The following is a 57,671-nucleotide window of genomic DNA, read 5'->3' as shown; positions in this document are numbered from 1 at the left end:
GTTTGATCAATATCTATGTGCAAGGGGCAGCAACCCCGTTGCCGGTCCTCGCACAATCTGCCGCCGACGGCACAGCCGCTCTCCTGATCGTGCTGGTCATGACACTCGGACTCATTATTCCCAAGATGCTGATTGAAGGGCTGTTACTGGACGCTCACGAAAAGTGACCGGAAAAGTGAAACCACCCCATCGCGATAGCGCTTCGTTACATCACCAACAGGCACGCCTGAGCGGGCCCGTTGTCTTGGGGATCAGAATTTCAGTGCCACATTATTTAGCTTGTTGAGTTGCTGCGGCCAGGTGCGATTCCGGGCTGATTGTTCAAGTATGCGGCCCCACGAGACCCAGGCGTCCCACCCAACGCGCTTGTCCCAGGAATTGCCCCACTCAGCCGTACGTTGCAAACCAGTCGTAGCTGCCTGGAGTGCCGGCTCAAAATGACCGGCAGTCAGGTGCAGTTGCGCCAGCAGAAAGTACGGTTCGGCCACCCAGGGGTTGTTCTCTATGCACTGTTCAAGCACATCGATGGTTGCCTCGGGCGACACCATGGGTTGCTGCTGCTGAATCACTGACCAGTACAACGCAGTCGCCGCAGCTTCCTTGCGTCGGTCAAGCGCGTGCTGACAGCCGTCAAACACGAGCGGCACCGGGAGCAAATCTTTGATTGCCGGATGTTGCAGACACTGCCCCAGAAGCGAAACCTGACTGATCCGGTAGGTCGTAGGTCGCATCGGACCTGGCCACAGCCCCGCCACCCAGTGAGTCGCGGCACTCTGCGCCTCGTAATCCGGATACCCGGAATAGATATCGTCCTGCCAGCTGTACCACTGCTCACAGATATCAGCCATGGTCACGATCGCAAATGCAGCCACGTCGCGCGCTTCAAGCGTAACTGGTCCGTCAGACGAGTCGAGCGCCAGACTGCCGTCACCCCGAATCTCGTTATTAAACAGTGCCCGCACCAGATCCACACGGGCAATCACGCAGTAGAGGTAGATCAATCGCTCGGCAGATTCACCGACCAGGTCCCGGACGCGCCCGCGCTCAGAGGCCGGATCGAACTTCATGATGTCGACCTGGGCATTGCCGTAGACGCTGTGAAGCAATCCAAGCAGACGGACATCGTCTGGTTGATTCCAGAGAGACAGACTGCGCGCCACACCCACCAGATGGTGTTTGAAAGTGCCCGCCTTGTGCCAGTCCTGTCCGACGCCACGCCCGAGCACGATCGGCATCACGGGTGCGAGCACCGGATCCTGAGCAATCCATTCATCATCCAGAAAGCTGATTGCCCTGGAGAGCAGGTCATCCTGTTTCACGTGTACTTCCTCTATCGCGAGTGGGTAATTGGGTACAGACTGCAGCGGCACTGAGTACGCTTGACCGGGTCGCTGTTCTGCATGGACTGCCTAGCGTAGCCAACAATATCACCCTGAACAAGCGATCTGGCAGGAACGGACACAAACGGGCAACCACGGATTCGGGCGGACCGCTTTGTCCAGGCGGCTTGCCGCTTACCTTGGATCAACGCCCAGGAGCGAAGGCACGCAGAATGCTCACAACAGGCTCACAGGTGTTGCAAAAAAGACACGTCATTGGCTCGGGCCAGATCTGGCCTGAACATACATCTCCCGGCCTCGAGTGCCCCTCTGAATACCCCCGAAAATTCGTTACATCGCTGGATCACCGAGCTGGAACTGACCGTCCACAAGAAGGCCTCTGCCGTGCTCCGGCTCCGTTCGTGGGTCGGTCAGGCCACGGGTCAAACAGACTGACCGCATCAGGAAACCGCAACGGCCAGCAGCGTAGACCAGCGCAGCCACCTCGCACGCAGTCGTGTCGGCGTAAGGGCAATAGAAACACGCCCTTCGATGTGTAGTTTGCCGTCTGAGCGAAGCGCTGGGGATGACGCGCTGGCGGCACCCATCAATACCTGGGGCACGCAGCAGGCGCAGCGGTCTCGGGTGATTCTGGATGAAGATCATCCGGGACAGAAGCCTGACGAAACAGGCTTTTGTCCCACTCCAGGTCGCGGAATCAGTAGATTGTGAAAGACAAAAGCTGACCGAATAAAACCAGACGCCCGGGGGAGGTGCAACCAGTCATACATGCATCCTGCACACTGTTGAGGTGAGTAGTCCTGCATCGGCCTGTTATCCGGGTGATTAGCCCGCCGTTCACAGAACGTTGTTAACTGAGCACCATGAACCGCTCTGTATCTTAGAAAAACTTTGAGATAGGGTCCGATTTTATTTATACTGCTTCTGATGATCAGTGATTGATCAATGATTGGTTACTCAACATCCAGACCTGGTTTGCAGTGTACTGACAATTTAGCTTCAGGTTCGGTCATTTGAGGCCTGCCCGGGATTCACGATCAGTCAACAAGCGGCGCTTGCTGTCGGCTCACCACTGAGGTTTCCAGAATGCCCGGCATCAACCAGAAAGATGAAGTTTGCCGCGTTCTTGCTGCATCAGTCGTATGTATAACTCCACATCGTATTTAGCCTAACAAGAGGATCACCATGATCGGGCAATCCAAATCTGCGAGATCAGCACTGAACAAAATCGTGACGTCGAGCGCTCTGGGCCTGGCGATCGGTGCCGGTGCGTTCTCCCATGCTGCTGCACAGACAGCAGCATCCACTTCCACCACTCAAACGCCAGTCGTTCAGATTACCGAAGATCAGGAACGTGATCTGCGCTCGGCAATGTCGCAGGTCAACACGATTTCTCCCCTGACACTGGAACGACTCTACTACCCGTCACTGGGTGCTGGCATTCCATCAGGCTTTGGTGCCAACTGGGGTGACGTGATGGTGGGTGTCGCCTATTCAGGCAGCGACAACCTGCGCAGTGAAGATGACGGTAGCATGTCTTTCACAGCCGGTTTGCTGGACTCGCGCAAATTCGTCGGTCTCGAAGTCTCGGCCAACATGTTGTCGATGCGCAACTTTGGTGACAACTGGAGCTTCGATGCAAAGGTTCACCGCATGCTGTACGAGGGTGATCGCGGATATCTGTCGGTCGCACTGGGCCGCAATAACTTTGCCTGCAGTGGAAGCGATGCCTGCAGCTCGACCTGGCCCACCAAAGGCGGTCTGGCACCCGATGTTGCAAGCAACTACCTCGTCCTGAGCGGCTTGACTCCAGTCAAGAACCCGTTTGGTTCTGGCACGGTCCCTCTGAATGTGTCGCTGGGCGTCGGTAATGGCAACTTTTCCAATGACATGGATTCCGGTGCGCAATACAGTGTTTTTGGTGACATTGGCATCCAGTTGCACGACCAGTTTGGCACCAGTATCGGCTGGAGTGGCAAAGGGCTGAACGCCAACCTGTCCTTCGTTCCGGTCAGAAGTTTTCCGCTGGTTATGAACGTGCTGTTTGCCGACATCACCAATCGCACACCTGCCGGTTTCAACGTGATTGTGACCGCCGGTATGCCGTTCAATTTCCTCAGATAAGCGCAAGCTCGGAGAGAATCATGTCTGCTCGTAAAACGCAATTTATCAGCGCCGCGTCAAGTGCTTTGCTGGCCCTCGCCGTATCGGGATCGGCACTGGCTGGAGGAACATCGGCTGGCGGCGCAAGCGGTGCCACCATTTCTGGCTCATCCAGCACTCCCAGTGCTTCCATGAGCTTCTTTTCCGGGTCTTTGACTACCGGTGGTGGAACAGGTAGTACTGGTGGCTTTGGTGGCGGTACAGGCAGCCCCACCATCCCGACTCCGCCGTCACTTTCGGGGATTCTGGGCGGGTTTGCACCGGGAACCCAGGTCACGCTGCAAGGACCCAGTGGCAGTTTCATAGTGACTGTTGGCGATTCGGGTGCGATTGACAGTGTCACGCCTTCAAGCAATTAGAACAGCGTTGCCTGGCCCCCTCTGACCCGTCCAGCATTCGTTCGGGATCTGGCCTGGAATACGAAATACCCCATGAGCTCCAAAGAGATCATGGGGTATTTTTCTGCGATGTGCACCTTCAGCTGACTGGCCGGGACCAGGATTTTTGTCAGTGCAGGCTGCGGCGCTGATCAACCGGGGTTTGGAGCTGTTCGCACCAGACTGTCAAAACATCTGACCGGCGACGATGTCATGTGGTGTGCACATACCCGAATCACCGCCATATTTACTTACCAGTTGCTTACCAGTTGCTCGTCCCTGCATCCATGCCAGCGGCGGTCAACGCACCTGCACGCGTCTTCATCCAGTCCTGCTCAAACTCCGCCGCATTGGCGTGCTTGCGGCTCTTGACGTCCTGCCAGGCTTTGGCGAGCACTTCCTGACGTTTGATCAGCATGTCATTGTTCTTCTGATCCTCATCCGTCCACATACCCTTGGACTTGAAGAACTCAATTGCGCCCTCGTGATACGGAACCACCCATGAAAGGCTCTGACGGTCCATGGCCCAACCCACGTTTCCGGGAGCAGCATCCTTGTACTCGTCAAACGTCTCGTCCATTGCATTGAGCATTTTATTGACCAGCGACGCATCGGTGGATGCGTTGGTCATCAGAACGGGGTAAGGATAGGAAGCAGACTCGGCGGGCTTCTCCGGGCTCAGGTCGGCGCCTTCCGTACCCATGGCGGGGATCATGTACGGGGCAGCAGCCTGCAGACGCTTCCATCCCTCGACATCACCTTTGGGCATTTCAAGGTAGACCATGCCCCGGGGGACTTGGCCACTTCGTAGGCCTTTCCGGAAATGGAAGACGTGAATGCTGCGTCAACACGGTTGCCGACTACGCCGTCCATAGAAGCGCCAAACCCGCCAAAATCGACTTTTTCGACGTCATCCCAGGTCAGCCCGCCAAATGCCAGAATGCCTGTCACAGCAGCGTTGACCGACGGTGCAGCAATCACCCATGACACACGCTTGCCTTTAAGGTCAGCCGGTGTCTTGATGCCCGCGTCCGCTGCAGCAATCACGGTCAGAATCTGGTCCGAGTTGTTCAGCAAGACCGCTCTGACGGGCTGAGGACCCCACATTGCCTTGCCAAACTCGTCCATTCCTTCCTGCGCCATGTAAGTGCCCGCAATGCCGGTCGCGGCAAACTGCACCTGACCTTGTCTGAGCGGCAGCGAACGTGACGCGTCATTCTTGCCTGGAATCACCCGCAGGTTAACGCCATACTTCTGCTTGAGCGCGTTGCCAATCGCAATTGCCTGGTTATAACCACCGGAACCCACGTCATACGCGCTCCAGGCCAGTGTGCTTGGCAGGTCCAGTGTATTCTCCTGTGCAACAGCGCTGGTTGCCAGCAGCGAGCTGGCCAGTGCCAGCCCTGCAATTCCAAGACTTTTCTTCATTATCCACTTCTCCTTGATACATTAACTCCGCCGATGCGGAGCAAAGCAAAACCAGTGTGCACGTCCTTGCGATCGACGCATTGAAAGACCCGGCCGTCCGCAAAGATCTCAGAAGGCGAACGGATAACGTGACGACCGTAGTAAAGAAACGCACGCAGTAAAGAAACGCCCGCCACTTTCAAGTATGGCTTATATATATCGGAATAAACATCCTGCAGCAAGCGAGGTTATCAGATAGGTGAGGCACTCAAACCTCGACTGCCGCCCCATTGTGTCGACAGCAGTCCCCCCCGGTATCGATCAGGTACTGAAAGTTGGTGAACTGCCAGACCCAGGTGTCGACATTCGCGTCAAGTCCTTGACGACCCCCGGGTGAACAATGACCTGATTGCGACCTGCCTGCTTGGCTTCAAACAGTAACTCATCGACAAATGGCAACCCCTGTCGCAACAAGACGTCTCCCTTGAAGCAGGCCAACCCCATGCTCACCGTGCAGGTGATGCGAATACGCGAACTGCCAAATGGCGTTTGTTCAAATGCAAGTTGCAGGCGGTGTGCGATCGTCTGCGCATCACTGATTCCGGTGTCAGGCATGACCACCACGAACTCCTCTCCACCGACGCGGGCCAGCAGATCCGACGCACGCATCGTGGCGCGGATCACATCAGCAGCCTGCACAAGCACCTGATCGCCCATCGCATGCCCGTGCGTATCATTGATCCGCTTGAAGAAATCCATGTCAATCACAATCACGGAGTAACACTGAACACCTTTGAGCCGCTCCCCCACTTTGATAGACAGCCCGCGACGGTTATGCAACCCGGTCAGAAAGTCGATCTCGCTCAGTTCGCGCTCAAGCAACAGACGGCGGTGCATGACGGACATCATGAGCGACATGGCGACGACCGACAGGAAGACCGTGAAGGTGATCTGGGTCACCACCCAGTATGTCGACAGGTCAACCCCGTACTCGTTGCCCTTGTAGTCAATCATCCACATAAGGCGAGGCAGCATGGTCAGTGCAAATAGCAGCAGCGAATACCACAACAGCCTGTCGGCCCAGAACCCCGCTCTGAGCCGTCGTGACAGCCACACAACATGAAGAAAGAGAAGAGAAGCTGCCATATGCAGCGTAGCCGTCACATACAGACTGGATGCGCCCGAGTAAGCGAAGTAAACCCGCAAACAGATCGCCACGACAACCAGCACCAGGGCAGCACGCCATGGATAGGATTTGTCCGAAATGGACGCCAGCGCTGCGCAGAACATCAGCACAGCAGCCAGATAGATGACGGCACTGAGCCCGACATTGAGCGGACGTGGCAGTGCAGGAGGCCACACTTGAAGCACCATCGCCAGGCTATAAGCCAGGTAGCTCACACCGAAGCAGATCATTTCATGTCTGCGGCTATATCCAATTCTGGACATCGCAATCAGCCCCCCTGCGACGACGGCGATGACAATCGGATGGCTCATGGCAAGATACAAGCCGGCTTCAGGCATAGGCTGGCCTCACTTGCAGCAAGCACCTGGTACGCGGGGCGGACTCAAACAGGCAGAAAATCACGATAAACATCTTGACACACAACAGTGGAAGAAAAAGTCTGGACAAGGCTGAATTCCATTACCTCCAGCCCCCGGAAGCGCTCGCGTAAAGCAAGACCATGAACCCATGGATCGTCAAGACCAGTCCGAAGAAACCATTCCACTCATTGAGGCATACTCACTGGGTCCACACAGCAATCCTGCCCTGTGCCATACGGGACGGTGCCTGGATCAAACGGAGATCGCAGACAAAGCGCCCGAAAACATAAAGCAGTCGAAAGGTCAGACGTTAACACTTGCTCGAGGACCTGAGAATTCACTCAGGAAATGTATGCCTCTGGAACACATGCTTCAGGTACGGGCCGGGCACTCACCTGCCCAGGTCATTGCGGATGAGATCAAGCAGACTGTCGGGATCGAGCGGCAGCGCAAGCATACGTTCAATATCGCCGTCGCTTAGTGCATCGACCAGCGACTCGCGAACGCTGACATCGGCCACGAGCACACGTCGGGTCTGCGGATGCAGATGCCGTACACGCCCGAACAGATCGATGATCCGGGACCGTGTCTGTTCACCTGACGAGGGCTGAATACAGATCAGGGCGTCTACCGGACTGGTGGCAAGCTGAGCCATCGCGTCGGCCGTGCTGTGGGCCTGCAGAACCCGGAAATGGGTCTGATAGAACAACATCTCGAGTGTCTTGTGTGACACTGATTCGGCTCCGATCAGCAACACCGAGCGCGCCTGACTGGGCTGTGCGGCATCAGGCAAGACCTGATAGCCACTTGCAGCGAGCAGACTGGCCAGCACCGTCTCCAGGGGCAGAGGCTTGGCGAACAGGTAACCCTGGAATTGTGTGAACCGAAGGCGCTTGAGGAAGGCAAACTGGCGCTCAGTCTCCACTCCCTCGACAATCACCGTCAGCTTGAGCAGCCCGGCCACTGCCAGCACTGCTCTGGCAATGGCGGCATCGGCCGGATCCTCCACAATATCGTTAACGAATGACCGGTCGAGCTTGATCTTGTGAATAGGCAGTCGCTTGAGGTAGTTCAGGCTGGAGTAGCCCGTCCCGAAATCATCGAGCGCAATCCGCACACCCAGCGCCCCGAGTTCTCGCAGCTTCTCGATTGCACTCGCAAAGTCGTCAAGCAGCATGCTCTCGGTAATCTCGATTTCAAGCCACCGGGCCGGAATGTTGTGACGCTTCAGTACATCCGTGACCCGCTCCACAAAATCCGTCCTGCGAAACACCAGCGTGGAAATATTGACAGCAACGTAGATGTCATGTGGCAACCCCTGATTCATGCGGGTGGCAGCACGCGCTGCACAATCGAGGGCCCATTGAGTGAGTTCCACGATCTGTCCAGACTCCTCCGCCATCGGAATGAACCGGTTTGGCGGGATGAAACCGTGACTGGGGTGATACCAGCGCATCAGCGCTTCGTAGCCGACGATGGCACCGGTCCACCCGTCAACGACTGGCTGATAATGGAGTGTGAGCTGGTTGTCTTGCACCGCATTTTGCAGGTCAGTCGAGATCGACATGCGCTCAGACACCGCAGCACCCAGATCTCCGGTGTAATGACACCATGTGTCACGTCCGAGCTTGCGGGCTTCGAGCATGGCCAGATCGGCCTGCCGCAACAGCGAGCCGGCATCGATTGCATTCGGAATACTGGACGCAATACCGATAACCGAACTGACGCGCAACAGATGCGGCTCGACCCTCACTGGCTCAGCAACAGCATGGACCAGGTCTGCGGCGAGTGTATCGAGCTCAGTGCGCGACAGCCCGAGCACACAAATTGCAAAGTGCCCGCCGTCAATCCTTGCCACCATCGACGTGTGTGGCACCCGCTCCCGGACCTTGGCTGCTGTCGCACGCAACAGCCCATCGCCCACGGCATGACCAATCGAGTCATTGATCAGTCGCAACCCCTCCATCGACAACAACAGCAAGGATACGGGTCGCTCGCAATGCCGGTGCTCCTGACAGTAGCCCTCCAGGTACTGTTCGAGCATCTGGCGGTTAGGCAGTTCGGTGATGACATCATGTAATGCCCGGTGCTGCACCTGTCTGGCGCGCGCATTGGCGATGTATGCCAGCCTCTGGCTATTGTTTACAATGAAGGTGAACACCAGTCCCAGACCCAGAAATACAAGCGCAAACGGGTTTTGCATGCTCAGAGGTTCGGACGGGTTGATCCAGTAACGCACCTGATAATTCTCGCCAGAGAGTTCAAACGACGTACTCGCCAGGTAAATCTTCAAGTCAGTCTCGTCAGCACCAGTCGTGCTGCCCGACCCTGTGCCCGCCTGCGTGCCCAGGTCCTGTTGTGAGCTCCGGGTTTTCTGGAAAACAGGAATTCCCTCACTGAGTACTTCCAGGCAGCATGGCACCTGACGCAGATGAAACGCCCGCTCGACCAGTTTGGGCACATCCAGTGTGGTCAGGACGATCCCGCCCCAATCTTTGTCATTGCCCCAGCCGGCGGCTACGAACCCGACCCGGTCCGGATCCGGAGAAAGGTGCGGCGTGATCAGGTCAACTCGCCCCTCGTCACGGATCTGGGCAAGCATCTGTGACGGCGCATCCTCGCTGACCAGGTGACGCATATCCTCGTACCCTTGCGTACTGTCTGGCCTGCCGTGGACGAGATCAAGATTCGCATCGAGTGCAACAATGGTGCTGGCATGGGGCATGTCCCGCAGATAGCTGAGGAACTCCAGATCGATGTAAGAAAGAGAAGGTGGATGATCCAGACTGTTCCAGCGCTCGGCCATCCTGGAGAACACCGCGATCGACTCCTTCAGGGAGTCATTGAGGGTCTCGGCAATTTCTTCGACCCGGGTCTCGACCATGCGCTGGGTCTGTCTGGACTCTTGCGCCACCAGCCAGTAGGCCCCACCGATACTGAAGAGCGTGCCCAGCACAGTCATCACGATGCTGGCACGATCCGGCCAGGCATACAGCAGCAACCTTCTGGCGTCCCCAAGCACCCACACAGAGCATATGGCGACCCAGACAATCACGTAGCCCAGCACCTCAAAACTCAGCCAGTGGCTTTGCCACAAGGAAAGTCCCCGACCTGCCACCAGGGTCAGCACAGTCATCAGCGCAGCCAGTACCGCAAGCGGCCGGGCAAACTCAGGGCGCAACTGTGCTATCACCAATGAAAGCGAGGCACCCAGTAACGCAATCGAGACTTGCGGTGCCACAAATCGATACGGCGCCAGCGGTTCACCCAGGTCCCGCAAGCCTAACAGACCGAACAATCCCAGCCAGCCGGCAGCCACACTACTGACCAGCAGGATGACGCGAGCCTGATGGCGCACGGTCAAATCCCAGTCGCCCGTCACCTGAGTCGATTTGTCGACTCGGGTGTCAAGGCCAGAAGAAAGACGTTTGTTTGTGGGCATGGCGGATACGCAAACACTCCTGCAAGACTCGGCAAGACGGCACGTGGCGCCTTGCCTGGCGATGATCAAATGAATAGTGGTCCCGAGATCCAGAGGATGAGAGAGCAGGAGAAGCTGCATCGCCCGGTGCCTGGAACAGTCGGATCACCAGAAAATTGAGAGAGATCCGCCTGACATCTCGTCGTATATGAGCAAGGTTCAGAGCAAGGGGAAACAGAGACTGGGGACACGTCAGATTCCGCTTCACGCCACAGATCTGCGGCCCGCTCTCGAACTCAGCCTGCGCTCAAACGATCCGGCGGTTAGCAAGGAAAGAACTCACAGAACACGAATCGGGAAAGTGCCATGAAAATGCCGGGAAAGTACGTAAGTCGAACCGGCAAGCCTGCGGCACCGAATAAAACTACCCACCGCATGAAACTACCATTTGAAGCTACTGACTGACTCTCACATTATGACAGTCATGATACGGGTCGGCGTGCTTGAAATTCAGTTATTGTGCACTGCATCATAGCAAATCAGAGCTATGTCATTGATATAAATAATGATTGATATGCAAAAAAAACAACACTATATTAACGGTACCTTGATGATATAAAAATGATATTGATCAAGTATTACGCAACCACCCCTGCTGACATCTGCGAGAATCGTGCGGGACTCGCCAGCTTGAAGATGAAGCCAGGTTTGAGCCCGACTGACAACACAGGATATCGAACGTAATCCGCCCGGCTTCTGCTCAGTCCGTGGAGATCTGGCGAAGGTACTGATGTAACAGAAAAATCGGCTCACACTCCCGAAAAGCTATCCCAGCATCCTTGGCATCCTTTTCAGAAAACCCGTCCACCGCCGCAAGTGCGCAGGTGCGCAATTGCACAAGTGCACAAGTGCACAGACTTGGAAATGTACGGTCGAGAAAGCGTGCGATCGAGAAAATGCCCGGATATGAGCAGGTGGAGGCGGGAACCGCTACAACCTGAGAACACGTGCACACCGCGGGTGACAGCACCGGAGTTGGTTGCAGATTATTCGGTGCCAGGATCTGGCACTGATTGCGGGCGAAGCACGCGCTCCCTGATGGTGCAAGCCATTGAAGCTGCTCGCCTTCAATCAAATACGGGGCGCGATCCGAACTGGATTGCGCCCCGCACTGAACACCTGTCAGGCGACAAAAGAATCAGACCACGCCCTGGGCCAGCATCGCGTCTGCCACCTTCACAAAGCCGGCAATGTTGGCCCCGTCCACATAACTGATGCGGCCATCCGGGCGCTCGCCATACTGGATGCAGGCACTATGGATACCTTGCATGATCTGCAGCAGACGGGTATCGACTTCGTCTCGTGGCCACGGCATGCGCACAGCATTCTGGCTCATTTCCAGACCGGACGTCGCCACACCCCCCGCATTGCTGGCCTTGCCGGGTGCGAACAGCACGTCATTCTCTTCAAAGACGCGAACTGCCGCCATCGAAGAAGGCATGTTGGCACCTTCTGCCACACACACAACACCGTTGGCGACCAGCGTACGGGCATCCTGCTCGTCCAGCTCGTTCTGGGTAGCACAAGGCAGCGCCACATCCACCGGCACATACCAGGGACGCTTGTCCTTCTCAAACTGAGCGCCAATACGCGTGGCGTAGTCACTGACCCGGCCGTAGAGGTCGTTTTTGATTTCCATCAGAATGGCCAGCTTTTCACGGGTGAAACCATCCTCATCAACCACTGTTCCACTGGAGTCGGAAACCGTGACGACCTTGCCACCGAGCGCCATGACTTTCTCGATCGCGTACTGGGCGACATTACCGGATCCCGAGACGCTCACACGCAGACCTTCAAATGACCGGCCCCGGGTCTTGAGCATCTCTTCAGCAAAGTAGACTGTTCCGTAGCCTGTTGCTTCGGGACGGATCAAGGATCCCCCAAAGCTCAGACCCTTGCCGGTGAAGACGCAATCAGAACGGTTACTGAGTTTCTTGTACATACCAGCCATGAAGCCCACTTCACGACCACCCACGCCGATATCGCCGGCAGGCACGTCCGTGGAAGCACCGATGTGGCGATAGAGCTCGGTGACAAACGCCTGACAGAAGCGCATCACCTCGCCTTTGCTTTTGCCCTTCGGATCAAAATCCGAGCCACCCTTGCCGCCGCCCATGGGCAACGTGGTCAGTGCATTCTTGAATGTCTGCTCAAACCCCAGAAACTTCAGGATCGACAAGTTCACCGAAGGATGAAACCGCAGGCCACCTTTGTACGGACCGATCGCAGAGCTGTGCTGAATCCGGTAACCACGGTTGACCTGAACGTCACCGTGATCGTCGATCCATGACACCCGGAACATCACCACACGCTCGGGCTCTACCAGACGCTCAAGCAGACCCTGATCGGCGTAATGCGGGTTCTTCTTGATGAAAGGCCAAAGACTGTCAATAACCTCCGTAACGGCCTGAATGAACTCAGGCTGCCCGGGATTGCGCTGGGCGACATACTGAAGAAACTCCTGTTCGGAGTCATATTTCATCCTGTTTCTCCTGAAGGCGAGATCAATTTCTGGAACGGTGCAGATTTTTACACATCCGGGCACCAGATCAGGGCCGAAGTCACTAATTTTGCAATAAAACGGTCAAATTCGCTTCGTTTAAGGGCTTGTTGCTCTATTTTGGTGCAAAACATCGCTTTATGAACAAGCCCGTTCCCCTAAATCCAGATCTGGATCAACCCATATCAATGCATCCCTCACATCTGGTCCAGGTAGCGTATCAGACAGGACATCAAGCCCCACCACCCCCGCCTGGATTGCCTCCTTCTCCTGCCAGCAACACCCCCCCAGAAGGATCTGCGACTCCAGCAGGCCCGTGCCCGGCAGGAAAATAGGCAAACAAACCTGCAGGCAAGTTGCGTCACGGGGTTAGTCCGCCTTGCACTGGTCCACTTTCCTCGGGCTCTTTCGTGCCGGCGCCTCTTCTCCCGTACTTACTCAACTGCACCCGTGCAGCGCCCCGCGCTTGAGGGGCTACGAACCATCGATATCCCCATGCCAACGACTGGCCTGTACACGTTCAGTCCCCTTCCATCACAACTGTGCATAGAAACACTCAGCCCAATGGATAGTTTCAATTCTTTTGTTATATTTATTTATATATTATAATAAATTTATCTACTTGGTAGTACCTGACCAGCCATAGCCGGCATTGAGTGCCAGGGCAATGTCTAGCCACGGCCAGGCGGCCAGAATCATGTTGCACAAGTGCGTTGATGGTCCCGCAGGTACTGCCAGCGACATCACAGACAAGCCTGAACAAGGTTTGCTTCATGACATTCGAGGAACCCCATGAGCACCGATCCGAACCGCACCAGTCAGTCTGTTTACACAGGTCAGGACAATGCCGGGCGTCATATACTGGCTGACAGCACACTGGTTCACTTTCCGGTCAATCTTTTTGCATCCGTGATGGGATTCGCGGGGCTGACACTGGCATGGATGGCCGCAGGGCAGATCGGCGTTGCGGGTGCTGATGCGATCGGCGCGGTCCTCAGGGTGTTCACGACAGTGTTGTTTCTCGGGCTTGTTCTGGCGTACACCTTCAAAACTGCGTGGTACTTCCCAGCCGTCCGGGCCGAGTTCGAGCACCCTGTCAAACTCAATTTTTTTGCGACGATTCCGATTGGCGCAATCCTGCTGGCCCAACTCTGGTTACCTGCCTACGATGGCATTGCCCGTTTTCTGTGGGCGACAGGCACGATCGGGATGCTTGTGAGCACACTGGCCACTGTGAACAGCTGGCTGCATCAGGAGCGGTTTCAACCGGGTCACGTCAACCCCGCGTGGTTCATCCCGGTGGTGGGTAACATGCTGATCCCGGTTGCCGGGGTACCACTGGGCTACGTGGAGCTGAGCTGGTTCTTCTTCAGCACGGGCTTCGTGTTCTGGATGATCATGATGACCATCGTCATCGCACGTCTGATCTTTCACAAGCCACTGGCTTCCCGACTGCAGCCGACACTCTTTATCTTGCTGGCACCGCCAGCAGTCGGATTTCTGGCACTGCATGCTCTGGAAACCAATGGACTGACAACATTGACACGGGTGCTCTTCTACACAGGGCTGTTCATTGGTTTGCTGCTGGCAAGCAACCTCACCCGATTCATGCGCCTGCCATTCTTTGTCTCGGGATGGGCTTACGCGTTTCCGGTGGCAGCACTCACGCTCGCAGCGATCCGGATGTTTACGCTGACTCAGTACGCAGGTCTGGCTATCCTCTCGGTCGGACTGCTGGCCGCCCTCTCTTTCCTCGTCGCCGTACTCACCGTCAAGACCATCAAGGCCGGACTCGGCGGAGATCTGTTTGGACCTGAACCCGCGCCTGAACCCGCGCAGCAGAGATGAGCCCGATGAGACCCCCCGCTGGCCCAGACAATGAGCGAAGTCCTGGCCGGGAGAACTTTACGTGCGGCAAGGGATGCAAGCTGTTTCTGGTGCTCATGGTCGCCCTGCTCGCTCTGGTCTGGTTAATGTACGAGCCGAACCCCACCTCTGCGAACATGTGTCACGTGTATGGATGACAGAAGTTCGGCTCAGAAGTGGGCTGATATGGAAGGAGCCGACATGGAAGGGGCTGACGCTCGACCTGGTACGGCAACCCGCCGCGACACTGAGCCAGAACAAAAGGCCGCACTGCCACGCAGAATAACTTGGGAGAACGTAGCGCAACGCACGGACACCGGGTACAGGTGAGTCGCACACGCCCGTGCTCGTTCGTCGGATGCAGATCCGACTTACAATCTGGGGATGGGAATGTTCACGCGCAAACGCCAGCGTCTGTTTGGTCTCTGGTTACTGACGGCCATCTTGTTGAAGATGGTTGCGCCAGCGTTCAGCCATGTCATGCTAGCCGACTCGACCATCAATGATCGATGGATGGTGGCGGTCTGCACGGCAACCGGGTTGAAGTACATCGATCTTCGATCAGCCGCCGAGCCGTCGGAAACCGGACTGTCCGGGTCAGAGGCTCCCGCTGATGGCATCTTCCTTGCGGATCACTGCCTGCTCTGTGCAAGCAGCCATCAAGATGTCTTTCCAGGCCCCAACCCGAGCCTTGTTTTTGCGGAAGACCCTGGCCTTCTTTTCACAAGGGTCCTGGCACTCAATGATCCGCCGAGCACGCAACCGTGGCCGGGCGCACTCCCCAGAGCCCCTCCTGCAGCCTGAGTCAGTACGCAACATTGATCAATGTGAGTCTGACTCACTTTGCTGATTCTTATCTGTCGAACTATTTCTGCTGAATTTTTTCTGCTGAGTATTTCCGCTTATTGCTGGAGTTTTAATCATGTCACGCTTAGTCTCAATTGCCGCTGCAGCGGCCCTCTCCCTGTCCACGTTCGCATCCGGCGCGTTCGCCCAGGAATCAATCACGTCCTTTAGCGACAGCTGGATTCGCGGTTCCGTGCCCGGACAAAAAAACGGTGCTGGCTACCTGACGATCACCAATCAGTCAGACCAGCCCCTGGAACTCGTGAGCATCGACAGTGACCGCGCTGACCGCATCGAACTGCACACCATTGTGCGCGAAGGCGGTGTCGCCAAAATGCGCGAAGTACAGGGTATTCCTGTGCCGGCCAAAGGCGAGGTCAAACTGGAACCGGGTGGATACCACATCATGTTCATCGGGCTAAAGGAACCCTTCAAACCTGATGACCATATACCGCTGGTTCTGAACTTCGACGCAGCCCAGCCAGCAACCGTCGAATTCGAAGTGATGCCGCCGACTTACCAACCCAGAAGCGGCAGTGGTCAGAACATGGGTAGCCACGGCATGGGAATGAGTCAAGGGCAAGGTCACGGACACGGCCACTAAACCAACGAACCCCGGACAGGCGACTCAGGCCACTGAGTCGCCTCTGAGATCCGGCCAGACACAGGGTCTGTGGGAGTGCAGCACTCGACAAGCCGTCGGACTCCGGTTCAACCCCCGGAAAAATGCAGTTGCCGCGCCTTTACTAAAGACCCTGCTGCTCAGATGTGACGTGCCTCGGTCACCACATCTGGTCCAGCCTCTGCCCAGGACAAGCAGTCGAAACGGACTTTGACGAGATCCCCGGTACCGAGTCCCGTCAAGGAGGGGAGAAAGCGTACCGCCAGCATCTCGAGTCCCGGATTGTGTCCGACGATCATCAGCGACTCGGTAGCGTCATCCACCTGAGTCACGATCTCCCACAAAGCGTCCTGCGTCGCCAGGTAAAGATCATCCACCACCAGACTCGAACCGACGACACCTTGAGTCGATTGCTGAATGATGTTGGCTGTTTGCTGGGTACGGGTGGCGGAGCTGACAATCATCAGATCAACCTTGACATTCTCGTCCTGTAAAAAACTGGCCAGTTTGCTGGCTTGCTCGGTTCCGAGATCAGTCAGACGACGGTCTTTGTCCTGATTGTTGTCCTCATACGGAACAGCCTGAGCGTGACGTACAAGCCACAAGGTCTTCATGTTGGGTCTCTGTTGGTTTTTCATCGCTATCTATCATACGCATGATCAACACCTGCTGATGCTATATCGGCACTCCGGGATGCGACTATAAAAGTGATCAGGCGGACAGCCAGCTCTGGCACGTGGCAATGCAACCAGGGGCATGAAATCATTGCCGATCCGGGATCGGCAATGATAGTGACTGGCTATTCTGTACGAATGGCCGTTCTGGCAATCATCGGATCGGCCATCACGTGATAGGGCAACAGGCTTGTGCTTGAAGGTCAGCCAGCGATCCCGGACGTATCGGCCTGATATTCGACCTTCACGCGACCTTCATGTGACCTTCAGGCAACCTTCAAGCAACCATCAACCGACCCTCTGCCCGTCAATAACGGTAAGTCACCGTCAGTCCGTAGTTGATCCCTGGCTGCGTGTACAGATCCACAGGTCGACTCATGCCTCGTCCGGCACCAGACGGAACATCGAGTGCGTTCCAGTAGGTTTTGTTAAAGAGGTTGTACACGCCAGCTCGAATCGTCAGTCCCTTGACCTCCGCAGGCGACCAGTAAGCAGTCACATCCACGATGCCGTACCCTGGCGCCTGAAAGTCCGGGCCCTGTCCTTGAGGTCCCTTGGTGGGGTACGCAACATTCGAACGTGACGTTGCCGCCTTGATCTGAGCAGCCACGCCCCACGTGTCCTGCGAGTAACTCACCCCCAGCATCGCGGTCAGTGGCGCAACGGAGTTGAGATACCGGTCTGTACCCAGGTCCTTGCCGACTGCCCAGGCCAGCGAGCCCGACAGTCGCCATCCACGCGCAAAGTTCCAGTGACCGCCTGCTTCAACACCGTAAATCCGGACGCTCTCGAGGTTGTCAAAACCTTGAATCAGCATGGGATACGACGGTCTCCTGAAGTCCATCCCGGCTACAACAACCTGCTGGATAAAGTTGCTGTAGTGATTATCGAAGTAGGTCAGCGCAGCGCCTGCCCTGGCACTTTCGTAGCGAACACCTGTTTCCCAGCCATGGCTGGTCTCGGCTTTGAGATGCGGATTGCCCTTGTAGAGATAGGTCTGCGGCGTTCCATAACGACTGAACAACTGCGTCGCCGTTGGAGCGGTGAATCCTTTTGCGTACTGGGCGTACACACTGAAATCCGGCAAGGGTGACCATGCCACCAGGACCTTGGGAGACCATGCTGCGCCTGAGGAATCAGGCAAGGGAACGTGTGCAGGGTTCGCCACAAAGTCAGACGTGTTCTGAGGACGTTGCTGGTAATAGTCATAGCGCAGCGTCGGCGTCACTTCAAACTGGCCGAACGTCATGCGATTCTGCAACCAGAGTCCCCATTGGTTGCCTTTGGAGTTCGGCATGTCGGCCTGATTGGCCTTGATGAATGGGCATGAGCGAGCGACAGGTTCAGGGCAGTTATCAGAAGCGCCTGCAAACTGGGTCAGACGCGTTCCATACCATTGCACACCGGCTTCCCAGCGTTGCCTGAGTGCGGCACTTTGAAGTGACTTCACAACCACCCCCTGGGCCGAAAGCGTGGTTTCCTGCATGCTTGAGTGGCGCCCATAGGGCCCAAACGGGTATTTCAGTCGGCCACGAGCATAGCTCTTGATGCGGTTGCCATCGAGCTGGGTCTCAAGATCGGCTTGCTGCCAGTACGCATTGAGTGCAACTGAATCGAGTATCCCTGTGCCGGCAGGATCATCCCAGTTGTAATCCAGTGCAATCGCCTTGCGCTTGACTGTATCGCTGGTGAATACCTGCCCAGGGTAGTAGTAGGTGAGCGATGCACTCAGATCTGTTCTGTCGTCCTGACGCTCAAAGTATGTGCCAGACAGTCCAAGCCGGTGTCCGCCCTCGAACTTCTGGCGTAATTTGAGGATGTAGTTTTGCAGGCTGTAGTTGGCCGGATTCGCCTGCGACCGGGTGACTCCGTATCCTCCCTCGGTCCCTCGATTGTGTGTTTCATGGCCAAACTGTCCACCGGCCTGCAGCATCCATGTCAGGTCGTCTGTGACATGGCCAGCCAGTGCCGCATTGACCAGCCAGCTCGAATCTACCGATTGCATACCGGTCTTGATCAGAGCAGCAACACCGCCCCGGCTGCGAGGTTTTGCAAGCAGATCCTCAGGCTCGAGTGTCCGAACGTCGACCAGGCCTGCCATGGCGCCCGATCCGGCTGCAGCAGAGTCTACCCCTCGCTGGATGGTGATGTCGGACACTGCATTGAAATCCAGGCTGCTCAGCCCACCGCGAACACTCGTTCCATAGCCATACCGGATATCCGACAGCCATGACTGCCGGACCCCGTCAATGCGGGTCAGAACCCTGTTCTTGTCCAGTCCCCGAATGTTGATGCTGCCATCGGTGGCGTTGAAGTTCACCCCGGCGTCGACCCGGTTAGCCAACTGGTTCCAGTCCTGAACCTGCCACTGATCGAGCCTCTCCCGACCAATGACTGTCGTCCATGGTTCGTCATCCAGCGGACTGGCGACAACTTTGATCGGACTGAACACGCCTGAGGCGAGCACCTGCTCGTCAGTGCCCTTGACCCCTTCAGCATCCCGGGGGCTCTCGGTCATTGCGCCACTCGGCGCAGTGTCGGTGACCGGACCCTGGTCGTTTGGGTCACCGACACCTTGCCTCTCGCCATCGGACACAAAACCAGTCTCTGCGAGAGCAGCAATCGCGACCTGACGCCGCCGGGCCGTCGAACCACTCGTGCCAGACGAACGCACCGGGGACGGTCTGACTGGAGGACGAGCGGCGTTTCTGCGGGTCACTGGAACATGAGAGCGTTCCGCCGTTGCGAAATAGGATTGACTCGGCGCAGGCATCTTTGCGTGTGAGGGTGCAGGTACGGCGGCGGCCAGCAGTACCCCGAACGCAAGCCATGATGCCAGTGGATGAAGCTTTAAAGCGTTGGCAGCAGGTTGATCATCGCCTGCAATGATTCGAAGCACTGGATTCGCTTTGCGAGCGCCCTCGGCCCAAGCGGCATCGGACTGCCGCTCCGGTACTGTCACGCCCTCAAGAGACAAAGAGGAGTTTTCTGCTTCGTTGATACCTTCGCTTGCGGGTTCTGACTCGTCTGCAATAGATTGTTCATGATTCTTCATGGTGAAAAAAACCGGTAGTTGACACAGGACCGGGCACCAACTGCATCAGTTCGACCGGGATACATACCAGCAAACGAAACGCATAGTGAGCGCAGACTGGGATCAAATGTGACGTCGAGATTTCTGTGAGGCAAGTCGGATGACATGGTTCGGATAACAAAAGGATGATTGGACAGGAAGCCGGGGAGCCAGGAGGCTTGCTGAGACAGACACTGAAATGCTGACCGGGTCACGAGTGCTGGTTCGCTGAGTGTTCAGCTGCGAGCAGATGGCGATGCGCCTGCTCGCAGCAAGACGACAGCAGCGGCCGAGGGAGCATCAGCGGTGAACACGGTGCGACTCAGAAACTCGCTGCTAGAAAACTGGTCTTCACGGACTTGCAATCAATCGCAACGTAGAACAGATGAACAGGTGAGAGGTTTTGGTTGGTAATCACGACAAGGCATCTGACTGGGTTGAAGACTACGAATCGGGGTGGTGGCGAGTGGTGGAATGCCATCACGAGAGATAGATGAGCGAGAGGCTACGAATAGCCGAGCATGCATGACTGGGAGTGACTAAATGAGAGTGGCTGAAAGAGAGTGGCTGAAAGAGAGTGGCTGAAAGAAAGGAACTTGATTGAAGCGACCATAAAAAATGGCTCAGTGGCTAAGTCAATGCGACTGACCTCATGCCAGTCGCATAACATTCGTCAACTCACTCACCGACGCACCAAGGAGTGAGTCTGCGATCACTCACAGGCGGATATGTTTTAACAACATCAATACTAAATATTACTTATTTTTAAGGAAGAAAGCAAAACATTCCTTTTTATGGGATGAAATTGAGATATTTCGATTTCCCATGCTTATGAACGCTCCCTGTTTTGGCATCGGGTCTACTTTCTCGGCAGCGTCGGCAGTCCAACCCTGGAGACCGTACGTGCCGATGTCGATACCCAAGAGAGCGCAGGGCACGCCCGCAAAGCCCGCGCAAAAGCCAGGACAAAAATCAAACTTCCCGCATGACCTCCTCCTGTCCGGTCGGCTTCGCCTGACAGTTCGCACGCGAACCAGTCAGACCAGGAAGGGGAATGCGCGGGCAAGTGTGCATCACACGACCAATTTGATATATTGAAACTTCCACTCAGATAAAAAAATCCTGACTAAAAACAAGTATCCACTGATGTTGCACTGCAATGCAGTGCAACCTGTTAAGCTTGCAGGTTAGCCTTTTCCCCATTTACCCATTTCCTCCTTTTCAAATCAGCTGACATGCCCTCTCAGACATTTGAGCGAGACTGGCGAGATATTCTGGATTCATTCGATCAGGAACGTGTCGAACACATGTCCGGGATTGCCCAGCAATACGCTCAGGATTTTGCGACGACTTTCTATACGACCTTGATGGCCGACTCGCAGGCACAGCATTTCCTGAATCACCAGCAGGTCAAGAGTCGGCTTCACGATTCCTTGCAGGACTGGATCAAGCAGATGTCCGCCCCTGACTCCCGGGCAAGCATCGGGACGATTTACGCACGCCAGTCCAAAGTGGGAGAGGTGCATGCCAGGACCGGCGTACCGGTCAGCATTGTGCTCAAAGGCGCACGCCTGCTCAAGCGCGAGTTTGAGCAAAAGTCAATGCTGTACGACGAACCACTGGAAAAACGCCTTCAATGCATACAGTTGTTTGGTCGACTGATGGATCTTTCCATGGAGGCCATGAGCGAAGCCTACGCCACCTCGATTGACCAGAAGACGCGCAGCAGCGAGGCCTACCGCCTGTTCTCGCTCACAGAAAACCTGGCAACCGAGAGAGAGCGACAGCGTGCCGGGGTGCTCGACTGGCAGAGCCGTTTCATGTTTGAAGCGGCCGTGGCCAGTGACCGCAGCCGCCTGCCCCGGATCCGTGAATCAGAGTTCGGACTCTGGTTTCGCCACAAGGGCATGTACGCCTTTCAAGGCGCGGGTGAGGTCGATCTGATATCAAACGCGATGACCCAGATCGACGAAGAATGTCTGACATCGCTGTGCGAGCCTGAGCTGGGCAACGTAAAGCGTTATGAACTGATTCATCGAACCAAAGGGCTCGCAGACAACATCCTTGCCCAGATGAACACACTCTTTGCCAAGAGCCTGGAAGTCGAATCAGGCAAGGATGTGATGACGGGTCTGCTGAACCGCCGGTTCCTGCCATCGATCCTGACGCGTGAGATCGAGTTTTCGAGACAGCACCAGAAATCATTCACGCTGGCATCCATCGACATTGATCACTTCAAGGCAATCAATGACAAGTATGGGCACGAAGCGGGCGACAGTGTGCTGGTGGATATTGCAAGCCTCATTCTGGCACGCAGTCGTGGCGGAGACTTTGTGTTTCGCATGGGTGGCGAGGAGTTCCTGGTGGTGATGGTCGACGTCTCACCCGCTCAGGCAGAAAAACTCTCTGAGCGCCTGCGAGAGTCAATCGAGCATAATCTCTTCACGCTTCCAAATCAGCAAAGCATTCGTGCCACTGTCAGTATCGGGCTCACCAGCTACAACGGCCATCCTGACTACCAGTATCTGCTGCGCAAAGTTGACCGGGCGCTGTACAAAGCCAAGAGTCAGGGGCGTAACCAGGTCTGTGTGGCAGACTGAGTCGGCCACTCACCCGTCGCGACGCATCTGGCCTGTGGGAGATCGCCGATCACCTGACTACCCAGCCGTCTGGCTATCGGGTGACCTGGGTGACTGTCTGCAGGGAGCCCCTTGAAACGGCCCCCTGCCCTGTCTGACAGGCAACCATGCCATCAAAACCACCGACACCAGGTCGACGGGGCGCGGTCAAGATCACTCAGGTCGAGATCACTCAGGTCGAGATCACTCAGGCCGTCCTGTCCCCCACGTGTTGAACGACTCCCTGCTCAATCAGTGTATTGATCTGTTCTTCGCTGAATCCCGCCTGCGCCAGCACTTGAACCGAGTGTTCACCCAGTAACGGGGGCACGCTGACAGGTCCTCTCTGATCATGATTGAAAGTCACCGGATAGCTCACGTGCTTGAGGTCTCCCACAGTGGGATGGGGATGGCTTGTCACAATTTGTCTGGCAAGCACCTGCTCGTTTGACAGCGCCTGATCCAGCGTGTGAATGGGTGCGATTGGCACGCCTGCGTCACGCAACTTGCGGATCCAGTTCTCCGAGGTGTCATTGACCATGTAGGTCGCAACCAGTTCATTGGTCTGTTCAAAGTTGGTGACGCGGTCAGCATTAGTGACAAACCTGGGGTCATCAACATGCGCCTGCATACCGGCGACTTCGCAGAAGCGTCGCCATGCGCGATCGTTGGCGACTCCCAGCATGACATGACCATCTGCGGTCTTGAACATCTTGTAGGGGCACAGAGAGGGATGGGCAGTTCCCATGGGCTTGGGCACCTTGTCACTGGCCCAGTGGTTGTGGGCCATATAGACCATGAATCCAACGGCCGTGTCCAGAAGCGAGACTTCAACGTAAGCGCCCTCTCCGGTTCGCTGCTGATGCAACAAAGCACCCAGAATACCGGATGTCGCATGCATGCCAGTGCCCAGATCCACAGGTGAGAAGCTCACTCGTGCATACTCGCCATCAGGTTGTCCGATGGTGCTGATCAAACCGCCAAAGGCCTGCAGCATCACATCGTAGCCAGGCTCCTTGCCCAATGGGCCGTCCCTTCCATAGCCGGAGATTTCGCAATACACCAGCCTCGGATTGAGCGCCTGCAACGTCTTGGCGTCGACCTTGAGTCGCTCGGCGGTCCCGGCACCAAACCCCTGAATCACCACATCCGCATCGGCTACCAGCTTGTGCAGGACTTTCTGGCCAGCTTCCGACTTCAGATCCAGCGCCAGGCTGCGCTTGTTGTGATTGACTGACATGAACGTAGCTGATTCGCCATTCTTCTTGGGCAACCAGGCGCGGGTATCATCCCCGACACCCGGCGGCTCCACCTTGATGACATCGGCCCCCATGTCACCGAGAGATTGAGCACATAGCGGCCCAGCGAGCACCTTGCTCAGATCAATGACCCGAATGCCTTTCAATGGCTTGAACATCTTTTTGTCTCCCCTTGCCTGCACCCGCACTTCTGCGGGTCAGCTTGTTTTGATACGACTCACTGCCTGTGCCTGACACCTCTGGTGACATTCGACAAACCTCCGCCAAACCTCAGCCTGAATCCCTCGACCAGACTACCCGGCAGTCCTCTCGGCTACTTTGCCAGTCCCGACCCTCACTGTGTCGGGTTTCGCTTTCTCAGGAGATAGCGATGTTCACCCTCAAGCACCACTTCGTCACGCTGGTTACGCACGGTCGTTTTCATCACCAGCACACCGGTTGTACGTCCCGGAATCAGCTCGGATACCTGAAGACTGCTGTACAGGGTGTCACCCACATACACGGGGTTCAGGAACTTGCTGCTTTGCTCCAGGAACGCCTTCAAGGACTCTTCCACCATGTGTGGAAACAGCCCGGCACCTGCGGCAGTCTGAATCACCACCTGAAACCCGTGTGCAAGCATGTGCGGCATGCCGTGAGCCCGGCAGAACTCGACATCGTAATGAATCGGATGGTTGTCACCACTGGCCAACTGAAATGCAGCAAAGATGGCATCGGTCATGGTGCGTGATGGGTTATTAAAGACCTCTCCAACAACAAAGTCTTCGAAGTAACGCTGCTCGCAAAGTGCATGAATGGGGTGGGATGTTGGCATGTCCTGTGTCTCGTCCTTTCCGGTTCTGGATAGTGTCGTTAACATGGACCAGTTACCTTGCCGCTGCTGAGCGCCGCCAGCAAAACACTCCGTCCACGTCTACAGACGAGAACCTAGCATGATGGACCTCTTTGCGGCGAAAGTGAACATCTTCGACTCAGCCATGACTTACGCTGAACGTCATATCCGATCGGCCCACAACAGCGCAATATCTATCACGGCAGGAATTTCTCCGTGTCGCTGCCGTCTACATTGTCGGAAACGGATCCGGAATCAAGCGATGGGCTGGACCTTGTCGCGCAATGCGCCTTCAACCACCACGCTGTTGTTACTCCTGCAAAGCAAGAGACCAATGTTGGACTTGCCCTGTACGACCTTCCCCCCCCCCGCATAGTCCTCACACATAAGACAAGCACCTAGAAGAACAGGCACCAAATGCACAAGGCCGATCACGGGAAATCGGCCTTGTGCATTTGTCACTAACCGGCCAGACATCTCGCCTGACCTGGCTGCCCTCTGGGAGGGCACTTGCTGACGAACCTGTACGTTCTTGTACGTTGCGTTACGTTCGCACACTCATGGTTCGTCAGACATCACTTCGGCAACTTCGAATTCACGCCCTTGACGTAGAAGTTCATCTTGCCGAGTTGCTCATCGGTCATGGTCTGACCGGCAGCCAGAACTTCCTTGCCATCCTGACCAATGATCGGGCCGGTGAAGGGATGGAACTCGCCCTCACGGATCTGTTCGGTCACCTCAGCAACCTTGTCCTGAACCGCCTGGGGTACTACCGGGTTGATGGGAGCCAGCTCCACAAAACCCTCTTTAAAACCACCCCAGATCGACTCACCCATCCCCTCTTTTTCCAGCATACGCTCGGCGATCTCGGTGTAGTACGGCCCCCAGTGATGGGTGGTAGCCGTCAGGTGAGCATCCTTGCCGTACTTGGACATGTCGGAATGATAGGCCACTGCATAAGCGCCCTGATCCTGGGCAGCCTGCACCACAGCGGTCGAGTCAGTGTGATGGGTGATCACATCAGCACCCTGGGCGATCAGTGCCTGGGCAGCCTCACGCTCCTTGCCCGGGTCATACCAGCTATTGACCCAGATCACACGAACCTGAATGTCAGGATTAACGCTCTGGGCACCCAGTGTGAAGGCATTGATACCCTGCAGAACCTCAGGAATCGGGAAGGCTGCGACGTAGCCCAGGATGTCCGACTTGGTCATCTCACCCGCGATGATCCCGGTCAGGTAACGGCCTTCGTAAAAGCGGGCGTTGTAGTTCAGAAAATTTGGACCGCCCTTGTAGCCCGTGGCGTGCATGAAACGCACGTTGGGGAATTGTTTGGCCACACGCTCCACGTAGTTCATGTATCCAAAGCTGGTGGCAAAAATCAGATCATGACCACTTGCCGCCATTTCACGGATCACACGCTCGGCATCCGCACCTTCCGGCACGCTCTCCACGAACGTAGTGGTGACCTTGTCACCCAGATTGTCGATCATTTCCAGACGGCCAAGGTCATGCTGGTAGGTCCAGCCGGCATCACCGATCGGGCTTACGTAGACAAAGCCGATCTTGGCTGGATCGTCAGCCAGCGCCATGGGCGCCTGCAGCATCATGGAAGTTGCGGCAGCGGCAAGGCCTGCCTTCAAGATCATGCGTCGTTTCATTATGCGTTTTCCTTCAAGAACGGTTTACCTAGAGAGGCGGGTGAATTCATGCGAATCATTTTGACGTTACTGGAGATCAGCACCAGGACCAGAATGGTCGCCAGATACGGCAAGGCCGACAGAAACTGGGAGGGAATCTCGATTTGCACCTCAGACGACTGAAAGAACAGTTGCGAAATCATCACGCCCCCAAACAAATACGCGCCCAGGAGCACTCTGGACGGACGCCAGGTGGCAAACACCACCAATGCCAGTGCAATCCAGCCTTTGCCAGCAATCATCCCTTCAGTCCACATCGGTGTATGAAATACAGATATGAACCCGCCGCCAAGCCCGGCCATCGCCCCGCCAAACATGACGGCAAAGTACCGGATTCTGATCACAGGCAGGCCAATCGCATGCGCGGACACAGGAGACTCTCCAACCGCCTTCAAAGCCAGTCCGGCCCGTGTTCGCGCAAGAAACCAGATGATCAGTGCGAGCAGCACCCAGCTAACATACACCATCCATTGCTGGGCAAACAACGCCCGTCCGATCAAAGGCAGATCCGACAGATAAGGCACCACGGTCCTGGGTACGGCCTCCAGCACCTTGGCTTCAAACGGCTTGCCCAGAAACGCAGACAGCCCCACTCCGAAGATGGCCACCGCCAGACCTGTTGCTACCTGGTTGGCCATCAAATGAATGGTGATGAAGCCATAGACAAGACTAAGCAAGATCCCTGCCACCATGCCGGCGACGAGTCCGGCCACCGTTGAATCCATGGTCAGTGCAATCGCAAATGCCGACACAGCGCCCACCGACATCAACCCTTCTGCACCCAGGTTCAGCATGCCTGACTTCTCGGTCACCAGTTCACCCAGGGCAACCAGCAACAACGGCGTCCCCGCCACAATCGTCGCAAACAGGATGGACTCGAACAGGTTGATACTCACGTGGTCGCTCCATCTTCAGGAACCCGGGCGCTGGCGGCAGGAGGTGCTGGAGATTGACCTTCCCGTCCCCAGCGAATGCGAAACCGGATGAGCACATCCGATGCCAGCAAGTAAAAAAGCAGCATGCCCTGGAACACCATGGAAATCGATCCAGGCAATCCCAGATACTGCTGGGACTGTTCTCCACCGATAAAGAAAAGCGCCATCAGCAAGGCCGCCAGCCCGATCCCTAGCGGATGCAGTCGCCCCACAAACGCCACGATGATGGCAGCAAACCCGTATCCATTGCTGATCTTGTCAGTCAACTGGCCCATGGGTCCGGCCACCTCGGCCATGCCGGCAAGACCGGCACAGGCACCACCAATGAGCAACCCAAGCCAGACCATGGCTTTTGCACTCACCCCGGCGTAGCGGGCAGCCTTGGGCGATTCACCGGCAACCCGCATCTTGAATCCAAGATGGGTTCTGTACATCAGAATGTAAGTCGCCATGAGGACAATCAGCACAAAACCAAGCACCAGATTCAGTCGAGTACCCTGCACCAGAATGGGGAGCAATGCCTCGGACTCGAACATGACTGTTTGCGGAAAGTTAAGCCCCATCGGATCTTTGAGTGGACCAAACACCAGCCAGGATGCCAGCAAGTCGGCCACATAGACCAGCATCAACGAGACGAGAATCTCACTGGCGTTGAAACGCGTCTTGAGAAACGCCGGGATGGCCGCCCATGCCGCCCCTCCAGCCAGGCCAGCCACCACCATCAGGACGAGCGTGAAACCGGGATGGCTGCCCATATGGACGGCTACAACGGTCGCACAAATGGCGCCCACGATGAACTGGCCTTCTGCGCCAATGTTCCAGACATTGGCGCGAAACCCCACTGCCAGTCCGGCCGCACACAGCGCAAGCGCGGTCGCCTTGAGCACCAGTTCACTGATGGCGTAAGTGGACTTGAGCGGATTGATAAAGAACACCTCAAAACCCTGCCAGGGGTCCTTGCCCAGCAGCGCAAACATCAGCAGTCCCGTGAGTACGGTCAGTACAACCGCGATCAGCGGCGACAGCCAGCGCATCTTGTCGCTGGGAACCGGGCGCTGCTCAAGCCACAGCATGGTTAACCTCTTCACGGTTGCGATCGCTGCCACCACTGTCCCGACTGTCACGATCCCACAGCCCACTCATCCAGGTTCCGATCTCTTCCACACTGGTTTGTCCCACTGTACGCACCGGTGATATTTCACCGCCCGCGATCACACAGATCTCATCGCTGACCTCAAACAACTCATCGAGCTCTTCAGACAGGACGATGACGGCACACCCTCCTCTGGATAGATCAATCAGTTGTTGACGGATAAAGGCCGCCGCGCCCACATCGACCCCCCAGGTGGGCTGGGCACAGATCAGCACGCGCGGACTCTGCAACATTTCGCGACCCACGATGAACTTCTGCAGGTTGCCACCCGATAGCGACTGGGCAAGGGCTTCAGGCCCTTGCGCCTTGACCCTGAATTTCTCAATGCACTGTTTGGCAAACTCACGGATGCGTGAGCGCTTGAGCATGCCGGATTCGGTCAGGCCAACCCGGTCTGCAGCCGTCAGTAGTGCGTTCTCAGCCAGCGTCAGCGTACCGAGAGCAGCGGTCGACTGACGGTCCTCAGGCACGTAGCAGATGCCCCTGGCCCGCCTGGCCCTGGGGCCAAGATGGCCGATCTTCTCGCCATCAAACACAATCTGCTCCTGCGACACGGCTGTTTCGCCGCCAAGCAGGCGGCACAACTCTTCCTGACCACTGCCGGAGATTCCAGCGATGCCCAGCACCTGACCACCCTTGATCGCCAGATCGACTCCCTTCAGTGACACGCCATACGGATCGGCCGGTTCAAGTCGGTCACACCGGACGTGTAGCAACGGACGCGCATCAAAAGACTTGGGACGAGTCGGCACATCAAAGTCATGGCCGATCATCATTCTGGCCATGCTCTGTGGCGTTTCATTGGCAGGGATGCACTCACCGGTAACCTTGCCACCACGCAAGACAGTCGCGTGGTCACACAACGTCATGATCTCGTCGAGCTTGTGACTGATGTAAAGAATCGCGCACCCTTCATCACGTATCTGGCGCAAGGTCACGAACAGACGCTCCACCGCGGCGGGCGTGAGAACCGACGTCGGTTCGTCCATGATGAGCAGACGGGGCTTTTGCAGGAGACAGCGAATGATCTCGACCCGCTGGCGCTCTCCGACCGACAGGTCGTGCACATACCGGTCAGGATTGACGGCAAGGCCGTAGCGTTCGGATACGTCTGTGATCTGGCGTGAGACCTCTGACAAGGACAAATGCCCTGGCAAAGAAAGTGCCGTGTTCTGGGCAACAGTGAGCGTCTCGAACAAAGAAAAATGCTGAAACACCATGCCGATGCCAAGCGCTCTGGCCTGAGCAGGACTGGCGATCTGGATCTCTTCGTCTTCCCAGAAGATCTTGCCCCGAGTGGGCGTTGTCACACCGTAGATCATCTTCATGAGGGTGGACTTGCCCGCACCATTCTCGCCGAGCACGGCGTGAATCTCACCCGCATCCACTCGCAGACTCACATCCTCATTGGCAATAACCGAAGGATAGACTTTAGTGAGAGACTCAACGCGCAGACGGGCCATAGGCGGTGCTGGAGATCCGGATTCAGAAAAGAAACATTGCAAACGCAGGTGCAGTGCAGTGGCAACTTACAGTGGCAACGTACAGTGGCAACTTACAGCGACAACACTCAGCAGACATGTTCAACAGACAAGCGCAATGCAAATCAACAAGAGGCGACTCGCCTTGCGAGAGAACCGATCCGGGCCGGAATCAGAAAAATGGAATGATGATAAACCCCAGGAGGATGTCAAGCCTATTAAAACCTGTGAATTCTCTTAAAAATCAGTACAAAAGTGTCGCCTTATCCCCACAAAGCAAGTCATTCTTTGCCAGCTCAAAGACTGCCCCGTCAGCCCGCAAGACAATCCCGCACTCCCCGCTTCCGAGATCAAGCCTATCAGCCGGCATGCACATTGGCCAGTGCCACCACGCCAAACACGACCAGCCCGCAACCGAATGTTCGCCAGAAGCCCACCTGCTCTCTCAGGATGACCATCCCCATCATGACGCCCACCATCATCGACATCTCTCTGGCTGGAGCCACCACACTCAACGGAGCGCCGAGTCGCAAGGCCCACAGGACCAGAATATAGGAAAGTGGTGATAGCAGTCCGACTGCAACGCCCAATCCCCACTTGCCTCGCATGCGCAGAACCGATTCCGACCGGTTTCTGAGCACATAGGGGAACAGGATGATCATCCGGATCAGGTTTCCAAACCAGTCCAGCACCACCGGATGCACTCCCACGACCTTGACTGCATAGGCATCCACCACGGTATAACCCGCAATCATGGAGCCAGTCATTGCTCCCCAGCGTACGCCGACTCTAGCCTCGGGTTGTAGCAACATTGCCAGACGACCACGAGTGCTGATCAGCACAATCCCGAGCACCACTGCCACAAGACCGACCATCCCCGCCAGCGTGACGGGCTCGCCCAGAATGAGAAACGCGGCAAGTGTCGAGATCAAAGGCCCGGTCCCTCTTGCGACGGGATACACAACCGAGAGGTCTGCCACCTGATAGCCACGCTGCAAGAACAGGCTGTACGCCAGATGCAGAAAACCACTGGCGAGAATGCATAGCATCATTGGCATGCCCCAGGGCATGACATGATCGAGGAACAGATAGACAACCCAGGGGCCGTAAGCCACACACGCAACAACCGTGTAGACAAACACAAACGCCGGTCCGGCACTGGCTGCACGCTTGGAAAGCAGGTTCCAGGTCGCGTGAACAAAGGAGGCAAGCACGACCAGCGTAAGCGTGAACAGCGACATCAGGTTTCCAGTGGACAAACGACTCGAGACACAACGACTTGCGACACGCCTCAAGCATGACATGTCACAAACGTAACAAAACGTTAAAGATTGCCAAGTTTAGTCGAACAGACCGCCCCCACATGCATACATAGCATCCGGTCACAGGGGAAGCTACAGAATAGGAACGGATCTGTTGTGCTTTAGTTGATCTGTCTTCACCCCCCGAACGCATCACACCTGACGCCTTTCTTGTGTGTTCTTGATATGGTGCAACCGATTCCCATTGAGCTTTGCGGAAATGCCGGTCGAATAACCCCAAAGTTGATACCATTCGGGTTATTACCTGTTCGATCAAGTTGACCAGATCAGACCAGGTTGATCGGCTCTGGACCAATCACATCGAGCCTGAACTTCATTCGTTTCAGATAGTCCATAGCATCTGCAAGCCGCCACACAGCGCAACATCAAGCGGGATGCCTGCGGCCTGTTCAGGCTCTTTGCTGTTCGCCTGCTCTGGCAGGTCCTGGCCATCTCTCTGCTCTTTGTCTGTTCGTATGACTGCTTCCAGGGCGATGCCGATGCGGTTGTGGCTGGCGGTTGTTGCTGGCGTTGGTCGCAACAGGTAGCCGCTGGAGACTCTTGGCTTCTGCCAGGGGCAACCCTTTGTATGTTCTTGTTCTGAGTTTCTGAGTGCCTCGACATGTTCTCTCGTATCAGTACCCACCCCGTTTCAGTCCGCAACACGCTTTCATCATTGATGAACAGCGCCGTCCGCCACGCGAGAATCCTGCTTCTGGGTATGCTCATTGCGCTGGCCGGTTGTTCGGAACGGTCACCCGACTGGACGCTTTATGACGTCAGCGGTCACCTGCCTGATCTGCAATTTGAGTTACAGGCCGCAGGCGACAAGACATTTACAGACGACAATCTGGACGGCAAAACAGTCTTGATGTTCTTCGGCTACGCCAGTTGCCCGGACATCTGCCCGACCACCATGGCACAGCTCAGTGAGATCATGAGAATGCTGGGCGATGACGCGAAGGATGTGCGGATTGTGTTTGTCAGTGTGGACCCGCACCGGGATACGCCTGACATTCTTCAGGCTTATGTCAACGCTTTCAATCCCAATGCAATCGGACTCACAGGTGATGAGCGCACCATTGCCCGTCTGGCCAAACGGTACCGGATTGCCTATCAGATCGAAAAGCCCAAACCCGGCGACAGTGAAGACGTTTACAACGTCACTCACAGTCAGGGTGTCTACGTGTTTGATAATCGAGGCAAAGCCAGATTGCTGGCGTCAGACTCCGAGGACACGCAAGCATTTGCTGCAGACGTCAGGAAACTGATTGAGCAGACCCGGACATGACGCTGCTCCGATGAGGGTGGGGCTGCGCAGCACACAAGCATAGCCCCACGCCAGGATCACCACATCGAAATACGACCCTCCTATTCGGATCCTTCCCCTGCATCCCAGTGGATGGCAAGCCACACAGTTGGCTCGTCCGGAGAGGTTGACTGAACCCGATGCCTGAGATGAGCCGGTATCAGAAGGTGGTCGCCAGCGTTCAACCTTACTTCCTGAACCGCGTCGTCACATCCTTCACTGTCCGCACCCCTCAGGTCTGGGCATGCTACCCCTTCGGACCGTATAGTGCCCTCCCCGTACGCTGGCTGGACCAACTCAAGAACCGCTGATCCCCGAATCACCAGCACCCACTCATCCCAGCTCTGGTCATACCAGAACCCCGGATCACAGGCGTGACCGTGAGAGACGATACGCTCGATGCGTACACCTTTGAGCGCGAGGATCTGGTCGAAACGCTCGTTTCCATCAGAACTGAGCAGATCGTGAAACAAATTGCCTGATACTCCCATTTTTCCTCCCGCAACTGCCTTCGGGTTTCCTATCCACTGCAGAGTCTGCCGGCCATGAGCGATGACTTGAGGAGCAGCGCAACGCTTCCGATCAATCGCGTAGTAGTCCGAATCGGGAATACGAAACTCTCAGGATCACTACATTGACTCGCATCGACACCCTTGGCCACGCGCTTGTAATCCCGGACACGCCGCGATCGTCCGGAGTCTGACCGCTTAACGTGTCACACAATCAAGTCCAAACCGGGTACTCTGGTCAAATCGTCGAGTTGTTGTACCTTCTTACGATACCGTATGCCTGCGCTTGATCGCCGCTCAGTTACGGGATCTGTAAGCATTGCGCACAGGCTTCGTATCGATGCGCACACAATTGCCTGGTACGTCCCGACAGGGAGACGCATAGACTGAGCGCGCCCAAACGCCATTTCACTCAACAATCAATATGACACCTACCGAACACGACCGATTCGTCGAGAAGCTCGCAAGCCACTTGAAAGAATCGCTGGTGGCCGATACAACGGCGTCCACTTACGAGCCAGTTGTATCGATCATACGGACCCACATCTCCTCAGTCATTCTGGCTGGTAACAACGCTTACAAGGTCAAGCGCCCGATCAAGTTCCCCTTCCTGGACTTCTCAAGTGTGGACAAACGCCACGCACAATGCCTGCGCGAGCTGAACGTAAACCGACGGACTGCACCGGAGATTTACAAGAATGTCATACCGATTACTGGGTCAGTTGAACACCCGGAACTGAACGGAGTGGGTGCCAGTATCGACTGGGCAGTCAAGATGAGACGGTTTGAGGCAGGCATGCTCTTTAGCGAACTGGCTCACAAGCATGCTCTAACCTTGGAGCATGTCAGCGATCTGGCCCAATGCATTGCGCGCTTTCACCTTCAACAAATGCCGATTGAGGCGGACTATATAGCCGGGCAAAAGCCCACGCAACGGTGGTTACTTGAAAGTCTCGACGAGATTGAGCAATTCGTTAAGCAACAATCACTCCCTCCCCAAGTGCAGGCCTCAAAGCGGCAGGATCACCACGAGGTAACAGTCGATCAGTCGAAAACGTTGATAAGCCAGATAGATCAACTTAGAACGCTCGCATCCGCGTCATGGCGATCCAGCGAGGCACTACGCACCCAGCGAATCAAAGATGGGTGGATTCGCGAGTGCCATGGTGATCTGCACCTGAAAAACATCACACTCATCGATGATCGGGCCGTCATGTTTGACGCCATCGAGTTTGATGATGAACTGCGCATGATCGATGTGATCAACGAGGTGGCGTTCACTTTCATGGATTTGCACGCACATGGCCTGCCTGAACTGGCGTGGCAGTTTCTCAACGAGTATCAGCAACAGGTCGGAGACTACACAGGACTGAAACTGCTGTCGTACTTCACTCGATACAGAGCCATCATCCGGGCCAAAGTCACCTTGCTATCGGCTGAACGTCAAAGCGATCAACCCCAAGAGCCGATCGATTCGAATGACTCACACGACTCACCCTACCAGGGCCATTCGGACCCTCATTCATCGCATCCGTGGGAGTCCGACGGGTTCAAACCCTACTGGTCGCTGGCCCTGAATCCACCCATGGGACTGTCGCCACCACACCTGTTTTTAGTCGCGGGGTTAAGTGGCAGCGGCAAGTCCACCGTTGCATCCATTCTGAGCCGAAAGGCTGGAGCCGTCTGGCTACGGGCGGACAGCGAACGAAAGCGCCTGTTTGCTGATGTGGGCACAGAAGTGCGTTACTCAGCTGAGGCATCAGACCAGACGTACGAGCATCTTGCACACCATGCCAGAACGCTACTTGGAGCCGGATTCAATGTCGTGGTGGACGCCACATTCCTGAATGAGCGACACGTCAATCTGTTTGAACAGATTTGCAACGAACGAAAGAACTTAGACGCGGGCAAGGCAGGCATCGAGCCACATCCAGCGCCCGACATGATCTTTATCGTTTGTGAGGCAGATCCAGATGTGATGGCAAAACGCATCAGGCATAGACAAACAGAAGGCAAGGATCCGTCGGAGGCAACTGAAAGCGTGCTATTCAACCAGATAAAGGCGACTAAGGAGAGCGCGTCACTGTGGTCAAAGGCGACAATCAGGCTCCAGAACGATGGAACACTGAAGGAACTTGAACACACTCTGGATGAAAGCGTACTGAGTTCAGAACGCTTTTCAGGCAATCAAAACAAACCAACATTGCAGCAGCGATAGGCCCTCAACACAGGCACCAGGCACCTCGGAGCAGTTGTGCCCTTGTCTGATCAACGAAGGGCGAGTGTGCCTTCGCGTGCAGGACGAAAGCCGGGTGTGCAGTTCCTTCGCGCTAGCCGATTTCCTATCAGTATCTGATGCACATCCCTGTGTTTGTACAAACCCAACTACGAGGCTCCAACCCGATCGCATCTCTAAGAACAAGATCAACTGGAGTACAAGCGATCATGACCGTGCGATGACATGACAGGAGAGGGGAACGATGCAGCCTCAAAGGTATTCCCTTGACACGTGTACGGCATGCGTACAATCTGCTGGTTTCCTCTCCATCACCTCGAAGGGTAACCATGCAGATTGACTTCGCCAAGCTTTCCACAAAAGACCGCTACAAGATGCTTGTCAGCAGTGTCGTTCCACGTCCCATAGCACTTGTGAGCACGATTGATCATAACGGCATCGTCAATGCAGCGCCTTACAGCTTTTTCAACGCCGTCTGTGACAGTCCGCCCACAGTCGTTCTTGGCGTGAACTCCCACGGACCAGACAATGCGAAGGACACAGCCAACAACATTCGTAATACGGGTGAATTCGTCGTCAACCTGGTGACCGAAGAGATCGCTGAGGGCATGAACATCACAGCAGTAGATTTCGACCCGGAAGTGGACGAGTTTGATGTCGCCGGCTTCACCCATGGGCAGAGCGTCAAGGTCAAGCCACCTTACATCGTCGAGTCACCGATCTCATTTGAGTGCCGCCGCATCGTCAATCTTGAACTTGGCATCGGTCGCAACCTGGTCGTTGGAGAAGTGCTATACATGCACGTGAGGGATGATCTCATTGACATGGACAAACTTTACATCGACACCGCAGCTACTCACATGATCGGCCGCATGCACGGACGAGGCTGGTATACCCGCACCAGAGACCTGTTTGACATGCCACGCCTTGACGACAGCAAGGCGGCGGAAATCGTGAAAGCCTCTAAGGATCGCAAGAAAGTCTGACTGGCCCAGATCGGGCATGCGACCACGACTATTTTGTGAAGGCATGCCCACCCATCGTTTTTGCACTATCAGGCGCGCTCAGCGAACCGCATGCCATGGTGATCTGTGTAACGTGAATACGGCATCCCACCCTTAGCTCAGCCAAGGTGTCGAATCAAAACTCCACATCAAACGAAACGTTTAACCTAGTGACGACACTTGCAGACTTGACGCACCCTAACCTGCCCAGCACCTCGATCGAACTTCGATGAACAGTCACCATGTCCTGACGACAATCACTGGCATCCTGCTTTGTGGCTTGGTTTTTTTTCTTTCCTGTAGAGGAGTCAGGAGCCAACCCCATTCTCAGAGTCACGATGACCTACCAGTTTCAGGGGATTGGTTTTTTTAAAACACTATTCGAAGATGGGTTGACCGCAAGGTCCAGCATGTATCTGGAACCGTGACGCAACCTTCACGACTCTTAAGATAGTCCTTAGACACATCAAGTTGCCGTCAGAACGCGCTGCCTCTCGTTCTCGTTGATCGACACCTGTTTTTCAAAACATCCACTGGCGTTATCCAGACAACACCAACCTATCTACCCCACCAACTTTGTTTTGTCCGGGGAACCGATGTTCGGGTTGTTTCCACTTGAACCTCCCGTGTCACAGACTCCTGAGGGCGGTGGATTCACGATGAATGGATCACCATTCTGGGCATTATTCGTAAAGTTCACCGAGTTGGCGATGATCCCGCTGAAGCTCACAGGATCTTCCTTATTACCACCTCCATTCCCGCTCATTTGGATTTTCAGACTCGAGTTGGGGGCATAAACGAGCCCACCAATCGATACGTAAGCATTCGGCTGATTCATCAGAAAGCCAGAGTTCTGCCCCGACATCCAGATGGCGATTCCCCCGTACGACCCATCGCCTGATTTGCGTGGCGTGATTTTCAAACCCGAACTGTTACCGCTTACATTGGCGGAAAAATTGGCGTTGGGCTTTAAATGAATCAGTGAATCCTTGAAGTGAACTTCACTGTTGTTTGGATTGATGTTGAAATTGAATGTATTGTTAATAACGTAGGTGCCGAGGAATGTAATGTTGCACTTGTTCTCATTCTGAGCAATGTTCACATTCCAGTTATCACCGCAATAATATTCATCCGCCTGACCATAAGAGACTGTAAATATTTAACTTGGTTATTTATTGGGAATCGGCTATGCTTATCGAATGCCGAATATCTCACCAATCGCTTTGCGCTGGGAGGCGCTGAACGAGACACTCAATGAGCGTCAGAGAAGATTGTTGCTCGGCGCAGAAGCCAAAGCACTCGGTCGAGGTGGCATAGCCGAGGTGGCATCGGCCACTGGTGCATCCCGCACAACGGTAGCCGCCGGTATCAAGGAGCTCGGCTCGTTGAAAAGTATCGACGCGGCGGATGACTCTCGGTCCACGACGGCAACAGGATCGCGTCGACCGGGAGGTGGCCGCAAGCGACTCGAGACAACCGATGAGACCTTGGTTGCAGACCTTTTGGCTCTGGTCGAGCCGACCACGCGAGGTGACCCGGAGTCACCGTTGCGCTGGACATGCAAGAGTCTGCGCAATCTGGCCGATGAGCTCAAGACCAGACATCATCAGGTCAGCCATGTGGTGGTGGGCAATATATTGCGTAGCCAGAATTTTAGTCTGCAAGCAAACGCCAAGGTGCTCGAAGGCAACCAGAGTCCTGATCGAAACGCACAGTTTGAGCACATCAATGCAGCCGTGAAGATCGCACTGGATGCAAACGAACCGGTCATTTCGGTCGATACCAAAAAGAAGGAGCTGGTTGGGGCCTTCAAGAACGCGGGCCAGCGATGGCTGCCTAGAGGTCAACCCGATCAGGTCCAGGTTCATGACTTTGTCGACAAGGATCTGGGGCGCGCCAATCCGTACGGCGTTTATGACATAGGTGCTGATGAGGGTTGGGTCAGCGTGGGAACGGATCACGACACGTCGACATTTGCCGTGCAAACTATCCGGCGCTGGTGGTTCTCGATGGGCCGAGCGCGCTATCCTGAAGCCAGCCGATTGACGATCACAGCAGATGGTGGTGGCAGCAATGGCCATCGGGTTCGGCTATGGAAGTATGAGTTGAGCCAGTTAGCCAGGGAACTGGGGCTCGAGATTCACGTGCATCACTTTCCTCCCGGGACCAGCAAATGGAACAAGATTGAACACCGCTTGTTCTCGTTCATCACCATGAACTGGCGCGCGCGCCCACTGATCAGTCACGAAGTCATTGTCAATCTGATCGCCAACACACGAACCCGTAGCGGCCTGTCGGTTAAGGCCGAGCTCGATACTGCCGCGTATCCGAAGGGAATTTCTGTCACTGACGCCCAAATGGCGACGATCAAGATCGATCGAAGCGATTTCCATGGCGAATGGAATTACTGCATACGACCCTAGTCATTCGACTATATTATTTGTTAACAGTCCCTAAGTCCTGCCACATGAACTCCCAGTAATCTCCGGAAGCGGTTTGCAGGATTTCTCTGCGGGAACTGTTGGTGATGGCAAAGCAGAGCAAGGATCTGCCATCGCAGTCTTCAACGGCTCTTGGTTTCCGTTAATCGCACCAGTAATCCCCCCCACTGCCCGCGCAATACCTCCGTCAAGAAGCGTGATTGCGCTGTTGTTATTCACCTGAATACCAGAGTTGGAAACGATATCACCTCTCACGCGCACAGCGTCGGCTGCATTGCCATGGGATTGAATGCCTTCTCGTCCTGTGCCTGTTGCCAATACGCTCGGCACAACTACTGGCTGTGGAGTCTGCCCTCCAACAGCAACTGCAGTCGCACTGGCAGTCAGCGTTGAAACATTGAACAGCCGAACAAAGAATGTATCCCAGGTTGACATTGCTTCGACTTCTATGCAGTTATTGAGAGCAGGATTGTGTGGACACCGGGCATTGATTGCTAGAACCTTGACGTCATTCGCCGAAAATCCTAAGGGATTAAAGACAGCAGCATTCTCTGGAGCCAGCATGGCGCCCGGTTTGCACCTTGCCGTCAGACCACACGCCACGGCGGCCGCATCAGCCTCTGCCTGCAAACGTGTCTTCTGAGAAAAATAGTACCCATAGTCGATCGTCAATCCTGCGAAGCCAAGCAGCACGACTCCGAGCATTGCGACGATGACAAGAATACTTCCGGATTCGCGATCGCCGCTGGCATCGGAATCACTGCCGATCAGGTCACTATCTTCACACCAGATTCTTGACACGGGCTTGCTCCTGCATTTCAGGCTCAGATAAACACAGGAAAGTATAATGACAATCAAGAGTGAGAATAAGATTTATTCAGGACTTATTCATAAAAAAATATTTGTAGTTCTTCGCTGATGCTTTCGGACTGGCGTAAAAACCTGACAGGAACTACTCTGAGTGCGTGTAGGAAAATTGCCCTGAAATGCCGATGCACCGACTGCAGGGACAGTCATAGCGTCATCTAGCACTTTTTGGCAAATAACAACTAGTGGATTCTGTTCCAGGTCAGGCTTCAATTCCGATCAATACTGCAATCGACAGTCTGCAGTTCTGAACGATATTGAAGGACTTTCACAAGTGTGAGTCTTGGTGAGAATAGAAGAATCAGGCCGATGTCCGCACACGCTACTCGTCCTTGATGATCATTCAGATCGACACCAGAAGAGATGCTCAATGGACGAAAAAAGTGCATCAATGACCGAACACTGGCTTTGTGAGCGCTGTGGCTTTGGAGACAATCACTTGATCAAAGCAGTTCGGCCAGAAGACCCCGATCCTTCTGTACCAGTCGTACCTGAATTATTCTGAGCACAGACAGAGTTCACAGGCGGGGGCCAAGTTGAAGCTCTCCGCTGGTCATGTCGACATCAATCGAGTTACCAATGATGCTGGCAAATCCGAAAGTGTCCTTGGCATTGTTGGTTTCAGAATTATCAATGATGATGTCTGAACCAGGCGCGTAAACAATACCGTTCAGAAAGAGATCAATACCCTGCCTGTGGGCATAAAACGTGAGTGGCTCGCCACTGTCGTTCCAGTAAACAACACCTGAGTAGTCCTGTTGCCCTGATGGAGGCGACTCATATGGCGAAAACTGAACGTTTCCCTTGCTGTTGCTCGTGATGAGTGAACCTGACTTGTGATAGATGAATACACCCGCAGTGCCATCTACCCCGTTGCCGTTTGGTGACTCGGTGATCTCCCAGTCATCCTCAAAAAAATAATTGCCAGTGGACATCTCAACCTTACAACCATTCGTCACCTCAACCCGGGTCGTTCCACAATAGGTACCCGGCAGCATGCTGGCTGTGCATTGTGATTCCGTACTCAAGGTAAAGTTATTGAAGTCGCAACTGTCAAATGTTTGTTGAGGTGGAACTTGTGCTTGCAGGGCACTGCACGGATCCTGAATACTGTAATTACTCTTGACCTGACTCTCACCCTGCATATCGATCCCACCCGCTCCAGTAACTGTGCCGGAAGACAGGACATCTCCAACAACCGTAATCGTCGCCTTGCTACCTTGAGTAAAAGTGATGTCACCGCCAAGTGCCAGCATGGCAGGAACAATCATCTTCTCTTCAACCGACCCACCTGTTGCTGTGGCCTCAGCCCACGCCGTCATCTCGGGAATGTTGAACAGTCGGATGAAGAACGTATCCCAGGTCTTGCTGGCCCTGACCCGAAAGCATATGCCCTCGTCTTCCGGACACTCATCGTTCGGATCGGCAGCCCCGTCAAGAACTATGACACGAAGGGGAATGCCCTGGGAATTGATGCCAGAAAACAACTGGGCATTCGGATCACTTGACTCGGTGGTTGACTCACAGCCGCTGTAGCCACAAGCCAGTGCTGCAGAGTCGGCAAGCGCCTGAAGTCTCGTTTTCTGTACAAAGTAATACCCGAAATCGATTGCCAGGCCAGCGAAGCCGAGCAAAGAAACCATGACAATTGCGACAATAACCAGGATCGTGCCTGACTCACTGCGATCAGCCGCGCACCCTCCCTCACTGGATTTGCCCATCTCGATATCAGCTGGCTTCACAACGCCCCCGCACTTTCATTGTTTTATGTCGCAATCGTATCCAATTGATCGGGAATCCCCAAACGTTGCATTACGCAATGTTGTTCCGGGTGCGCAACCTCACTCAGATTCTGGCTGAGCTTAGTGGAATTCAAAATTCTCTTGAAACTGGAGTAAGCACGCGCATTTCTACTGTTTCTCGATGCAGTTGTCACTCCAGAGCCTACAGCCTGTTCATGTCAAGGCGATGCAGAACAATGTCCCCACGCTTTGACCGAGCATGAATACAACAAAAAGAGAGCTGGATGACGATAGTTTTCCAAGAGGACGGCAAGACTTTCTCGCTACCTTCATACCAGGACGACTCTAAACGACAATCAGCCTGGCCTACCGGACGAGTTTGACCCGACCCAGCAATCCACCACCTTTTAAATTGCTGCATGCCCCACCCGGAGGAGTATTGACTGTCAGCAGAGTGCTACCACTCGTCTGAACGGCGGCGGCGACAATTCCAGTCGAACTGTAAGGCCAGCCACTGTGATTGGCACTAAACGATAGCGTCGCTCTCGGCGCGTAGAAGATACCATCGATCCTTGCACCCGTCGCACCGCTGTTACGCGTCTGGAACGACACATCTCCCACCCCATCATGGAACATCAGCACGCCACTTTTAGTGCCCGATGTAGCGGGTGTCAAGGTGACGCGCCCCCCAAGCAGGAACTGGACGGCACCAGTCTTGTTGTAGATAAAAACCCCTTCACCGTCGAGCACGGTGTTTGGGTTCGACTCGATATTCAGACCATCTCGAACGTAGTAGTTACCCCGCATCCTCACCGTACATTGGGTTGGAATCGACAGTGCCTGGTTATTGGGTCCAGCAAGACTGCAATAGGTGCCAGCGGGAATGGTGAACGGGTTGGAGCTGCTGCAGTTGCTCGGAAAACTGGGGGGAGGCAGGCATGACGCAAAGTTCGCTTCACGCTCCATATCCTGGCGTCGCAACGCACCTGCGCAAGGATCAGCAAACAAGCTTGCAATACCTTGTTTACGTCTGGCAGCAGGCAAACTGTTGAATCCTGTAATCACACCGACTGCATTGAGTGTGCCTGAGTTCTCGGTCTTCGGTAACGGATTAACTGTGACCGAGGTGCTTCCTGTTCTGACAATATCCGAATTCGAGTTAACGTCTCCTGAGATGGTAACGGTTCCGCCAGTAAAACTGACTCCTGCCTGATCTCGAGATAGCGCAAGAATCGCGGGCACCGCACCCGCCTCATCAGGTGGAATCACCTCACCACTGATGGCGGTTGCCACGGCATTGGTTGTCAGCGTCGAAATGCCGAAGATCTGCAAGAAAAACGTGCGCCATTGCTGCGTCGCGGTCACCTGAAAACATTTGGTAGACGTTCTCGGGCAGTCTGTCGGCGCTGCCGTCGTTGACGGCAAGACAATTTGGACCGCAAGCGGGGTCGCGTCCTGATTGATGGGTGCAAATACCGCATCATTCTTGTTTTCTTCGGCAGTACTGGGCACACAGTCGGTGTATCCGCAAGCCAGGGCCGCAGCATCCGCAAGCGATTACAACCGGGTCTTTTGAGAAAAGGCGTAACCATAATCGATTGCCAGGCCTGCAAAACCCAGTAGCGCAGTCAGCGAGACAGCAACGATTACCACAACGCTGCCCGACTCGCGCTGTATACGTTGCTGCCCTGATGAGCTCACCTGTTTTTTGTTCATTTCCGATTTCCGTGCAAAACATGTGGTTTGACTTGACAACGCCACGTAGAAATTGCGCTTACAACTGTATTTACGTTAGTCAATACTAATATCAAACCCCACCGTTTCACACGCGAAAGTCGAAACCGTTACACATCAAAACCAAGCGTTGTAGCACCACAACGAAGGGATGCATCCCACGGGTCAAGGCGCTTCAGCCAAGCAACTTGCATTACGGCGCAGTAAGGCAGAAAGTTCATCATCTTCCATCCACTGACACCGTTGATACATCCGACCGCAAAGCCGTCCACCCAGCGAACTTCAATCCATGCCCGTCGCCCTGAGCGTCGCTCCAGGCTTGGGGTTGAAAATCTTCTGGATGGCGATCACACCTGCCGCCACGGCAATACCGATCAGATCCGTTCTCCAGCCGCCTTCGATCATAAGAAGCGCAGCCACCACCAGACCGATTCTCAGGAACCAGACTGTGCGACCACCGAAGAACCATCCCTGAACGCCAGCTGACAGGAAGTAAACGCCAACCACGGCCGTAGCACTGGCACGCAGGACCTGCCACCAGGTTCCATCCATCAGCAGCGCCGCGTTGTAGAAGAACATGAAGGGCACGATGAAGGCTGCGATACCGATCTTGAACGATGCCGTGGAGGTTTCCATGGCGTTGGCCCCGGATATCCCGGCTGCCGCGTAAGACGCGAGTGCAACAGGTGGCGTGATCGCCGAAACCACCGCAAAATAAAACACAAAGAAGTGTGCCGTCAGCATGGGAATACCCAGTGCAACCAGACCCGGAGCCACCACAGACGCCGCGACAGCATAGGCAGCCGTAGTGGGCATGCCCATCCCCAGCAGAATCGAAATACACATCGCAAAGAACAGAGCGAGCAGTTGCGACTGATCAGCAATATCGAGCAGAACATTCGAGAATCTCGCACCCACGCCAGTGAGCGAAATCACACCCACGATGATCCCGGCGCATCCACACACAGCGATGATCTGGATCGACATCTGCCCTGCGTTCTCGAATGCCTTGATGACATCCTTGATACCCATCCTGGTCGGTGTCAGCCAGCTCACCACAGCCGCACTGACGATTGCCAGCGTACCGGCACGAATCACTGAGTACCCCATGAAAAGCGCAATGATCAGGATCAGGATCGGAATGAAGAGGAACACCTGCTTCAACATCTGGACCACTTTGGGCAGCTCGTCGTCTCGCATACCACGCATGGCCCGTTTGGCAGCCTCCAGATCGACCATGAAGTAAATCGATACGAAGTAGAGAATCGCTGGCACAATCGCTGCAATGGCGATCTCGGCGTACGGAATCCCCGTAATTTCAGCCATGATGAAGGCACCCGCCCCCATGATGGGTGGCATGATCTGCCCGCCTGTCGAGGCGGCTGCTTCGATCGCACCTGCTGTTTTCTTGTCGTAGCCAACTTTCTTCATCAAAGGAATCGTGAGCGATCCCGTCGCCACCACATTACCGGCGGATGTACCGTTGATCATCCCCATCAGCCCTGACGCAAAGATGGCGACCTTGGCTGGGCCACCACGCGCCCTGCCCGCCAGTGCAAAGGCGAAGTTCACGAAGTAGTCACCCACCTTGGATGATTGCAGGAACGCCGCAAAGATGATGAACAGAATGATGTAGGTTGAGGATACGGCTGTCGTCGGACCGAGGATGCCTGTATCCGTGTAGAGCTGACTGAAAAACCGTTCCCAGGTGACGCGAGGGGAGTTCAGAAAGCCCGGCAAGTTGTGTCCGATGAACACATATCCGAGGAAGATGGCCGAAATCACCACCAGCGCCAGACCTGCCACCCTGCGAGTGAGTTCCATGATCAGTAACGTACCCGCCACAGCAGCGATCGAAATGCCAATCGGAGCAAAGGGCGTGCCCGTTGCGTTACGCATCAAGGTGCCATAAATCACGATCAGATAGGCCGCCACTGCCATTGCACAGACCGCAAGCACCACATCAGGCATGGTCACGGCAGCACGATCCCGTTTATGAAACCACGACAGAATGATCGCGCACACGGTCGAGACCATCAGTGGTGCACCATAGAGCCAGGTTTCACGGAACTTGATCGTCTTGTCAATCCCGTTCCACTTGGCTCCCCCGGCTATATCAATCGCAAACCAGATGGCCATCCCGAAAGCAAACAATGCCGCCAGCAGCAAGGGAATCGACAACCAGTCGATCCAGCGAGACTCTTTCTGTGTCGAAGTCGGAAACCCGCAACCGGCATAAATCAGGAACCCAAGTCCCAGCGCGCCCGCCAGGTGAACAATCCGGAAGTTCCAGGTCTCCAGCGGCATGCTCGGCAGAAACTCAAAATCCAGCACACCCCACGTCATGGCAGACAGCGACAGACCGTTGAGCGCTGCCACATGAAAAAAAGCATAGACAGCCATGATGGTTGCGATGACCGCGAGGCTCACCCCGGTAAACAGACGACGGTTACTCTCAACCGGCTCCTGGTCAACCCCTTCCACGATGATGGGGGTCACGTTTTCTGGTGTCGAGTCTGTTCTGGCTGTCATGGCAGTCACTTCCAAGGCGGTTCAGATGAACCGCGTAAGCCCGGATCCGGGCAAAAAATTGTCATTGGGCACACAAGGGCGAGCCAATGGGTTCCAGATGGTTCCCGGCTGGATCACCGCAGTTCCCCGGACCTGTCCCGTTGGCTCGCCCCATTTCAGGTATCGCTGCACTGGCTCGCAAGTTCAACCTGATCACTGATTGATCGACTTCAGAGTGTATGACGCAACATCGCTTTCTGGTTCGCCCGCATTGCCTGCTCGGGAATAACTGAGTTCGAGCTATTTCCTGCTATGGAGGTCGACTTTCTGGACACTCGCCTCAAGCACACCACTTGCCAGCACACCACTTGCCAGCGCAACATTGACTCGCAGTATTGACTAGCTGTATCGGATACAAGTGTCGTCAATACTGCGAGTTATTCACCTCAAATCACTTCTTGTGGACCAGATCCGGGCTGATGTTGGCACCGTTCTCGTTGAACCACTTGGCTGCACCCGGGTGCCACGGCATAAACGTGTTCTTGTCCGCGTTGGCTACTGTTGTCTCGGTAGCCGCCTTGTGAATACCGACCATCCGGTCGTGATCTCCCATCACCGTCTTGACGGTCTCATAGACAAAGGACTCAGGCAGATCGCAGTTGGCAATTGCAAAGTTCCACATCGACACCGAACGTGCGGGCTCAGTCAGAGACTTGTAGGTTCCCGCCGGAATCTCCTGAGCCGCAACCGGGAAGGCCTTCACAATCTTGGCCTGCTCTTGTTCCGTGAACGGGATAATGTTGATGTCGGTCTGTACTTCCAGCTGGCTCACTGCCGGAACCGGCACGCCTGCAGCAAATGCCACGACATCGATCAGACCATCCTGGAGCTGACCTGCCAGGTCTGACCAGCCACCGTTACGGCGATCGAACTTCACACCAAGCTCTTCGAGCATCTTCGGAAAGTATGTGTCAGAGCTGGAGCCTGCCGGACCGAATCCGATTCTGGCACCGGGTTTGATGTCAGCGATCGAATTGATCCCTGAGGAAGACAGCACAGTGACCGAGAATGGTGTGGTGTACATCGGGAACATGGCACATGCATTGGTGAGCGGCACTCCCGGCGCGATCGGGTTTTCTCCGTCCATGGATTCCCGTGCAGGACCCATGGTGGTCATGCCAAACGGCAGATCACCGGTGCTCACGAGTGCCATGTTCTGCATCGGACCACCCGTTACTTCGGCGCTACCTGTGATGCCGAGTTCTTTGGCCACAAGGTTGGCCCATCCCGAGCCGTATGTAAAGTAGGTGCCGCCCTGCGAAGCAGTACCGACAGTGAAGCTCTTGGGCCAGTCGGATCGGTCAGCCTGGGCCATGGCTGCGCCAGCGCTCATCAGCATGGCAGTCGCACCGGCGGCCAAGGTCATCAATTTGCGGTTTCTCATCTTCGATCTCCTCTTTAGCGTTCAAGGATATCCCACAACCTGTGCAGGGGTAATCCTAATTGCTTTGTGTTAACGACCCAGAAATTTAATCAGTAACTGCCGCAGTTGTCATTGGTGTTTACCTCAGTTTTATTTGAATTCTGCGACAAACCGTAGGGTTATTCGATCTTTCACTGAGCCAAGGTAGCCGCCACCATCCTGATTGCGCGGCCCCGGCGGTGCGACCGGTGATATCAACGCAGTCACGGTTGCGATAACAGAGGGCTTCGATGTCCGTCAGGGGTCGTGAGATTTGCCGCCGCATTCACTGGCCCAGGCCGACGTGGCATTGAAAGACGGGACTGGTCACACTCTGCGGTCGGCCAGTTTCTTCTGAACCCACTATTTACTATTGACGGCTAACTTGACGGCTAACTTGACGGCTGACTTGACGGTTCACTGCCCTGCTGTCACGCTCCGTTGAACACCCACCCAGTGCACTTCGCTCCGTGCCGGACACTCAGTGCCGGGAGCACCAGAACGGGATCAAAGCGATCCAGATCAGCCGATTGCTTGCCGATCAGTCGTTGAAACGCCAGAGAGCAGCTGGAAGCATCAGAAGAATCACGTGCTGACGGGGGGAGAAAATATTCCGCCTCGTCGGTGGACCAGAGCCCCCCTCTTGCAGAATCGATCAGACATAAAAACACAGAAAGAAACCATATCAGGAGAATTTCTGGCTTTAATGTATGCTTTATGATGTTTTAAATATTCATAGGTGGGTTGGTGTTGCCTTGGCAAGATTGTGGGTCGAGAAGAACGCCGTGACTGCGCTCACCAAAGCGGCGCGGCTTGTTGTTGAAACAGGCGAAGCCGTACTCGATTCGGGCGAGATGGATTCAGCGCGATCGAGTCCATTGTTTGCCTGTCCCGCAAGACCTTTTCCGCACGGGCCGCTGTCAGCCTGACTTTGTTCCAGCAATCGTGTTCCAGGGGCATTTTTGATGCAGGTTGCATTGAACAACTTTTGTCGTGAGAACAGGGCTTGTGCGCACTCTGCAGGCGCAAACGGACTGACGCCAGATTCAACACTCGCACAGGGCATGTTGCCACCCGTGATGGCCTTTGACCCATACCGAGATTTCTCTGTTCACTACACCATCGTACGGTTTACGCTGTTTGACTATGCCACGGCATGACAACGAAGGCCCGTTGTGACTCGCCCTGGCAACCATTCTTTCGCGTCTGCGCGACAGGAACAAACCCGTGCCGGTGCCACCTGGCCAATTCTTTTTACTGAGGAGTTACTTCAAGATGATAGGCTCACCCCACCCCCTGACCGAGAAACTTCTGGTCGGCAAGTCTGACCAGATTGGCTGGATCACCTTTAACAATCCTGCACGTCACAATGCAGTGAGCCTCTCAATGTGGCAGGCGCTGTCGCAAGCTGTCGCGCAGTTTGCTGCCGACGATGACGTCCGCGTTGTGGTTCTGACGGGAGCAGGAGACAGGGCATTCGTGTCGGGCGCGGACATTTCAGAGTTCAACGACAAACGTGGCTCTGAAGAGGCTGTCGAGTTCTACAACAAGACATCGCAAGAAGCCTCTGCGGCACTGAAGTCGCTGGGCAAACCGACAATCGCCATGATTCGCGGCTATTGCATCGGTGGTGGTCTTGGTATTGCACTGGCTTGCGACATGCGGATCGCCTCAAAGAACTCGACCTTTGCCGTGCCTGCAGCCAAACTTGGGCTGGGATACGAGTATGAAGGGGTTCGGACACTCATGAGCGTGGTCGGTCCCTCCTTCACGAAGGAGATTTTCTACACCGCCCGTCAGTTCAACTGTGACGAGGCACTGACCATGGGCCTGGTCAACCGTGCCGTCGAGACCGAAGAACTCGAGTCCTACGTCACCCGGTACGCCCAGACCATTGCCGGCAATGCCCCTCTGACCGTGCGGTCAATCAAGACGATTGTGACCGAAGCGTTGAAGGACGAGGGCAAACGTGATGTCGCGCTGTGTGACGCGGTTGTCAAAGCGTGTTTTGACAGTGAAGACTACGTCGAGGGCCGTACCGCTTTCATGGAAAAGCGTAAACCTCAGTTCAAGGGTCGCTGAACCTGCGCAGTCCGACTCAGTCTTGCGACTGGATCTGGGTCTGAGTCTGCGAGCGGTTTCATGTTGAACTTGCCGAGTTCAACGGGGAAAGTGACCATGTGCACTTGCTGGTCAACAGCCTCAAGGGCGTTTCAAGCCGCTTGCTCCGCAAGCAGTTCCCTGAGCTTGAGAAACGGTACCAGAAAAATGTGCTCTGGAGTCGCAGCTATTTTGCCGCTTCCTGCGGCGGTACACCGCTGGAAATCATCCGGCAGCATGTCGAGTAACAGAAAACACCGGCTTAAACCCAGGGACGCCCTTGGCATGCACCCAATCGGGTCACCTCCGGCTAAAGGACGCTGCGCGTCCAGGCCCGACTGGAGCGAGGGTTTACGGCCAACTGGCTAACCAGCGACATCGTAACAATCCTGTAGGTCACTACTTCGACACTCGGCTGCCTGACAGCAAGCCTATCCCTGCCCTTTACGCCAGGTCGCCTCAGCGCGACCGCTGCCTTGAACCGCGTTCGTACTCCAGTTCGATCTTGCGCGCAGCGTCCCTGACCGCCGGCACAATCTCCTCACGCAGACGCTGCGCCGACACGTCAGCACGCGTCGCACCGCAAGTCAGCACCATCCTGCTCCCAAAGCCCTTCAGATAAAGAGGTACGGCTGCACCGCAATTGCCATCGCGCCAACTGTCGATGGCCGTGCACGCACCCAGCTCCCTGTACTCATCGCACGCTCTGCCGACGACTTCATTGAGCTGATCGGGATTCAGACCTCGCTGGCTGATGAGCAAAGCCACCAGTCTGTCGCGCTCTGGTTGACTGCAGCTTGCAAGATAGGCTCGACCCATGGCGGTACTCTCCAGAGGTGTATGAACACCGGCCTCCAGATTGCCGATCTCGGCATGACCTGCACGCACCACTTCGACCATCAACATGCCATGGCCCTGCAAGGCAACCAGTCCAGCCAGCCCGTTACAGAGCTGGGCCAGATCATCCAGATGCGTCATGGCCACATGGCGCAGCGTCAACCCACCCCGCATGGCATAGCCCATGGCCAGCACTCTGGGTCCAAGCCGGTATCCGCCCGCCTGACCCCATTCCGAGTCGTATTCCAGATATCCCAGCTTGACCAGCGTATGCGTGAGCCGTGAGACAGAAGGACGTGGCAGTCCGGTGGCAGCAGCCAGCTCACTGTTGCTCAGCACCGGTTGCACGGTCCGGAACGCAGACAGAATTGCCAGGCCACGCCCAAGCGACGCCACCATCTGACGATCCCTGGATGCCGGTTGCCCTGGCCCCTCAAAGCCTTCAGACATCTGCTCGTCCTCCATCGCCTCTTCCTGTTACTGACAGCCTTCCTGTCTTCTGCATTCATCTTGCCACGATTTCGCAGTGCGAAACAGCCCTTTGCAGACGTCCCTCTGACCCATAGACTGTGTCGCAACACGTCAATCATGCCGAAGCACAGGGTCCTGACCTGGAGCACATAGTCGAAACACCTGTTTCGAACCACTCATTCGAATCACCAACTCATACAACTCGTACAACGCAGTCAAGTGCCACAGAGCACCACAACAGGGGAGACAAAGATAATGGACTTCAGAGCCACAAACGAGGCCATAAACGAGGCCACACATCGAGCCACTAATCGAGCCACACACAGCGCATCCAGTCATACTGAAAACGGCAACGCGATCCGTCATGACGAGGATCGCACCTCAGTGCTGGAGACGCTTGCGAGCAAAGCACCTCATGAGCTGGTTGCACCGGACTGTCGAGGCCTGAACTTTTACCAGATCGACCAATCGGCCAGGGATCTACTTGCCTTGCGCCTGCGGGAAGACGAGCATGCCCACATTCAGCCTCACCTGGATCGTCTGGGAGAAGTGGCCGGCAATGAGCTGGATATGCTGGCAAGCCTCGCTGACAGGAATCCTCCAAAGCTGCATGCAAGAGACCGCTTTGGCCGGGACGAAGACTGGATCGAGTATCACCCGTCTTATCGAGAGATGGAACGCATCGCGTTTGAGGAGTTCGGCATCCACGCCATGTCCAGAACAGAGGGTGTGCTGGGCTGGTCAGCACGTTACAGCCCGCTTTCCAAGTACGCATTTCAGTATCTGTTTGTGCAGTCCGAGTTCGGGCTGATGTGCCCGATCAGCCTGACCGACAGCTCGGCCTACCTGATTGAGCGCTACGGCGATGCCGCCGTCCAGAAGCGCTTTCTGCCGGGCATGACCAGCACCCGCCTGTCGAGTCTGCTCAAAGGCTCACAGTTCATGACCGAGCGCACCGGTGGTTCAGATGTGGGCACCAATCGCCTGCAAGCCATTCACGATGGCAAAAACTGGCGCTTGTATGGAGACAAGTGGTTCTGCTCGGCGGCCGATGCCGACGTGGCACTGATTCTTGCAAGGCCGGCCGATGGGGGCCCAGGCACAGCCGGGCTGGCCTTGTTTGCGGTACCAAAGCGCCTGGACGATGGATCGCGCAACACCTATCGTATCGCCCGGCTCAAAGGCAAGCTCGGTACGCGTTCCATGCCCAGCGGCGAGATCATCTTCGAAGGCGCCCATGCCTATCTGGTCGGAGACGCCAGCCGGGGCCTGAAACAGATGCTGGATCAGGTCAATCTCTCGCGTCTGTCGCACGGTGTGCGGGCTGCCGCCATGATGCGACGCTGCTGGAACGAGTCCTGGGTGGTGGTGAACCATCGTCACGCGTTTGGCCGGCGCCTGATTGATCTCCCCTTGCAGAAGCGACAGCTACTCAAGATTCTGCTACCGACCGAACAGGCCCTTTCCTGCTTCACGTATGCCGCCCAGTTGATGGACCAATCCGATCGCGGGGACAACCTGTCGGGTCTGCTTCTGCGAATCCTCACCCCGCTGCTGAAACTGCGGTCCTGCCGCGACAACATCCGGGTTGCCACGGCAGCCATGGAGATTCGAGGCGGCAATGGCTATATCGAGGACTTCGTCAACGAGCGACTGGTTAGAGATGCCCATCTCGGCGTCATCTGGGAAGGCACGAGCAACATCAATGCGCTTGATGCGGTGCAGCGGGCCGCTGGCAAGGACGGCTCCCACCATGCACTCACACAGACGCTGCTGGGCGAACTGTCGGGCTGCGCCAGCGTTCCGGCCAGCTTGCGCGAGTCACTGAGTGCTGAGCTCGTGTCGGCATGTGCTTTCATGGACGATGTGGCATCTGATCAGGATATGGAAGACCAGTGTCGCAGTGCGGCGACCGATCTCTACAACACCGTGACTGCCGTACTGATGGCGATCGAGGGTGCAACCCTGGGCACCCAGGGCAAAGACGCAAGGCGACTCCTGCTAAGCCATCAGGTACTTGTGCACCGGGTGCAACAGGCCCGTCGCCGCGGGAATGACGCGGCTCAGGACAACGCAATCATCAACCACCTGCTCAGCACCGATACGGTCACACTGGAACAAGCTCATGCCCTGCTGAGTTAGACCGGGCCGGTCAACGCACTGGCCACTGAACGAACGACTGAGCAATTGTCATTGCGCTCAGGACATCGAACACCGAACACTGAACACACTTTCTGGAGAATCAAATGGACATGCCCGTCACATCGAAAGAATCCGCCTCGAGCATTGGCGCTGCCTCACCACACCACGCCCCGGCGTCGGACGCGATGGCCAGCAGCGCCATTCCGGACGGACAAGGTCGCAATCTGTACCGACTGGATCCTGACCTTCCCCGCCTGCTCGCTCTGTACCTGTCGGAGCAGGCGCTTGATCATTTTCTGCCGCACTTTGACCGGCTCGGGCAGATTGCCGCTGAGCGCCTGGACGATCTGGCGTTTCTGGCTGACAAATACACTCCCGAGCTGTCGACGCGCAATCGTCGTGGCCAGGATGTCGACGAGATCTACAAACACCCTGCCTACGTCGAGCTAGAACGCTGGGCGTTCAGTGAGTTCGGCATGGCGGCCGGCTCCCATGTCCCAGGTGTACTGGGCTGGCACGAGACTTTGCCGACGCACGCCAAATACACCCTGTTTTATCTGTTTACCCAAACCGAGTTCGGCCTGACTTGTCCGGTCAACATGACCGACTCGCTGACCCGCACCCTCAGGAAGTACGGACATCCTGATCTGGTGGCCAAGTATCTGCCCAGACTCACTTCCCTGGATTTTGAGGAGCTGTTTCAGGGAGCCATGTTCATGACCGAGCAAGCCATGGGCTCAGACATTGCTGGCACCGAGACCCGTGCCGTCCAGGAGGATGGGCAGTGGAAGCTCTATGGCGACAAATGGTTCTGCTCGAACGCAGATGCTGATCTGGCCATGGTGCTGGCCCGACCGGACGGGGCGCCATCCGGTATGGCTGGTGTCACCCTGTTTCTGATGCCTCGCATCAAGGATAACGGGCAGATCAACGATTACCGTATCCTGCGCTTAAAAGAGAAACTTGGCACCCGCTCCATGCCCAGCGGCGAGATCCGTTTCAACGGTGCCCAGGCTTACCTCATCGGAGAAATCGGCCGCGGGTTCCAGCAGATGGCCGAGATGGTGAACAGCTCGCGCCTGTCCAACGGCATTCGATCGGCCGCGTTGATGCGCCGGGCACTGACCGAGGCCTTGTTTGTCGCGCACAACCGGGTGGCGTTTGGCAAGAAACTGGTTGATCTGCCACTGATGCAAAGGCAGCTTGCCAAACTGGCCTTGCCGACCGAACAGGCACGATCCTATGGATTTCAAACAGCGCAGGCTCTGCAAAAAGCCGATCAGGGTGATGCCCACGCCAAGGCACTGGTGAGAATCATGACCCCGCTTCTGAAGTTTCGCGCATGCCGCGACGCCCGCAAAGTAACGGGTGACGCAATGGAAGTGCGTGGCGGTTGCGGCTACATCGAAGAATGGGTCGAAGCCCGCCTGGTGCGCGAGTCCCACCTAGGCTCAGTCTGGGAAGGAACCAGCAACATCATCGCACTGGATGTATTGAGAGCGATCCGAAAGAATCAGTCCCTGCCTGCACTGCACAGCCACTTCCGTGACCTGCTGGCTCAGGCAGGACAACAGTCAGCGCAATCTGCGCAGCTCGAGCCGCTCTGCGATCAACTCGCGCAAAGCCTGGACAACGCAGTCGCCATGGCACAGAAGATTGCTGATGAAGACCTGCAACCGTACGCCCGCGAGATCAGCTCCTTGCTTTATCACATTGGGTGCGCCATCATTTTTGTATGGGAGGCGAGACAGCCTGGACTCGATCACCGTCTGCAATTCGGCATCGACACCCTTGCCCACCACATCAAACCACGTGAGGCTTCACTGCGAGAAGATCTGCCAACTGCCGAACTCAGCGGTTCGGAATAAGCAGCTGGAGTTTGACCCCGGAGTGATCCTAAAAACAGCAGTTAGCCGGTCACGGGCAGTGTCAGACAGGCTGAATGATCGTCCATCCGGGGTGCAATTTTCTGGCATACGTACTTCAGCAGGGTGCTCCATCGGTCGACATCCTTGAACTGCTCCGCGGTCAATCTGACATGCCGCAAAGCCGCACGAATGTTGACCAGCAACTGATTGATGGTGTCCGTTCTGGCATGCATGGACGTCAGATACAGAGTCGTCTGTCCGGCATGGCTCGCGGCCTTGCCCACCGCAGCGAGCAACAACGGGCGACTCGTGATCGCCTCGAGTCTGCCGCCCGGGTGTGCGGCCCGACAGTACCAACTCCACCAGTTATAGATGAGGGCTCCCGCACGTGCAGTCGTCTGACTGCGATTCAGGTCCTTGGTAGTGAAACCTGACAGTCCCCACTGATTCTTCAGCTCATCAAAGCCATTCTCGCAATCACAGCGATCCCGATACAGTTGGGCAATCGATTCCAGGCGATAGTCCGCGTTGGTCACCAACACGGTGTATTCCCACATCCGGGCCGCATCCAGGATATGGTGATCGGCAAAGTCCAGACGCAACTGGCCATGGTCATCCATCGTCTCCCGGGCGATACCTTCGCGTAGCCGGCGACACAGGATCACCACCCGCCGTGGCTGGCTCCAGCCCGAGAGCTTGACCTCGTCCTGAACCGCCTGGAAGCCCTGCGAGTCGGTTCGGCTCCAGTCCAGCCGGTCAAACTGGTGTCGCACCAGGCGTTGAACGTTAGCAGTCTGGCGCAGCCGCAGCAGATAGGGTTGCTGGCGTTGCTCAAGCGCCACCAGAATCCCTCGTTGCCGTAACCACTGTCACCGCACACCAGGGCAGGCGTTTTGTCACCCAGATCGCCCAGCTCGTCCAGTAGCTGTTCCAGACCTGCTCGAGCATGGGAACTCGCATGCTGGTTACCCGCTGTCAGCTGCACATCCAGAACCTGTCGCAGCGGACTCACCCAGTACGTGTGCAGCACGTGACTGGGTCGGCCGGGCTTGTGCGGGTTGTAGCCCTTCAACGCCCCTTCCTGTTTGCCGTACAACGGTTTAACGCTTGACATGAGTGCCGGGCGCAACCACGCCTGACTAGCTTGCTCGTCCATCCGGGCCAGTGCCCGGCGCAGGGAGTCCTCGCTGACGATCTTGTTCATGCCCAGCGATTTCGCCGCCACCTGATCACCCCTCTATCGTTACGAAAGGCGGTCACGTGCGCATACCGCCGGTGTCCGGCCAGGATGGCCAGCAGCAACGTCCCCAGCACATCCCGGTTGCCCGGAGAGTTGGGACTGGTATAGGTCAGAGGGCAGCGCTCGACCCAGCGATCAAAGACGCCCGTGCAGGCAAGAAACTCGGCAAAAAAGACCAGCTGTCCGTTGGGAGTCGCTTGCGCTGACTCGTCCCAGTGCACATGGATGCGACCGCCCATGGTGTCCACCACCAACGGCTCAGAGACGGTCGCAACGGCTGTTTTGGCGTGTTTTTGCGCTCACCCATTTGGTGAATACCCCCATCTGATGCAAACCCGCATAAACAATTAGCGTCTAGACGAATTGGAAGCAAGCAACTGACGGATTTAGGATCACAGATCTGAGCAATGAAATCGCGGCTCCCAGACACCGACTTCGCATACGTGTTCTGCGCATGGCTACGGGGATCTGGGCGCCGTCAGCCGTCAACTTGACTCCAGAAGCGCTGCTATATACAATTGCCGTATAGCAGCACGAAAGGAGAGCAGCATGTCCATCGGTACCGTCTTCATCAACAACCGCACCCAAGCCGTCCGGCTGCCGTTGGACGTCCGTTTGCCCGAGGGCGTCCACAAAGTCGAGATCCGCGTCAAAGGGCACGAGCGCATCATCGCGCCACTTGGTCAATCCTGGGACAGCTTCTTTCTGGACGGCCCGCGTGTGAGCGATGACTTTTTGCCCGAGCGTGCCTCTCAGCATCAGCCGGAGCGGGAAGCCCTTTGATGTTGCGCTACATGCTCGACACCAACATCGTCATCTACGTGTTGAAGCGCCGCCCGCTCGCGGTGCTTTCCACGTTCAACGCCAACGCCAGTCGAATGGCCATCTCGTCAATCACCCTGGCCGAATTGATACACGGCGCCGAGAAAAGCCAACGCGTCAGTGAGAACCTGGCGGCCATCGAGGACTTCTGCAGCCGCCTGGAGGTGCTGCCCTACGGTGCCAAGGCCGCCCAGCACTACGGCGCCATCCGCGCGGCCCTTGAAAAGCTCGGCCAACCCATCGGGGTGAATGACCTGCACATTGCGGGCCATGCCCGCAGCGAAGGCTTGGTGCTGGTCACCAACAACGTCGCGGAGTTCGAACATGTGCCAGCGCTCGAACTTGAGAACTGGGTGAACACCGCTTGATAGAGGTGATCAATCCGGCCCAAACCAACTGACAGCAATGCAACACCATCCTCCCCCCCGACGAATTCCCTTTGGTGCCCAGTCTCGAGGTCGTCGCAAGGCGGCGTTTATTTCCGTCAAAAACAATATTCGCCGCCATACTGGGATTCTCGGCGGCCTTTTCTCCACCCATGACTATCTGCACGGAATGAACGGGTCGACTGCTTCTTCCTCGGCAACAGGCCGCCAGTGTTTTATAACTGCGTGATCGATACCACGCGCAAGGCTACAAGGAACAGGTGCGGGTGCTGGCCTATGAGCAATCCCAACCCTATTTCATACCGTTATAACGAACTGGAAAACTGGCACATAGAGTCGAACGCCATGGCTGATCCGGGCCAGCGCCCGGCGCAAGGAGTCCTCGCTGATGATTTTGTTCGTTCCGAGCGATTTCGCTACGACCTGATCACCCCTCTATCGTTACCAAAAGCGGTCACATGCGCATAGCGCTGGAAACCCGCCAGGATAGCCAGGAGCAAGGTGCTCAGTACATCCCGGTTGCCCGGGGAGTTAGGGCTGGTGCAGGTCAGCGGGCAGCGCTCGACCCAGCGATCAAAGATGTCTGACCGGCGAGAAACTCGGCAAAAAAGACCAGCGGTCCACTGGGTATGGCTTGAGCCGACTCGTCCCACTGCACGTGGATGCGACCACCCATGGTATCCACCTCCATCGGCTCAGAGACAGTCGCAAGCGCCATTTTTTTCTTGTTTTTGCGCTCACCCATTTGGTGAATCCCCCCATCTAATGGCAACCCGCATAAACAGTAGCGTCTAGCAGGATTGGAAGCAAGCAACTG

General features: G+C 55.8%; 49 protein-coding genes and 1 pseudogene (1 of these 50 cut by a window edge). 19 read left to right on the top strand and 31 right to left on the bottom strand.

The window, feature by feature from the left end; all coding sequences use genetic code 11:
• A protein-coding gene (locus tag DBV39_RS00805) for a threonine/serine exporter family protein (RefSeq protein WP_108619936.1) crosses the window boundary here: on the top strand, nt 1–167 show its 3' portion. Its footprint begins 1,141 nt before the window's first position; only the last 167 of its 1,308 coding nucleotides appear in the window; the start codon falls outside the window, past its left edge; the stop codon is at nt 165–167.
• Between the two features lie 84 nt (nt 168–251).
• Here the strand turns inward: DBV39_RS00805 and DBV39_RS00800 are convergent, their stop codons facing one another.
• The gene (locus DBV39_RS00800) at nt 252–1,319 is read right to left on the bottom strand and encodes a DUF6817 domain-containing protein (RefSeq protein WP_227870744.1); all 1,068 of its coding nucleotides are present in this window, start codon (nt 1,317–1,319) and stop codon (nt 252–254) included.
• A 1,206-nt stretch (nt 1,320–2,525) separates the two neighbouring features.
• Here DBV39_RS00800 and DBV39_RS00795 point away from each other — a divergent pair.
• Entirely contained in the window at nt 2,526–3,464 is a 939-nt protein-coding gene (locus DBV39_RS00795; RefSeq protein WP_108619935.1) for a hypothetical protein, read from the top strand.
• Here DBV39_RS00795 and DBV39_RS19320 read toward each other — a convergent pair.
• From DBV39_RS19320 to DBV39_RS20185, 8 genes are all read right to left on the bottom strand, one after another.
• On the bottom strand, nt 3,457–3,807 hold the full coding sequence (locus DBV39_RS19320; RefSeq protein ID WP_159078708.1) for a hypothetical protein: 351 nt from the start codon (nt 3,805–3,807) through the stop codon (nt 3,457–3,459). The two genes, DBV39_RS00795 and DBV39_RS19320, sit on opposite strands and share 8 nt — an antisense overlap.
• A gap of 335 nt (nt 3,808–4,142) precedes the next feature.
• Nucleotides 4,143–4,649 carry a TAXI family TRAP transporter solute-binding subunit gene (locus DBV39_RS00780; protein ID WP_159078707.1) on the bottom strand — a complete coding sequence of 169 codons (507 nt, stop codon included), beginning with the start codon at nt 4,647–4,649 and terminating at the stop codon, nt 4,143–4,145.
• A complete protein-coding gene (locus tag DBV39_RS00775; RefSeq protein ID WP_108619931.1) occupies nt 4,592–5,308 on the bottom strand; it encodes a TAXI family TRAP transporter solute-binding subunit in 717 nt (238 codons plus the stop codon). Before DBV39_RS00775 ends, DBV39_RS00780 begins: the two co-directional genes overlap by 58 nt.
• Before the next feature lie 300 nt (nt 5,309–5,608).
• A complete protein-coding gene (locus DBV39_RS00770) occupies nt 5,609–6,811 on the bottom strand; it encodes a GGDEF domain-containing protein (protein WP_108619930.1) in 1,203 nt (400 codons plus the stop codon).
• Nucleotides 6,812–7,223: 412 nt separating this feature from the next.
• Nucleotides 7,224–10,274, bottom strand: a complete 3,051-nt coding sequence (locus DBV39_RS00765; RefSeq protein ID WP_159078706.1) for an EAL domain-containing protein — start codon at nt 10,272–10,274, stop codon at nt 7,224–7,226.
• Between the two features lie 1,177 nt (nt 10,275–11,451).
• On the bottom strand, nt 11,452–12,795 hold the full coding sequence (gene gdhA / locus DBV39_RS00760) for an NADP-specific glutamate dehydrogenase (protein WP_108619928.1): 1,344 nt from the start codon (nt 12,793–12,795) through the stop codon (nt 11,452–11,454).
• A gap of 156 nt (nt 12,796–12,951) precedes the next feature.
• Nucleotides 12,952–13,152 carry a hypothetical protein gene (locus DBV39_RS00755; RefSeq protein ID WP_108619927.1) on the bottom strand — a complete coding sequence of 67 codons (201 nt, stop codon included), beginning with the start codon at nt 13,150–13,152 and terminating at the stop codon, nt 12,952–12,954.
• 279 nt (nt 13,153–13,431) lie between these two features.
• Complete coding sequence (locus tag DBV39_RS20185; RefSeq protein ID WP_265416023.1) at nt 13,432–13,557, bottom strand: hypothetical protein; 126 nt, start codon at nt 13,555–13,557, stop codon at nt 13,432–13,434.
• Nucleotides 13,558–13,605: 48 nt separating this feature from the next.
• On the opposite strand from DBV39_RS20185, the gene DBV39_RS00750 reads away from it, so the two are divergent.
• The 3 genes from DBV39_RS00750 (at nt 13,606) to DBV39_RS00735 (ending at nt 16,129) form a co-directional block, all read left to right on the top strand.
• On the top strand, nt 13,606–14,661 hold the full coding sequence (locus DBV39_RS00750) for an SLAC1 anion channel family protein (protein ID WP_108619926.1): 1,056 nt from the start codon (nt 13,606–13,608) through the stop codon (nt 14,659–14,661).
• 408 nt (nt 14,662–15,069) lie between these two features.
• On the top strand, nt 15,070–15,483 hold the full coding sequence (locus DBV39_RS00740; protein WP_159078705.1) for a DUF2946 domain-containing protein: 414 nt from the start codon (nt 15,070–15,072) through the stop codon (nt 15,481–15,483).
• A gap of 118 nt (nt 15,484–15,601) precedes the next feature.
• On the top strand, nt 15,602–16,129 hold the full coding sequence (locus DBV39_RS00735) for a copper chaperone PCu(A)C (RefSeq protein WP_108619923.1): 528 nt from the start codon (nt 15,602–15,604) through the stop codon (nt 16,127–16,129).
• Nucleotides 16,130–16,287: 158 nt separating this feature from the next.
• Here DBV39_RS00735 and DBV39_RS00730 read toward each other — a convergent pair whose 3' ends face one another.
• Both DBV39_RS00730 and DBV39_RS00725 read right to left on the bottom strand, forming a co-directional pair.
• Nucleotides 16,288–16,761, bottom strand: a complete 474-nt coding sequence (locus DBV39_RS00730) for a SixA phosphatase family protein (protein WP_159078704.1) — start codon at nt 16,759–16,761, stop codon at nt 16,288–16,290.
• 367 nt (nt 16,762–17,128) lie between these two features.
• The gene (locus tag DBV39_RS00725; RefSeq protein ID WP_108619921.1) at nt 17,129–19,876 is read right to left on the bottom strand and encodes a TonB-dependent hemoglobin/transferrin/lactoferrin family receptor; all 2,748 of its coding nucleotides are present in this window, start codon (nt 19,874–19,876) and stop codon (nt 17,129–17,131) included.
• A 1,253-nt stretch (nt 19,877–21,129) separates the two neighbouring features.
• On the opposite strand from DBV39_RS00725, the gene DBV39_RS00720 reads away from it, so the two are divergent.
• On the top strand, nt 21,130–22,494 hold the full coding sequence (locus DBV39_RS00720; protein ID WP_108619920.1) for a GGDEF domain-containing protein: 1,365 nt from the start codon (nt 21,130–21,132) through the stop codon (nt 22,492–22,494).
• Between the two features lie 226 nt (nt 22,495–22,720).
• Here the strand turns inward: DBV39_RS00720 and DBV39_RS00715 are convergent, their stop codons facing one another.
• The 8 genes from DBV39_RS00715 to DBV39_RS00675 all read right to left on the bottom strand — a co-directional run bounded on the left by DBV39_RS00715 (nt 22,721) and on the right by DBV39_RS00675 (nt 31,714).
• Nucleotides 22,721–23,929 (bottom strand): CaiB/BaiF CoA transferase family protein, encoded by a 1,209-nt coding sequence (locus DBV39_RS00715; protein ID WP_108623007.1) that lies wholly within the window; start codon nt 23,927–23,929, stop codon nt 22,721–22,723.
• A 176-nt stretch (nt 23,930–24,105) separates the two neighbouring features.
• Nucleotides 24,106–24,585: a MaoC family dehydratase gene (locus DBV39_RS00710; protein WP_108619919.1), complete on the bottom strand. Its 480-nt coding sequence runs from the start codon at nt 24,583–24,585 to the stop codon at nt 24,106–24,108.
• 593 nt (nt 24,586–25,178) lie between these two features.
• On the bottom strand, nt 25,179–26,264 hold the full coding sequence (locus DBV39_RS00700; RefSeq protein WP_108619917.1) for a BMP family ABC transporter substrate-binding protein: 1,086 nt from the start codon (nt 26,262–26,264) through the stop codon (nt 25,179–25,181).
• The gene (locus DBV39_RS00695) at nt 26,264–27,193 is read right to left on the bottom strand and encodes an ABC transporter permease (RefSeq protein ID WP_227870951.1); all 930 of its coding nucleotides are present in this window, start codon (nt 27,191–27,193) and stop codon (nt 26,264–26,266) included. Before DBV39_RS00695 ends, DBV39_RS00700 begins: the two co-directional genes overlap by 1 nt.
• A gap of 2 nt (nt 27,194–27,195) precedes the next feature.
• On the bottom strand, nt 27,196–28,311 hold the full coding sequence (locus tag DBV39_RS00690) for an ABC transporter permease (RefSeq protein ID WP_108619915.1): 1,116 nt from the start codon (nt 28,309–28,311) through the stop codon (nt 27,196–27,198).
• On the bottom strand, nt 28,298–29,854 hold the full coding sequence (locus DBV39_RS00685; protein ID WP_108619914.1) for an ABC transporter ATP-binding protein: 1,557 nt from the start codon (nt 29,852–29,854) through the stop codon (nt 28,298–28,300). The genes DBV39_RS00690 and DBV39_RS00685 overlap by 14 nt, the downstream gene beginning before the upstream one ends.
• Nucleotides 29,855–30,231: 377 nt before the next feature.
• Nucleotides 30,232–31,113, bottom strand: a complete 882-nt coding sequence (locus DBV39_RS00680; protein WP_108619913.1) for an EamA family transporter — start codon at nt 31,111–31,113, stop codon at nt 30,232–30,234.
• Nucleotides 31,114–31,516: 403 nt separating this feature from the next.
• The gene (locus DBV39_RS00675; RefSeq protein ID WP_159078703.1) at nt 31,517–31,714 is read right to left on the bottom strand and encodes a hypothetical protein; all 198 of its coding nucleotides are present in this window, start codon (nt 31,712–31,714) and stop codon (nt 31,517–31,519) included.
• Between the two features lie 138 nt (nt 31,715–31,852).
• On the opposite strand from DBV39_RS00675, the gene DBV39_RS00670 reads away from it, so the two are divergent.
• On the top strand, nt 31,853–32,464 hold the full coding sequence (locus tag DBV39_RS00670) for an SCO family protein (RefSeq protein ID WP_108619911.1): 612 nt from the start codon (nt 31,853–31,855) through the stop codon (nt 32,462–32,464).
• A gap of 80 nt (nt 32,465–32,544) precedes the next feature.
• Here DBV39_RS00670 and DBV39_RS00665 read toward each other — a convergent pair whose 3' ends face one another.
• A complete protein-coding gene (locus DBV39_RS00665; RefSeq protein ID WP_108619910.1) occupies nt 32,545–32,973 on the bottom strand; it encodes a cupin domain-containing protein in 429 nt (142 codons plus the stop codon).
• Nucleotides 32,974–33,415: 442 nt separating this feature from the next.
• Here DBV39_RS00665 and DBV39_RS00660 point away from each other — a divergent pair, with 442 nt between their 5' ends.
• Complete coding sequence (locus DBV39_RS00660) at nt 33,416–35,209, top strand: bifunctional aminoglycoside phosphotransferase/ATP-binding protein (protein ID WP_108619909.1); 1,794 nt, start codon at nt 33,416–33,418, stop codon at nt 35,207–35,209.
• Between the two features lie 347 nt (nt 35,210–35,556).
• Complete coding sequence (locus DBV39_RS00655) at nt 35,557–36,213, top strand: flavin reductase family protein (protein ID WP_108619908.1); 657 nt, start codon at nt 35,557–35,559, stop codon at nt 36,211–36,213.
• 580 nt (nt 36,214–36,793) lie between these two features.
• Here DBV39_RS00655 and DBV39_RS00650 read toward each other — a convergent pair.
• On the bottom strand, nt 36,794–37,333 hold the full coding sequence (locus tag DBV39_RS00650) for a hypothetical protein (protein WP_108619907.1): 540 nt from the start codon (nt 37,331–37,333) through the stop codon (nt 36,794–36,796).
• A 97-nt stretch (nt 37,334–37,430) separates the two neighbouring features.
• Between DBV39_RS00650 and DBV39_RS00645 the strand changes: the two genes are divergently transcribed.
• Nucleotides 37,431–38,654: an ISAzo13 family transposase gene (locus DBV39_RS00645; protein ID WP_108619906.1), complete on the top strand. Its 1,224-nt coding sequence runs from the start codon at nt 37,431–37,433 to the stop codon at nt 38,652–38,654.
• A gap of 30 nt (nt 38,655–38,684) precedes the next feature.
• Here the strand turns inward: DBV39_RS00645 and DBV39_RS00640 are convergent, their stop codons facing one another.
• From DBV39_RS00640 to DBV39_RS00615, 6 genes are all read right to left on the bottom strand, one after another.
• On the bottom strand, nt 38,685–39,473 hold the full coding sequence (locus tag DBV39_RS00640) for a TadE/TadG family type IV pilus assembly protein (RefSeq protein ID WP_108619905.1): 789 nt from the start codon (nt 39,471–39,473) through the stop codon (nt 38,685–38,687).
• A gap of 584 nt (nt 39,474–40,057) precedes the next feature.
• Nucleotides 40,058–41,260, bottom strand: a complete 1,203-nt coding sequence (locus DBV39_RS00635) for a pilus assembly protein TadG-related protein (RefSeq protein WP_227870743.1) — start codon at nt 41,258–41,260, stop codon at nt 40,058–40,060.
• A gap of 387 nt (nt 41,261–41,647) precedes the next feature.
• On the bottom strand, nt 41,648–42,793 hold the full coding sequence (locus DBV39_RS00630; RefSeq protein WP_108619903.1) for a hypothetical protein: 1,146 nt from the start codon (nt 42,791–42,793) through the stop codon (nt 41,648–41,650).
• Nucleotides 42,794–42,838: 45 nt separating this feature from the next.
• Nucleotides 42,839–42,997 carry a TadE/TadG family type IV pilus assembly protein gene (locus tag DBV39_RS00625; RefSeq protein ID WP_108619902.1) on the bottom strand — a complete coding sequence of 53 codons (159 nt, stop codon included), beginning with the start codon at nt 42,995–42,997 and terminating at the stop codon, nt 42,839–42,841.
• A 300-nt stretch (nt 42,998–43,297) separates the two neighbouring features.
• Nucleotides 43,298–45,547, bottom strand: coding sequence for a TRAP transporter permease (locus DBV39_RS00620; RefSeq protein WP_108619901.1), 2,250 nt, complete (start codon nt 45,545–45,547; stop codon nt 43,298–43,300).
• Between the two features lie 430 nt (nt 45,548–45,977).
• Nucleotides 45,978–46,970: a TAXI family TRAP transporter solute-binding subunit gene (locus DBV39_RS00615; protein ID WP_108619900.1), complete on the bottom strand. Its 993-nt coding sequence runs from the start codon at nt 46,968–46,970 to the stop codon at nt 45,978–45,980.
• 773 nt (nt 46,971–47,743) lie between these two features.
• On the opposite strand from DBV39_RS00615, the gene DBV39_RS00605 reads away from it, so the two are divergent.
• The 4 genes and pseudogenes from DBV39_RS00605 to tnpA all read left to right on the top strand — a co-directional run.
• The gene (locus tag DBV39_RS00605) at nt 47,744–47,917 is read left to right on the top strand and encodes a hypothetical protein (RefSeq protein WP_159078702.1); all 174 of its coding nucleotides are present in this window, start codon (nt 47,744–47,746) and stop codon (nt 47,915–47,917) included.
• A gap of 36 nt (nt 47,918–47,953) precedes the next feature.
• Complete coding sequence (locus DBV39_RS00600) at nt 47,954–48,148, top strand: hypothetical protein (protein WP_108619897.1); 195 nt, start codon at nt 47,954–47,956, stop codon at nt 48,146–48,148.
• Nucleotides 48,149–48,263: 115 nt separating this feature from the next.
• Entirely contained in the window at nt 48,264–49,070 is an 807-nt protein-coding gene (locus DBV39_RS00595; RefSeq protein WP_108623006.1) for an enoyl-CoA hydratase, read from the top strand.
• 44 nt (nt 49,071–49,114) lie between these two features.
• Nucleotides 49,115–49,336: pseudogene (gene tnpA / locus DBV39_RS00590) on the top strand (IS200/IS605 family transposase); the annotation flags it as partial.
• Nucleotides 49,337–49,547: 211 nt separating this feature from the next.
• On the opposite strand, the gene DBV39_RS00585 reads toward tnpA, so the two are convergent.
• Complete coding sequence (locus DBV39_RS00585; protein WP_159078701.1) at nt 49,548–50,375, bottom strand: IclR family transcriptional regulator; 828 nt, start codon at nt 50,373–50,375, stop codon at nt 49,548–49,550.
• Between the two features lie 405 nt (nt 50,376–50,780).
• Here DBV39_RS00585 and DBV39_RS00580 point away from each other — a divergent pair, with 405 nt between their 5' ends.
• Both DBV39_RS00580 and DBV39_RS00575 read left to right on the top strand, forming a co-directional pair.
• Nucleotides 50,781–52,538: an acyl-CoA dehydrogenase family protein gene (locus DBV39_RS00580; RefSeq protein WP_227870742.1), complete on the top strand. Its 1,758-nt coding sequence runs from the start codon at nt 50,781–50,783 to the stop codon at nt 52,536–52,538.
• 104 nt (nt 52,539–52,642) lie between these two features.
• Complete coding sequence (locus tag DBV39_RS00575) at nt 52,643–54,406, top strand: acyl-CoA dehydrogenase family protein (protein ID WP_108619893.1); 1,764 nt, start codon at nt 52,643–52,645, stop codon at nt 54,404–54,406.
• Between the two features lie 41 nt (nt 54,407–54,447).
• Here DBV39_RS00575 and DBV39_RS00570 read toward each other — a convergent pair whose 3' ends face one another.
• The gene (locus tag DBV39_RS00570) at nt 54,448–55,248 is read right to left on the bottom strand and encodes a transposase (protein WP_108619892.1); all 801 of its coding nucleotides are present in this window, start codon (nt 55,246–55,248) and stop codon (nt 54,448–54,450) included.
• A 358-nt stretch (nt 55,249–55,606) separates the two neighbouring features.
• On the bottom strand, nt 55,607–55,885 hold the full coding sequence (locus DBV39_RS00565; protein ID WP_159078700.1) for a hypothetical protein: 279 nt from the start codon (nt 55,883–55,885) through the stop codon (nt 55,607–55,609).
• A 310-nt stretch (nt 55,886–56,195) separates the two neighbouring features.
• Between DBV39_RS00565 and vapB the strand changes: the two genes are divergently transcribed.
• The 3 genes from vapB (at nt 56,196) to DBV39_RS00550 (ending at nt 57,322) form a co-directional block, all read left to right on the top strand.
• Nucleotides 56,196–56,429 carry a type II toxin-antitoxin system VapB family antitoxin gene (vapB, locus tag DBV39_RS00560; protein ID WP_108619890.1) on the top strand — a complete coding sequence of 78 codons (234 nt, stop codon included), beginning with the start codon at nt 56,196–56,198 and terminating at the stop codon, nt 56,427–56,429.
• Nucleotides 56,429–56,836 carry a type II toxin-antitoxin system tRNA(fMet)-specific endonuclease VapC gene (gene vapC / locus DBV39_RS00555; RefSeq protein WP_108619889.1) on the top strand — a complete coding sequence of 136 codons (408 nt, stop codon included), beginning with the start codon at nt 56,429–56,431 and terminating at the stop codon, nt 56,834–56,836. The genes vapB and vapC overlap by 1 nt, the downstream gene beginning before the upstream one ends.
• Nucleotides 56,837–57,130: 294 nt before the next feature.
• Nucleotides 57,131–57,322 (top strand): hypothetical protein, encoded by a 192-nt coding sequence (locus DBV39_RS00550; protein ID WP_108619888.1) that lies wholly within the window; start codon nt 57,131–57,133, stop codon nt 57,320–57,322.
• Between the two features lie 79 nt (nt 57,323–57,401).
• Here DBV39_RS00550 and DBV39_RS00545 read toward each other — a convergent pair whose 3' ends face one another.
• Entirely contained in the window at nt 57,402–57,599 is a 198-nt protein-coding gene (locus DBV39_RS00545; RefSeq protein WP_108619887.1) for a hypothetical protein, read from the bottom strand.
• Between the last annotated feature and the right edge of the window lie 72 nt (nt 57,600–57,671).

Source organism: Orrella marina, from assembly GCF_003058465.1.
GTDB classification, from domain to species: domain Bacteria; phylum Pseudomonadota; class Gammaproteobacteria; order Burkholderiales; family Burkholderiaceae_B; genus Algicoccus; species Algicoccus marinus.
Note: the sequence above shows the minus strand (reverse complement) of the source record. Positions and strands in the feature narration are given on the sequence as shown.

Coding starts and splice junctions, on each gene's coding strand:
- DBV39_RS00795 (WP_108619935.1), top strand. CDS start 2,526: ATGATCGGGCAATCCAAATCTGCGAGATCAGCACTGAACAAAATCGTG.
- DBV39_RS19320 (WP_159078708.1), bottom strand. CDS start 3,807: ATGAAACTGCCACTGGGTCCTTGCAGCGTGACCTGGGTTCCCGGTGCA.
- DBV39_RS00780 (WP_159078707.1), bottom strand. CDS start 4,649: ATGCCCAAAGGTGATGTCGAGGGATGGAAGCGTCTGCAGGCTGCTGCC.
- DBV39_RS00775 (WP_108619931.1), bottom strand. CDS start 5,308: ATGAAGAAAAGTCTTGGAATTGCAGGGCTGGCACTGGCCAGCTCGCTG.
- DBV39_RS00770 (WP_108619930.1), bottom strand. CDS start 6,811: ATGCCTGAAGCCGGCTTGTATCTTGCCATGAGCCATCCGATTGTCATC.
- DBV39_RS00765 (WP_159078706.1), bottom strand. CDS start 10,274: ATGCCCACAAACAAACGTCTTTCTTCTGGCCTTGACACCCGAGTCGAC.
- gdhA (WP_108619928.1), bottom strand. CDS start 12,795: ATGAAATATGACTCCGAACAGGAGTTTCTTCAGTATGTCGCCCAGCGC.
- DBV39_RS20185 (WP_265416023.1), bottom strand. CDS start 13,557: ATGTCGCTGGCAGTACCTGCGGGACCATCAACGCACTTGTGCAACATG.
- DBV39_RS00750 (WP_108619926.1), top strand. CDS start 13,606: ATGAGCACCGATCCGAACCGCACCAGTCAGTCTGTTTACACAGGTCAG.
- DBV39_RS00740 (WP_159078705.1), top strand. CDS start 15,070: ATGTTCACGCGCAAACGCCAGCGTCTGTTTGGTCTCTGGTTACTGACG.
- DBV39_RS00735 (WP_108619923.1), top strand. CDS start 15,602: ATGTCACGCTTAGTCTCAATTGCCGCTGCAGCGGCCCTCTCCCTGTCC.
- DBV39_RS00730 (WP_159078704.1), bottom strand. CDS start 16,761: ATGAAGACCTTGTGGCTTGTACGTCACGCTCAGGCTGTTCCGTATGAG.
- DBV39_RS00725 (WP_108619921.1), bottom strand. CDS start 19,876: ATGAAGAATCATGAACAATCTATTGCAGACGAGTCAGAACCCGCAAGC.
- DBV39_RS00720 (WP_108619920.1), top strand. CDS start 21,130: ATGCCCTCTCAGACATTTGAGCGAGACTGGCGAGATATTCTGGATTCA.
- DBV39_RS00715 (WP_108623007.1), bottom strand. CDS start 23,929: ATGTTCAAGCCATTGAAAGGCATTCGGGTCATTGATCTGAGCAAGGTG.
- DBV39_RS00710 (WP_108619919.1), bottom strand. CDS start 24,585: ATGCCAACATCCCACCCCATTCATGCACTTTGCGAGCAGCGTTACTTC.
- DBV39_RS00700 (WP_108619917.1), bottom strand. CDS start 26,264: ATGAAACGACGCATGATCTTGAAGGCAGGCCTTGCCGCTGCCGCAACT.
- DBV39_RS00690 (WP_108619915.1), bottom strand. CDS start 28,311: ATGCTGTGGCTTGAGCAGCGCCCGGTTCCCAGCGACAAGATGCGCTGG.
- DBV39_RS00685 (WP_108619914.1), bottom strand. CDS start 29,854: ATGGCCCGTCTGCGCGTTGAGTCTCTCACTAAAGTCTATCCTTCGGTT.
- DBV39_RS00680 (WP_108619913.1), bottom strand. CDS start 31,113: ATGTCGCTGTTCACGCTTACGCTGGTCGTGCTTGCCTCCTTTGTTCAC.
- DBV39_RS00670 (WP_108619911.1), top strand. CDS start 31,853: ATGAACAGCGCCGTCCGCCACGCGAGAATCCTGCTTCTGGGTATGCTC.
- DBV39_RS00665 (WP_108619910.1), bottom strand. CDS start 32,973: ATGGGAGTATCAGGCAATTTGTTTCACGATCTGCTCAGTTCTGATGGA.
- DBV39_RS00660 (WP_108619909.1), top strand. CDS start 33,416: ATGACACCTACCGAACACGACCGATTCGTCGAGAAGCTCGCAAGCCAC.
- DBV39_RS00655 (WP_108619908.1), top strand. CDS start 35,557: ATGCAGATTGACTTCGCCAAGCTTTCCACAAAAGACCGCTACAAGATG.
- DBV39_RS00645 (WP_108619906.1), top strand. CDS start 37,431: ATGCCGAATATCTCACCAATCGCTTTGCGCTGGGAGGCGCTGAACGAG.
- DBV39_RS00635 (WP_227870743.1), bottom strand. CDS start 41,260: ATGGGCAAATCCAGTGAGGGAGGGTGCGCGGCTGATCGCAGTGAGTCA.
- DBV39_RS00625 (WP_108619902.1), bottom strand. CDS start 42,997: ATGAACAAAAAACAGGTGAGCTCATCAGGGCAGCAACGTATACAGCGC.
- DBV39_RS00620 (WP_108619901.1), bottom strand. CDS start 45,547: ATGACAGCCAGAACAGACTCGACACCAGAAAACGTGACCCCCATCATC.
- DBV39_RS00615 (WP_108619900.1), bottom strand. CDS start 46,970: ATGAGAAACCGCAAATTGATGACCTTGGCCGCCGGTGCGACTGCCATG.
- DBV39_RS00600 (WP_108619897.1), top strand. CDS start 47,954: ATGCAGGTTGCATTGAACAACTTTTGTCGTGAGAACAGGGCTTGTGCG.
- DBV39_RS00595 (WP_108623006.1), top strand. CDS start 48,264: ATGATAGGCTCACCCCACCCCCTGACCGAGAAACTTCTGGTCGGCAAG.
- DBV39_RS00585 (WP_159078701.1), bottom strand. CDS start 50,375: ATGTCTGAAGGCTTTGAGGGGCCAGGGCAACCGGCATCCAGGGATCGT.
- DBV39_RS00575 (WP_108619893.1), top strand. CDS start 52,643: ATGGACATGCCCGTCACATCGAAAGAATCCGCCTCGAGCATTGGCGCT.
- DBV39_RS00565 (WP_159078700.1), bottom strand. CDS start 55,885: ATGGGCGGTCGCATCCATGTGCACTGGGACGAGTCAGCGCAAGCGACT.
- vapB (WP_108619890.1), top strand. CDS start 56,196: ATGTCCATCGGTACCGTCTTCATCAACAACCGCACCCAAGCCGTCCGG.
- vapC (WP_108619889.1), top strand. CDS start 56,429: ATGTTGCGCTACATGCTCGACACCAACATCGTCATCTACGTGTTGAAG.
- DBV39_RS00550 (WP_108619888.1), top strand. CDS start 57,131: ATGAGCAATCCCAACCCTATTTCATACCGTTATAACGAACTGGAAAAC.
- DBV39_RS00545 (WP_108619887.1), bottom strand. CDS start 57,599: ATGGGTGAGCGCAAAAACAAGAAAAAAATGGCGCTTGCGACTGTCTCT.